The sequence below is a fragment of the Streptomyces sp. AMJ-169 genome (assembly GCF_055597585.1).
The window spans coordinates 578,450-620,111 of record NZ_JBVLTJ010000004.1; the positions used below are offsets into that span (position 1 = coordinate 578,450).

Here is a 41,662-nt window from a genome sequence, read left to right on the forward strand (position 1 = left end):
GTGACCGGCGCCCTGCCCCCGCGAACTCCCAGTATCCGCAAGCAACTTGAGGAGGAGCCATGATGACGGTCCCCGGCGTGAGCGCCGTCCACCATGTCGCGTACACCGTCCCCGACCTCGACCAGGCGGTGACCTTCTTCACCGAGGCGCTGGGCGCCCAACTGGCCTACCGCACCGGCCCCATCGAGGACTCCATGGGTCTGTGGATGCTGTGTCAGCTGGGAGTTCACCGTGACGCGGTGGCCCATATCGCGATGCTGCGCCTGGGCCCGGTCACCAACGTCGAGCTGTTCGAGTACACCTCCCCCGACCAGCGCCGCGTCTACCCCCGCAACAGCGACTGGGGCGGCCATCATCTGGCCCTGGCGACACAGGATTTGGAGTCGTCCTTGGCCCATCTCACCTCGTTCGACAGGGTGGTTGCCCTGGGCGAACCGCAGAAGGTCACCGAGGGCCCGATAGCGGGCGTCCGCTTCATCTACGTCCGCACCCCCTTCGGCTTCCACCTCGAACTCTGCGAACTCCCCGAGGACCTCCCCTTCCACACCGAGACTGAAGTCCGCCTCTACGACCCGGCAAGGCCCGTGTCATGAACGGCATTTGGGGCCGCGGCTCCCCTCCGGTGATCCGCGAGGAACGCGAGGCGTACGACGCCGACGTGCTCGTCGTCGGCTCGGGCGCCGGAGGTGCCACGACCGCGTGGGCGCTGGCGTCGACCGGCGCGCGCGTACTCGTCGTGGAACGCGGCGACTTCCTGCCCCGCGAGCCTCAAAACCGTTCCCCCGAGGCGGTGTTCGTGCAGGGCCGCTACCACAACACGGGCGTCTGGCACACGGACACCGGCCGCCCCTTCACCTCCGGCGGCTTCTACGGCGTCGGCGGCACCACCAAGGTGTACGGGGCCGCCCTGCCCCGGCTGCGCGCGAGCGACTTCCACACGGTCGAGCACCTCCAAGGGACCTCGCCCGCCTGGCCGTTCACGTACGCCGACCTGGAGCCGTACTACGCGGAGGCCGAGCGGCTGTACCGGGTGCACGGCGCCGGCGGCGATCCGACGGCGCCGCCGCGCTCGACGCCGTTCCCGTGGCCGGCGGTGCCGCACGAGCCGGTGATCGGGGAGCTGGCGGGGCGGCTCGCGGGGCAGGGGCTGCGGCCGTTCCCGCTGGAGCTGGGGATCGACCTGGCGCCGCGCGGGGCCTGCGAGCGGTGCGGGACGTGCGACGCGTACCCGTGCCGGGTGGGCGCGAAGAGCGACGCCGAAACCCGCGCCCTGCGCCCGGCGTTGCGCACCCCGTCGGTCCGGCTACTCACCCGCACCCGGGTGACGCGGCTGCGCACCGACGGCCGCCGGATCACCTCGCTGGACGCGGTCCGTGACGGCCGTGCGGTCCGACTGCGGGCGGGGACGGTGGTGTTGTCGTGCGGGGCGGTCAACTCGGCGCTGTTGCTGCTGCGTTCGGGCGGCCTCGGCAACGGCAGCGGGCTGGTCGGGCGCAATCTGATGCTGCACAACAACTCGGTCCTGATGGCCGTGGACCCGCGCCGCCGCAACCCGGCCGTCTTCCAGAAGACGCTGGCCGTCAACGACTTCTACCTCCCCGAGGCCGACCGCCCGCCGCTCGGCACCCTCCAGCTGATGGGCAAGGTGTACGGTCCGACGCTGGCTGCCTCCCAACCCCGGCTGCCCCGGCGGCTGTTGGGCGCGCTCGCCGCGCGGAGCGTGGACTGGTGGGTGATGTCGGAGGACCTGCCCGACCCGGAGAACCAGGTGCTGCCGGGCGCCGGGGACGACGGCGTGACCGTACGCTGGCGGCCCACCAACACCGGCGCCCATCGTCAACTGGTGCGCGAGGCACGGCGGATGATGCGGCGGGCCGGGTATCCGCTGGTGTTCGCACGGCAGTTGGGCGTCGAGGCGACCGGACACCAGTGCGGCACGACCGTCGCCGGGGACGATCCGGCGGTCTCGGTGCTCGATCCGTACTGCCGCAGCCACGAGGTGGCCAACCTGTTCGTCGTCGACGGCGGTTTCTTCCCGTCGTCGGCCGCCGTGAACCCGACGCTGACCATCGCCGCGCAGGCCCTGCGGGTCGTGCGCGAGGGCGGCGTACTGCCCTGATCCGTAAGGGAGTTGTCATGTGGGATGCCGTCGCGGCCGTCGTCCGTGAGCGTGGGGCGCCGTTCGTTCTCGAAGAGATCCGGGTGGCTGATCCGCGCGCGGGCGAGGTGCTGGTGCGGGTGCGGGCCGCCGGGGTCTGCCACACCGATCTGAGCGTGCGGGCGGGGCGTACGCCGTTCCCGGTGCCCGCGGTGCTCGGGCACGAGGGCATGGGGGTCGTCGAGGCGGTCGGGGCGGGCGTCGAGTCGGTCGTACCCGGTGATCCTGTGCTCATCAGCTTCGCCTCCTGCGGGCGCTGCGCGGCGTGTCTGGGCGGGCGGCCGGTGCGGTGCGCGCACTGGCCGGCGCTGAACCTGTTCGGCGGGAGCCGGCTGGACGGCAGCGCGACCGTGTCCGGGACGGGGGCGTACGCCGGAGCGCCGCTGCACGGGCACTTCTTCGGCCAGTCGTCGTTCGCGACGCTCGCGCTCACCGGGGAGCGCAATGTCGTACGGGTGCCTGCGGGGCTGCCGCCTGAGGTGCTGGCGCCGCTGGCGTGCGGGGTGCAGACGGGGGCGGGGGCGGTGCTGAACGTGCTGCGGCCCGAGGCGGGGCACACCCTCGCGGTGTACGGGACGGGGTCGGTGGGACTCGCGGCGGTGATGGCGGCGCGGCTGACGGCGGCGACGCGGGTGATCGCCGTCGACCCCGATCCGCGCCGGCTGGCGCTGGCGCTGCGGCTGGGGGCGACGGACGCGGTGAACCCGGACGAGGACGACGCCCTGGCCGCCGTACGGGAGCTGACGGGCGGGCGGGGGGCCGAGCGGGCGCTGGAGACGAGCGGGGTGCCCCGGGTGCTGCGGGCGGCCGTGGACGGGCTGGCGGTGGGCGGGATGTGCGGGGTGGTGGGGGCGCCGGCGGCGGGGACCGAGGTGGCGTTCGACGTGCCGGCGATGCTGGACCGGGGGCCTCGGGTGGTGGGGGTGAATCAGGGGGAGGTGGTGCCGTCCGTGTTCGTGCCGGCGCTGGTGGAGCTGTACCGGGCGGGTCGGCTGCCGGTGGACGCGATCGTCTCGGTGTTCCCGTTCGAGAGGGTGGAGGAGGCGGCGGGGGCGGCGGTGCGGGGGGAGGTCGTGAAGCCTGTGCTGGTGATGCCGTGAGGGGCGAGGGCTGTTGTGAGGGGCGGGTGACCGGGCGGTCGGCTTGGAAAGTTCGGGCATTTTGTGCGACTTGGCGGAAAATATGCCGACGGCACTCCGGAGGATTACGTTCTAGGGGTGAACGAGGATGCGGGGTCGCCCGTGGACCGGTCCGTGCTGCGGGCGCTCGTCGTGGAGGACCATCCGCTGTTCCGCAGCGGACTGAAGTCGGCGCTGGAGAGTCTCGGCGAGGTGCTCGTCGTGGCGGAGGCGGAGACGGTCGCCGAGGTGCCGGGTGCGGTGGCCGCGGGCGCCCCCGATGTGGTCATCATGGATCTGGGGCTGCCCGACGGATCGGGGATCTCCGCGATCCGCGCGCTGGCCGAGGAGCATCCGGGGCTGCCGGTGCTGACCTTGACCATGTCCGACGACGAGGGCGATCTGCTGGCCGCGCTCCAGGCCGGGGCGCGCGGCTACATCGTCAAGGGCGCCGCCGCCGAGGAGGTCCTGCACGCGGTGCGGACCGTCGCGGCGGGCGGCGCCGTGTTCGGCACCGGGGTCGCCGCGCGGCTGACCGCGCTGGTCTCCGGCAGTCTGCGGCGCGACGCCGAGCAGCTGTTCCCGGCGCTGACCACGCGGGAGTGCGAGGTGCTCGGGCTGATCGCGCGCGGCCTCGACAACCGGCGGATCGCGCGGGAGTTGGTGCTGTCGGAGAAGACGGTCCGCAATCACGTCACCCACATCTTCGAGAAGCTGCACGTCGCGAGCCGGGCCGAGGCGGTCGCGCGGGCGCGGGACGCGGGGCTCGGCGGAGGTTTGTGAGCCGCGCGGGCGCTGGGCGCGGGGCTCGGCGGGGGTCTGTGACCGGTCCGGGGCCCCTGCCTCATGCGGCCGGGACAGCGGGCGGCTGATGCTGAGAGATCCAGTCGTCGACGGCGAGGAGCCTGCTATGGGCGTGACCGGCGCGAAGTCTGCGGGGACAGGGCGCGAGCTGCTCCCGGCGTACGGGGTGTGCGCGGTCACGGCGTTGTCGGTGCTGGCCTGGGTGGGGCTGGCGTTCACCTATCTCGACCGGGACGCCACGCGGTACGACCAGTTCCACTACTCCGTGCAGGTCCTGCTGCTGGGTCTGGGGCTGACGCTGTCCGGGATGACGTTCCTCGCCCGCCGTTCGGCGCCGGTCTTCGGCTGGTTCTTGCTGGTCACAGGGGCGGCCTCCACGGTCGGGAACACGCTGGTACTCACAGCAACGCTCGGCTCCGCGCCGAGGTTCCCGGTCCAGGCCGGAATGTTCGTGATGACGGCCGTCTTCGCCCTGTTCGCCGTCCTGCTGTACAGCCTCCCCCTGTGGCTGCCCGACGGCCGGCTGCTCAGCCGCCCCGCGCGTGGGTACGTCGTCTTCCTGGCCGTCGTGTGCTCCGTGCGGGCCCTGTACCACTGGTCGGTGGAGGTCAAGGCGTGGCTGACCGTGCCGAACCCGATGACCCAGGGCGGCTGGGGGGAGTTCTGGCGGGGTACGCGGCCGGTGATGGGATGGGTCGACACCTGGGGCGTGGACGGGCTGCTGTACCTGGCGGTGCTGTTCCTCGCCGTACGGATGATCAGCTCGGCCGATTTCCGGCGGGCCACCTATTGGTTCACCGTGCCGTACATCGCCTGGTGCACGGTCATCACGCTCGCCGACCACGCCTCGCCGCCGGACTCCGTGAAGATCCCGCTGCTGTACGCGGCGTCCCTGGTGTGGCCGCTGTCGCTGGGCTACCTCCACGCGCGCACGCGCACGTGGGTGCTCGACCGGGCCGCGCGCCGGGTGCTGGTGAGCCTGTTGCTGACGATCCTCCTGGTCGCCGCGCTCACGCTCGCCGCGGGCCTGCTGCTGGCCCTGGCGCCGCACGACACGAAGGCGGCCCGGCTGCTGCCGGCCGTGGCCCTGGGACTGACCGTGGGCGCCCTTCTGCGGCCCGCCGCGCGCTGGACGTCCCGGATGGTCGACCACTACTTCTACGGCGACCGGGCGCACCCCTACCAGGTCGTGCGGGGCCTGGCCGGACGGCTCGCCGCCGCGCCCGAACCGGGGGACGCGCCCGAGCTGCTCGGCGACACCGTCGTACGCGTCCTGGGGCTGTCGGCGGTCTCCGTCGCCGTGCGGACGAAGGCGGGGCTGCGGGAGCTGGTGCGCAGCGGGGAGCCGGGGGTGGGGGCGGAGGACTTCCCGATCGTGTACCGGGGGGAGGAGATCGGGCGGCTGCGGGTGCCCCCGCGCGCGGGGGAGCTGGCGCTCGACCCGCAGGACCGGGAGGCGGTGCAGGTGCTCGCCGCGCAGGCCGCACCGGCGCTCGCCTCGCAGCGGCTGTACCAGGATCTGCGCAGCAGCCGCGAACAGCTCATCCACGCGCGCGAGGAGGAGCGCCGCCGGCTGCGGCACGAGCTGCACGACGGGCTCGGGCCCGCGCTGTCGGGGCTGCGGCTCCAGGTCGACGCCGTACGGCGGGGCGCCGGGGCGCAGGTGGCCGAGCCGCTGTCCGGGGTCTCCGACGGCATCGGGTACGCCATCAAGGAGCTGCGGCACATCACCGACGGGCTGGCGCCGGCCGCGCTGGACGGGGCCGATCTCACGCGCGCGCTGCGGCAGTTGGCGGAGCATCTGAGCAGCCGGAGTCTGCGGATCGGGGTGGCCGTGGACCCCGATCCGCTGCCGCCGCTGCCGGCCGCGCTCCAGGTCGCGGTGTACCGGATCGCCTCGGAGGCGCTCAACAACGTGGTGCGGCACTCGCACGCGGACTGGGCGCAGGCCCTGGTGTCCGCGTCCAAGGGGCGCGTCAGTCTGCGGATCTCGGACAACGGGGACGGGTTTCCCGCCCACGAGCACTGTGTGGGGGTGGGGCTGCGGTCCATGGCACAGCGGTCGGAGGAGCTGGGCGGCGAGTTCACGCTGACCAGCAGCACGGACGGGACGGTCGTCGACGCCGCGTTCCCCGCCGCACCCGGGACCGGGTGAGGACCGTCGCCCCATGCGGCCGGGAACACGGGCGTCACAGACTCGCTGGTGACGGACGAGTCCCGCGTGAGAGCGGTGGCGAAAGGAGACCACGATGGCTGACAAGCCGTCTGAGAACCAGGAACGGCACATCAGGTTCACGACGCGCGTTCTCAAGCTCGCGGCTGCCTTGCGTGTCCCTGGCGCCAAGGGAGCGCTGGACCGGCGTTGCAACCCGTTCTGTAGCTGATGACTGCCTGCGCCTGCTGACTGCCCCCGCGAACTGTCGCGGGGGCAGTCCCTTGTGGTTCACGCCGCCGTGTAGCCCAGTTGTCTGCGCATGTAGGGCGTCATCAGGGTCTTCGCCTTGGCGACCGTCGTCGTACGGCTGCCGAGGACCGCGCTCTCGCCACCGGGGACGGGGACGAGGGTGAGGCCGTCGGAGCCGCCGAAGGGGACGATCAGGGGGGAGCGGTGCAGGGGGCGGTAGAAGCGGGGTTCCTTGCGGTGGCGGCCCGAGGCGGTGAGGTGGGAGCGGATGTTCTGGGCCGCGAGATCGGCCTGGGCGACGGCGGCCGGGGCGACCTTCATGTCGTTGATGTCGTTGACGTCGCCCACCGCGAAGACGTCGCGCAGTCCGTCCACGCGCAGCGCCCGGTCGACCTTGACGTGTCCCGCCGGGTCGAGCCAGTCCCCGTGGCCGCCGAGCCGCAGCCACAGGGTGTTCGGGGTGATACCGGTCGCCCAGAAGGACAGGTCGGCCTCGATGATGCCGCCCTGGGCGTCGCGGTAGGTGCCGAAGTCGTTGCCCGGGGACATGAAGGAACCAAGGCGTACGTCGACCCCGTGGGCCTCCAGCCAGGACAGGGCCTTGCGGCCGGCCCAGGCGCTGCCGGTGGAGTGGAGCAGGGCCGCGCCGGAGTGCGCGAGGGTGACCTTGGCATCGGGGCGGGCCAGGCAGATCTCGGCGGCGAGCTCGACACCGGAGGGGCCCCCGCCGACGACCAGGGTGTGCGTGGCGGCGGCGATCTTCCGCTGGTGCCCGGCGAAGGTCTTGGCCGCCTCCTCGACGGTGGTCCCGGTGAACCGCGCGGGCTCCGGGTAGTCCGCTCCGGTGGCGATGACCAGCGCGTCGTACGGGATGCGCTCGCCGGTGGCCAGCATGACCTGGCGGGCGTCCGGGTCCACGCGCAGGGCCTTGCCGAGGATGACGCGGCCGTTGGTGAGGAGGCGGTCGTAGGGGATGAACGGCGTGTTCGTCCAGTCCGGGTGGACTCCCGCGCGCAGGGAGGCGATGCGGTGGAAGAAGACCTCCTTGCGGTCCACCAGCGTGACCCGGCAGGTCGCGTCCAGCCGCTTCGCCAGCCTGACTCCGGCGTAGCCGCCGCCGATCACCACTACGTCGCCGTCGTGCACGGCCGCTCTCCTGTTGCCTGTGGGGGGGGTACCGCCCGAGGGCCAGGAACGCGCGGGTTTCGTGGGCGCCTTCGGCCACTCGGTGCGGTGAGCGTATCCCTTGATTTTTAAAGAGACGGTGAGGGCGGTCGGGGCATCCTGTGAAACCCCGCGCGCACATCACCCCATGTCGGGTTTTCCCATCCCCACCTGCGGTTTTACGTACCCTTCGAGACGCCCGAGCCAGTTCGTCAGGAGTTGTTCCATCAGGGCCGCCTCGGCGGGGGTCATCAGGTCGAGGAGCCGGCGTTCGTTGCCCATGTGGTCCGCGAACGCCTGGTCGATCAGGTCCTTCCCCGCAGGGGTGAGGGCGACGATCCTGCCGCGCTGGTCGCCTGCGGCGCGGCGGCGGGCGACGAGGCCCGCGCGCTCCAGGCGGTCGACGCGTTTCGTCATCGCGCCGGTGGTGACCATGGTGTGGGCGGCGAGTTCGCCGGGGGCCCGTTCGTAGGGTTCGCCTGCTCGGCGCAGGGCGCACAGGACGTCGAACTCGCCTTCTCCCAGGCCGTATCGGCCGTAGACGAGGGTGAGTTCTTCAGTGAGGCGGCCGGCCAGGCGGTGGAGGCGGCCGATGACGCCTTGGGGGGTGATGTCCAGGTCGGGGCGTTCTCGGCGCCAGTCGGCTTGGATGCGGGCTACTCGGTCTGGGGGGTGGGGGTTGGGGTGGGGGTGGGGTTGTGCGCCGGGTCGGGGTTCGGGGGCGAATCGGGGTTCGGGGCTGGGCTGGGATTCGAGACCGGGACTGGGGCGGGGTTCGGGGCTGGGACGGGAATCGGGACCGGGCCGGGGGCCAGGGCTGGGACCGGGGCTAGGACCGGGGCTGGGACGGGTTTCGGGGCGGGGCCGGGATTCGGAACCGGGTCGGGGGCTGGGACCGGGTCGGGGGCCGGGTCGGGGTTCGAGGCCGGGTGTGCCCGGCGGGCGGCCGGCGTCGCGGAGTTCCCGTTCCGGCTGTTTCCACTCGTCCGAGTGCATGTCCTCGCTCACGCCTTCCAGCTTAGCTTCCCGGGAAGCTACATTGTCTTCCATGGAAGCTAATCTGCGCTGGATTGCCCTCACCGCGGTCGCGCCGGTGGCGTGGGGGGCCAACTACTTCGTGACGCACGAGTACCTGCCGCCAGACAGCCCGCTGTACGGGGCGGCGCTGCGGGCCCTGCCCGCGGGCCTGGTCCTGCTGGCGCTGAGCCGGAAGCTGCCGCGCGGGGTGTGGTGGGGGCGCTCGGCGGTACTGGGACTGCTCAACGTGAGCGTGTTCTTCGTCCTCGTCTACGCCGCCTCGCAGTCGCTGCCGACGAGTGTGGCGTCGACGGTGATGGCGGTCTCGCCGCTGACGATGATGCTGATCGCGTGGGCCCTGATCGCCGAACGCCCCCGGCGCACCCACCTCGCCGGAGCCGGGGTGGGGCTGGCCGGGGTGTGCCTGATGCTGTTCTCGGGGGCGGACGGGGTGAGCGTTCCGGGGGTGCTGGCGTCGGTGGCGGCGATGTTGGTGTCGTCGTTCGGGCACATACTCACGAAGCGGTGGGGGTCGGCTGAGGGGAGGCGGGGCGGGGGCGCGAGGGGCGGGGCGGCGCGGGGGGCTGGTGAGCGGGGTGGTGGTCAGGGAGGCGGGGCAGCGCGGGGGGCTGGTGAGCGAGGCTGTGGCCAGGGAGATGGCTCGGCACAGAGTGCTGGTGAGCGAGACGGCGGTCAGAGAGGCAGCGCAGCTCAGAGTGCCGGTGAACGGGGTGGTGGCCAGGGAGACAGCTCCGCACAGAGCGCCGGTGAGCGAGACGGCAGCCAGAGCGGCAGCGCAGCTCAGAGTGCCGGTGAACGGGGCGACGGGCGGAGAGGCGATTCAGCACAGAGCGCCGGTAAGCGAGCCAACTCAGCGCGAAGTGCTGGTAAGCGAGACGGCGTGCAGCAGGGTGCCGTCGACGTCCTCTCCTCCACCGCCTGGCAGCTCACCGCCGGCGGCCTCTTCCTCCTCCCCGTCGCCGCGCTCACCGAGGGCACCCCACCCACCCTCTCCCCCTCGGCTCTGCTCGCCTTCGCCTACGTCTCCCTCATCGCCACGGCCCTCGCCTTCGTCGCCTGGTTCGCGGGCCTGCGACACCTCCCGGCGGGAACCGTCGGCCTGGTCGGACTGCTCAATCCGGTAACTGGGGTCCTGCTGGGCACGGCGGTCGCGGGCGAGGTACTGACCTGGCGCCAACTGGCGGGGCTGGCGCTGGTGTTGACGGGGGTGCTGCTCGGTCGGCCCCGGCGGACGAAAAAAGCGGGGCGAGTGGCGGAGGAGGGGAGGAGGGGTGCGGCCGAGGCCGTGGTCCCTATAAGCCCCGGAAAGGTGGGGTGAGCGGAGAGGTTCGTATCCGTCACGCAGGGCAGAGGAGGCAGGGTTCGGTCGAGACCGGCCGGGCGGGGACGCAAGGCCGTACAGCTGAGAGGGACCAAGCTCCTGAGAAGCACACCTCACCACTCACATCCCCTATTGATCGAGACTCCGCTCCAACCAGTCCAAGTCCTGCCGCAGCAACGCCAACACCCCACGCTGTCCCGCATCTTGAGCAGTACAAGCCTCGGGGCGCAGGAGCATCATGACGGGGAGGTCGGCGACCTGGTCGGGGGTCTCGTTGGGGGTGAAGGAGTGGTCGCCGAGGTGCCACCAGGCGACGCCGTTACACGCGCCGCCGACAGCGAGCCCGGTCGCCCGCGCGTCGACGGGCCGGAACTACCCCTCCAGTACCCCTTCTTGGATGACCCGCATCAGCGCCGCGAGGGCGACACGCCGGAAGTTGCGGTGGGCGGCAGCTTCGAGGAAGCCAGCGCAGGAGCACAACAGCACTTGGAAGGCCAGCAGCTACCCAGCACGGACATACGTGACGAGGTGAGCGATCCGCCGCAGCCGCTCGGCGGGATCGCCGGAGTCATCGGCAGCGAGCACCTCGATCTCCGCCGCCGACCCCCACGTCATCTACACGCCAAGCCAGTCGAGCAGATCCTCTCTGTTCTTGACATAGCAGTAGAGCGCCGAACGCGTGACGCCCACGGCCTAGGCAACGCCCCCGAGACTGACACCGGCGAAGCCGCGCTCCACGAACAGCGTGGTCACCTGCTCGAAGATCTCACTCACCACCAACTCCCGCCGCACGGTGGGCCATTCACCTCCGCCCACGCACCCCGCACCTTTCCCGCCCCGCCACCCCCCGTCAAGCGTTCCGTCATGACGACGCTCCTAGGCCAGCACCCGACACGGCGGAGGTGCGCCTAACAGACAGGCACGACAGGCGATTCCGAGACACCACCCTCCTCCCAACCAGACCCCACAGGAAGAACCGCGCACCCCTCACCACCCCGCTCCGACGGCAGCACCGCACAAACATCGCCGACAGACCCCAAGCCGGAACTCTCACGGACCGGCCGGACACCAACCACCGCACCCCCACCCCCCAGCCCAGCGGCAGCAAGAACATCCCCATCAGGCAGCCCGGTGATACTGACGGCCCGCCCACCCGCGCGAACAGCGGCCAACGGTACGTCGTCCGAGCCGCCATCACCCAGATCAAGCAGCGCATCAACACCACCCGGACACCGCGCCCGCACCTGCGCGACAACCGCCCCCGCCGCCCGGTCGACGACACTCCCCGCCCCCAACGCCCGCAGCCGAACGGCATGTTCGGGACCCCCGACAGCGATAACAACCGCACCCCGCACCGCAAGAAGCCGTACGGCACACCGCCCGATCCCGCCCTCCGCCCCATTGACCAGCACACTCTCCCCACGCACCGTACCGATCAGGTCGACGGCGGCGAACGCAGCGGCGGAGGCGAGCGGCAAGGCCGCCGCCGCAACGAGATCGAGCCCCTTCGGCAACGGCACGACACTCTCAGCAGGCAACGACACACACCACCCAGCGCCCCCGCCAGACCTGAGCGGCACGATCAACGGAACCCACCCGACAACCTCCTGTCCAGGCACGACATGCCCGACCCCGGCACCAACAGCCACAACGATCCCGCCGGCATCCCGGCCGAGGAGCGGCACGTACTCGTGGGAAGAACGAGCAGCGAGGATTCCGGCAGCGATCACATCCCCGAGGGGACTGAGACCAACCGCCCTGACCCGGACCAGAACTTGGCCGACGGCAGGCGTAGGGACAGGCGGCCCGCCAGGAGAAGAGGCGGGAACGTGCGATGCGCGCATGGCGGTTACTCCTGTGGGGGAAGGACGCAACACATACACACCCGGAATACCAGACGCCGATCGAACGCGGATCAAGCAGCGATCAGCGCCCACTGACGGCCGCCCCCAGCACCGTAGATCACGGACCGCCCGGCCAAAGCCACCGTGGACCAGCCGCCCCGCAGACTTCACGGCCCGCCCCACGACGAGGCCAGTGTCGACGCTGTACGGCTGCGCGGCGGTGACGACGCTGACGATCGGATCGCGTTCCACCGTGAGGCAGTTGAGGTCGCCGAGACGCAGCAGCACTAGGGCCTGTCCGGCGGATCAGGCTGGAGGAAATAGACGGATCTGCCCAGCTCACGTGAGCGGGGTCTGGTGCGTGCAGCTGCAAGGCGGAGGAGGGCGTCGACGCGGAGCGTCGGCAACCGACGACAACGCCGCAGATGCGCGTGCCAGGGCCCGCGACCCCAGCAAGATCCGCCGGACAGGCCCTAGGCCGGCCTGCTTCCCGGGGGCGCATCGAACCGGTACGGCCGCCGAGGCCGAGTGCGGCGACGCCGTCGAGGATCATCACGCGCAGGACGCCAGCGAGCAGGTCGCCGACAATCTGGCCGACGAACAGCACCGCCCTCATCAGGGAGAACATGCCACCCGGCACAGAGGTGACGGCATCAGCGCCAAGGCCAGTACGGAATCGTACGAACACATCCGCTGACCCAACCTGATCGACGTGGGCGCACAACCCCCGGAGTTCAAGGACAGGAGCGGCCCGGCATACACCGACCCCCTGAACCACCAAGCCGCACCCGGCAAGGCCTCCGACCCGCATCCCTGCGAAAGTCGGGACGACAGGATTTGAACCTGCGACCCCTTGACCCCCAGTAGTGTGCGTCGGTGGAATTTTCCTGACATAACTCACTTAATTAGGGTGCATAAAGTGCATGAAAACTGCTGCCGTTCACTACCGGGCAGGCCGTGTGGTCCCCAAACGGTCCCCAAGATCTTGATCATCTGACACCTCGACAGATTCAATGCCCGCCAACTCTGAATGACGTGCCCGAGAGGAGGCGCCCTCAATTCTTGTCCGCAGAACAGGAACGGACCTTCTGTGAGCACCGCCCCGGGCCCGTCCCGCACCGACACCCCGTCCGGCGCCAGGGAGGCGATCCGCCCGGTGGCCTCACCCAGCACCCGTCCGAGCACCCGGCGTGCGCCCTCCACGTCAACCGCCATGCGCCCACTCCGTCAGCTGCGTGAGCATCGCCTTCGTCAACGCGTACGGCTCCGCGTCGAGATCGAGACGCGCGAGCGCGGCGCGCTCCAGTGTTTCCGGGTCGATCGCGGCCAGGAAGACGGCCGCAGCGGAGCAGGGGTCGCGGATGTCGACGACTTTGACCCTGGTGAGTCCCACCCATCGGGCGTCGTTGCGGTCCGCCACGTGCAGCAGGACCTCGGGGTGTTCTCCGGCGAAGTGGCTGACGGAGCAGGCGCGTACGACGCTCGGTTCGATCCGGGTGCCGTCGATCGTGATGCCGGCTCGGATGCCGTGTGCGGTGATCTCCACTCGGCGGGTGGAGTCCGGTTCCTTCTGGTGATCCATTCGGCCGGCGTTAGGAGGGGTGTCGGGCGTACCCAGCCTCGCGCTTTCATGAGGGTCGGTCAGCTTGTTGAGGGACCCTTTGTTGTTGGACGGGCTGTGTCGGTGTCCTTGTGCACCGGCGCCGGAGCCCGTTTCCGGACGGCAAGGTCGGGCAGTGAGCGGGACGGCGCCGCGCACCGCCGGACCACGTACCCCCGCTCTCCCCGCATCCGGCAGAGCAGCACGAACTACCCTTCCCCGACTCGACGTTGCTGCCGTTGACGAGACCTCGCGGCGTCAGCAGCCCACCAGGACGAGACACTGCTTCGACTCGTCCACCTTGTAGATCACTCCGTGTTCGCGGGCGAACCGGGATGCCTCCCCATGGGACCCGTTGACCGAGCGGAGATAGAACGCGTAGGCCAAAGACGCCAGTTGGGGCTTTGACACAATCAGCTCCCAGCGGTTGGCACGCTGATCGAAGCGAGCCGTGCGGACGCGCTCGGCCATGCCCTCCGCGGGCCGGACACATACCTGGTCGGCGATGCTCAGGTAGGTGCGGACCGCGGCCATCTGCGACGGGCGCAGCGTGACCTTCCGCTCCCCCTTCACAGGCTCCGCCGGCGGCACGGCCGGAGTGAAGCTGGCGGCCTCGTAAGCGAGGGCGTCGTGCCCTTGCGGCGTCAGCCTCGCGGCCCAGAGCGCGGCCTCGTCACCGGCGGCCAGCGCCTCGAGGGCCTTCCAGTCCGCCATCTCGGCCAGCCCCCGGGCGGCAACACCGTTCACCAACCGCCTTGGCACCATGGGCACATCCCGCGCACATGCCCACCCGCTCTCCACCGCAGCTCCGGCTTCCTTTAGCAGCTTCAGTGCCTGGAGGACCAGTTGTTTGCTGCTCATACCTCACCTGATCGTGTGGGACCTGCCGAGTACGAACGAAGATAGGGGAACGCGGGCGGGCCGGTGGGGAAACCAGCGGCAGAGTCACCCGGCTGTGCGCCGAATTGACGCGCCGGTCCGGCGAGACGAGACGGCCTCCAGGTGTGCCGACCGCCCGAACAGCCCGCCGACGACCGGCGTCCTGCTGACCTGGGATTCACCCGCGTCGAGCAGCTGCACTCGGCGCCCCAGGCTGTTGCCGAGCGGTTCGCCGTCCTGTTTCCCAGCCAAGTCGCCCCCGAGACCGATGGGTTGCTCATCTTCGCCCGCCGGGGTCTCCTCGCCCTGCCCGACGGCTCGCTGCAAGAAAGCCGATGCCAGGGCCAGTTGATGACGTACTCCGGCATCGTCGGGCCGCCCGGCCTCAACAGCAGCGAGACCCGCACCGCCGCACAGACCGGGCAACTGGTCGGCGGCAGGGGCGATTCCACCAACACCACGGCGCCCCCGCAGACTCATGCCCGCACCGCCACGCCCCTCCCCAGGCCGAGGCCGCCGCCCGCACCGCCCATACCCGACGGGGCCAATTGGTCCCAGCGCGATCGCCATGCTCCCCAGAGGCCAACTAACCGAGCCGGCGAAGGCGGCGGCCCCCTGCTCAAGTCGAACAGGGGGCCGCCGGCATACCTGGCCGGGTCAGGCAGTCAGGTCACGGACGAACGCTTCGAACGCCACGCCCTCCACGAAGACCGCCGGACCGCCCTCGACCTTCGAGTCGCGCATGCCGACCCGTCCGCCCAGGTCGGCGATCTCCACACAGTTGCCGCCACCTTGGTCCGAGTACGTCGACTTGCGCCACACCTCCTCCGGCACCACGGCGGTGAAGCGGAGGGGCTTGCTGATGCGATTCATTTCCACAGTTCCTCTTCGAGGGCCTTGAGTATGCGCGGCGTCTCGGATGGCCCGGGAGCCGCCATGACCATGGCGTCAAATTGCCTGGTGAACCCACCGACATCGTCAGGTTTCGACCACATGGTGGTGGACCGGTAGCCATCGGACTGGACCACGGGAGTCAGCCCCTCGAAGTCCAGCACCGTGAAGTTGAAGCCGGCGCGGTACGTCGGCTGAGCCGCGGGGATGATCTGGACGTCCACCGTGTCCAGGCTGCCGAGGCGGATGATCTCCGCGTACTGCTCCCGCATCACCTCGGGTGATCCGACGCAGGTACGCAGGGCACCCTCCAGCAGGATGATGTGAACTTTCCGGTCCTGGACGAGGAGCGCCTTGCGCTCCTCTCGCGCCTGGAGGCTCCGGTCGACCGTCTGGGTCGTTCGCTCCTCCACGATCTTCGCGGAGCTCATCAGAGCGCTGGCGTACGCGGGGGTTTGGAGAAGGCCGTGGATCACGTTGTTCTCGTAGCCCCGGATACGGATGGAGTCCTGCTCCAGGGCCAGGTAGCGCAGCAGACCGGAGGGCAGGAAGGGACGGTAGGACGTGATCGGCTCGGTCTTCAGCGAGTCGAGGTGGATCCGCTTGAGGTCGTCCCTGCCGTCCGGGTCCGTGACCTCGTACTCGTCGAGCAGTTTCTCCAGATCGGACAGCTTCGGAAGCGGGATGTCTCCCGCTTCGACCCGGCTGAGCCGTGCGCGAGAGAAGCGGGCCCGCGCCGCGACGGCTTCGGCGGTCCACTTCCCCCCGTCTTCTCCCGCTGCTTCCGCCTCGCTCTTCCGCTTCTCGCGCAGGGCGCGCAGTTCCATGCCGAGCATGACGCGCATGAAGGTCGGGCCACGTCGTACGGCCACTCGCTCCATCCTCTCTCTCGTCACGCCGTCCATCAGACGGGAGCACCAGTCTGACGACAGCGACCCTCTGTCCGCCAACCGAGGGCGCCAGTTCCGCAACTCGTGCTCCCAGTCTGGAGTTTCGCACGCCCCATCAGGCATGTAACACCACCAGTCGGTTAGCGGGCAATTGCCAATTACCGCTCCTTCGCGGATTCCCTTGAATGTTAATTGGGGTGTGCGTCAGGCTGACTGTGCGCGAAGCGATCAAAGCCTCAAGTGCCCGGCTGCGGAGTGGACTTGCCGCGTCTCGCCTCGCTCCTACGACAAAGCCCGAGAAGAAGGTGCCCTCCATGTACGGCTACAGGACACCGCACTTGCTGATGCCGGGAGCTCTCGACACCGCGCCTTCTCACCGCGGTTCGCAGCTTCCTGCGCCGCCCACCCAGTACCCCTGTCATGCCAGGAGCGCCTTCATGCCTTCAACTGCCGTCGAGTCGGCCCGTATTGCGGGAATGGAGAGCCGCCCGAACCCGTACGCGCATACGGTGACCGCCCCCGGTGAGCTTCAGAAGCGGGTGGTCGCCGCCATCGTGGCGGCCGGCCGGGTGCCCCGGGTGTGTCTGTACACGCTGGCCGTGGGCGGGCAGTTGCCGGAGCGGTCGCTGGAGGTGGAGCGGTCGTTCGTGCTGGGTCAGGGATGGCGGGTCGGGCGGCCTTTCACCGACTCCTATTTCTGGAGTACGTGTGCGGCGCGGCCGGGCTGGGGGCTGGTGCGGGACGAGATCCGGTCCGGGCGTGCCGACAGTGTCGCCGTGCTGACGCCCTCTGCCATCAGCTCCAACAGTGCTGAGTTCGCCGAGCAGTTGACGTGGCTGGAGCAGCATTGCGCGTTCGTCGCCGTGGCGGCGATGGAGACCGGGTGTGCGGCGGGGCGGCGGTGAACGTGCCGTACTGGCTGCCCTCCCCCATGCCCCGTCCGGACGGGCGCGCGTCGTCTTCGGAGGTGACCGACGTGGTCGGCTTCATCGAGACGGTCCCGCAGATGTTCAGCCTCTCGATGTCGACGGTGGACTGCTCGGTCGTCGGGCAGGCGCGGCGGAGTGTGGCGGGGTGGCTGGGCCGTACGTGTCCGGGGATGCCGCGGGAGCGGGTGGAGGATCTGGTGCTGGTGGTGTCGGAGCTGTGCACCAACGCGTTCCTGCACACCACGGCTTCGGTGATCGGGCTGGAGGGCCGGGTGCACTGGGGGTGGGTGCGGCTTGAGGTCCGTGACGGTGAGCCGTCCGCCGTCCCCGAGCCGCCTCCCCCGCCCGGGGACGACGGTCCGTTGTCCGAGCGGGGCCGTGGTCTGCCCCTGGTGGGGCGCGTCGTCCAGGAGCTGGGCGGGCGGTGGGGTTTTCGTGGGGACGGTACGGCCGTCTGGTGCGAGGCGCCGCTGCTGCCGGGCCGTCCGGTAGACGACGGGGGAGGTGCGTGATGCCCTCGTACGACAAGCCGCCGACCGCTGAAGTGCCGTGTTCCCGGCCGCAGTTGGTGCGGCCCTGGCGCTCGAGGAGTACGTGGCCGCGCGGCGCGGACTGCGTGAGCGGGGTTCTCAGTGCGGGCTGGCTCGGGGATGTGCTGGTCGGGGTGCGGGTGGCGGCGGAGCTGATGTCGAACGCCGTGCGGCACGGCGGGGGCGAGCGGGCCGCGCTGGACCTGTTCGTTGCCGCGGACGAGGCGCTGGTCGTCTCGGTGTCGGACTGCGGCCCGGGCCTGCCCCGTTCCGGCGGGATGCCGTTCGTGCCGGGGTCGGGGTTCGCCCGGGTCCTGGCTTTGGGCGGGGAGATCGGCTGCCGCCGCCGGGCGGGCGGCAAGTCGGTCGTGGTCCGGGTGCCGGTCCCCGGTCTCAGCCGCCGCCGTGTACTGCCCGCAGCTTCCACCTGACTTTCGAGGACGTTGATCTCATGTCTGTTTCTGTCCGTTCCGCTGTTCACCGCCGTGGCGGGTGCCGTCACGGCGGGCCTGTGCCGGATGCCGCGCTGGTCGCTTCGTTCCGGCTGGCTGCGGGTGTTCCGCTGCTGATGGTGCTGGTCACGGTGGGGGTGGCCGAGGTGTGCCTGTGGACGGGGACGATGGTGCGGGCCCGGGGTGTCGTGCTCGCGGTGGCGTGCGCGCTGATCGTCTCGGCCAGTTGGAGCCTGTTCCTCGCCCGTCGTCTGGCCCGCTCGGTGGAGGAGATACGCCGGGACGCCGAGGTCGTGGAGGGGGCCCGGATCACGGCGGCGGTGGAGGCGGTCACGAAGGCGGTGGTCTGGTCGGCGGAGCAGTTGTGCCGGGGGGAACGTCCGCCGGTGCCGCTGGAGGCGCGGGTGGCGGGTGAGGGTCTGGGGGTCGCGGCGGAGCGGGAGCTGGCCGGGTTGCAGACGGCGGCGGTGCGGGAGCTGGTCCGGGTGTTCGACGGGTCGCAGGACACGGTGCGGATGACACTGCTGCGGCGGACGCAGCTGCGTCATCACGCGCTGATCACGCGGATGCTGGAGACGCTGGGCGAGCTGGAGCGTGTGACCGACGACCCGGCGCTGCTGGAGCAGATCTTCCGGCTCGACCACCAGACGACGACGGCGCGGCGGCGGGCGGAGAGCGTCACGATCCTGAGCGGGGGCTCGCCGCGCCGTACGCGGGGGCCGGTGCGGCTGCGGGCGGTGATGCGCGGGGCGATCGCGGAGATCGAGGACTACGCGCGGGTGCGGGTGGTGCTCTCGCCGGTGGACGCCGAGGTCGCGGTGTCGGGCGCCGCGGGGCCGGAGCTGTCGCATCTGCTGGCCGAACTGCTGGAGAACTCCACGGTGTTCAGCGCCCCGGGCGCGCCGGTGTCGGTGCGGGCGCAGCGGGTGCCGGCCGGGGTGGAGATCCTGGTGGAGGACCGGGCGATGCGGATGCCGCCGCGGCTGCGGCTGGAGCTGAACCGGCTGTTGCAGTCGCCGCAGCACAGTGATGTCGCCGCCCGCGTGAACGACGGCAAGGTGGGGCTGATCACCGCGGCGACGATCGCCCAGCGGCACGGTTTCCTCGTCGAGCTGGGGGAGAACGCGGCCGGGGGGACCACGGCGGGGGTGATCGTGCCCGACCGTCTCCTCCAGCCGGTGCCCCGGCCCCAGCCCGCCACCGCGCCCGCCGTCCGCGTCGCCGAAGCGGTGGCGCCTGTTGCTCCGGTCCGGCCCCGGACACCAGCCGTCCCCTCGCCCGCGCCCGCCGGTGGCGTGGCCCGGGCGGACGGGGTACCGGCGCTTCCCCGCCGGAAGGCTCCGCCGGTCGTGCCGTCTGCCGCGCCGCAGCGCACCGCGCCCGCCGGGAGGGCCACCCCCGGCGCGTTCGCGGCGTTCCGCTCCGGCCAGCAGCGGGCCGCCCGCCCCGGCCCTGCGCATCCCCCACCCCCCGGCCGTCCCTGACCTTCCCGACCTTTCCCTTCACCGGTCCGCCGCCCCAGGCCGGACCGGGCCACTTCATCGGATACGGAGTGTTCCGCCATGCCTTCCTCTGACATGTCCTCAACCGCCGCGCCGGCCACCCCGCTGGAGCACCTGGCGTGGCTTCTGAAGACGTTCGCCGACAGCACGCCGGGCGTCGCCTGTGCCCTGCTGGTGTCGCGGGACGGGCTGCTGCTGCTGGACAGCGGGACGGACCGTAACTGGGCGGACCGGCAGGCGGCGGCGATGTCGGGGATCGCCTCGCTCGCCGCAGGCGTCCAGGACCCGGAGGGGAGGAAGGCCGGGCACCCGCGGCAGATCCTCCTGGAGTACGACGGCATGAGCGTCTTCATGCAGAGCGCGGGCGAGAGCCCCCTCTTCCCCCAGTTCGCCGGCGGTGAGGCGGGCACGCACAGCACCGTGCTGTGTGTGCTGGCCGGCACCGACGCGGACTACGCCACCGTCGGCTACGGGATGAGCGAACTGGCCGGGAAGTTCGCCCCCTACCTCGCCACCCCCGGCCGGGAACTGACAGGAGCTGACGGCCGGTGAACACTCCCCGCTCCGGCGCCGGCACGTGGGCGGAGGAGGCCGAGTTCGTGCGCTCCTTCGTCATCACCGGGGGAAAGGCCCTGCCGCAGCACCGGCTGAGCCTGGAGACGGTCCTCACGGCCGGCCCCGGCTCCCCGGCCGCAGGCGCGCAGGAGGAGTACGGGCGGGCCGTGGCCCTGTGCCGGGCGCGTCACCGCTCGCTCGCCGAACTCGCCGGCCTGCTGGGGCGCCCGGTCAGCGTGGTCCGGGTGATCGTCTCCGACCTCGTGGACGACCGGGCCCTGGTCCTGCCCCTGCCCGGCGCGCCCTACGACAGTTCCGGGGCCGGTGTCACCCAGCTGCTGGAAGCGGCCCTGGTGGGTCTGCGCAGCCGGTGGCCCGACGCCGTGTCCGCCGTCCCCGAGCGCAGGGCGGGGTGAACCGATGACCACATCCACGGCTGTCCCCGGTGCGGTGCCGGGGCTGAAGATCCTCGTCGCGGGCGGGTTCGGGGTCGGGAAGACCACCGCGGTCGGCGCGGTCAGCGAGATCGAACCGCTGTCGACCGAGGAGTGCCTGACCATCACGAGCACCGCCACGGACGATCTCGACGGGGTGCCCGGGAAGACGACCACCACGGTCGCCTTCGACTACGGCCGCGTCACCCTCGACGCAGCCGGTCTCCCCGGCACGCCCGGCGCCCTGGAGCTGCACCTGTTCGGCACGCCCGGCCAGGAACGCTTCACCGGCCTGTGGGACGAACTCGCCTCCGGGGCGGTCGGTGCCGTCGTCCTGGCCGACACCCGCCGCCTGGACGGCAGTTTCCCGGTGACCGACTTCTTCGAGCAGCGGCAGATGCCGTTCATCGTCGCCGTCAACGCCTTCGACGGCGCCCGCCGCTACCCGCACGGAGAGGTCCGTGACGCCTTCGGCCTCGCCCCCGGCACCCCGCTGATGACGATCGACGCCCGCCGCCCCCACCAGGTCGCCTCGGCCCTGGCCACCCTCGTCACCCACACCCTGACCCGCCGCCGTGACCTCCTGGACGTCTCATGACCCGCCCCGCCCACCACCCGCCGCACTCCGAACCCGACACCGCCCGGCCCCACCCGGGCATGATCCGCGCCGACGGCAGCGTCAGCTCGCACGACGTCGACGTCACCGCACGCCTGGACCTCATGCGCCGCCTCGGCCTCACCGACCGCCCCGACCCCGCCTTCGACCGGGTCGCCACCGACATGGCCACCGCCGCCGGCATGGCCTACGGCTTCGTCAACCTGTTCCTCGACACGCAGACCTTCATCGGCCTGCACCAGCCCCCGCCCGGCAGCGGCTACGTCCCCGTGGACCGGACCATGAGCACCGAGCACGGCTGGTGCCCCCACGTCGTACGCCGCCGCCTCGCTCTCCCCCTGCCCAACGTCCACGCCCACCCCCGCTTCAGCGGCAACTACGTCGTGGACCTCGTCGGCATCACCTCCTATTTCGGCGCCCCCCTCATCCACCCGGACACCGGCATCGTCCTGGGCACCGTCTGCCTCATCGACCCCGCCGAACGCTCCCTCGACGACGCCCGCCGCCTGCGCGACATCACCCTCGCCGGCGCCACCACCACCCTGAAGATCATCACCGACCGCGCCCCCGCGCACCCCACCGCATGAACCCCCGCCCCAGCAACGAGGAATCACGGCCGCCCGCCGTACCCCCGCGGCACGACTACGGGGAGGAGAGGGAGACGGCCCCGGCCGTGAAAGCCGCCCTCCCGCCCCCGCCCTCCACGTCCACCTCACCCCCAGGCACCGGGCCCTGTGGGCGGAAGCGGAATCGTTCGGCTCCCGCCACATCACGCCCCGCGTCGCGGACATGGAACGCTCGGCGAGGGTCGAGAAACGCCTGGTCAGGCTCATGGCCGAACGCGGCTGGTTCGGCGTGGGCATCCCCGCCGCCTACGGCGGGACGGGCGCCGGACACGTCGCCCGGGCCGTGCTGGTCCACCGCACCGCCCGGTTCTCCGCGGCCACCGCCGCCGCCCTCCAGGCCACCCTCATCCCCGCCACCGCCCTGGACCTGTTCGCCGGCGACGCGCAGCGAAGGGCCTGGCTGCCGGGGATCGCCGACGGATCGTCACTGTGGTCGATCGCCGTGACCGAACCGCGGGCCGGCGGCCACATCGGCGGGACGGGAACGGCCGCCGAACCCGCCCCCGGCGGCGGCTGGCATCTCACCGGGACCAAGGTCCGCGTCGGCAACGTGAACATCGCCCGCCGCCACCTGGTCATCGCCCGCACCGCCCCCGCCGGCGAGAAGGTCCCCGCGTCCCGGGCGCTGACCGCGTTCGCCGTCGACACCAACGCCCCCGGCGTCACCGTGCGGCCCCACACCCCGAAATCCGGCCTGCGAGGCTTCTCCCTCGGCACCCTGGAGCTCGACCGCGTCCACGTCCCCGACGACCGCGTCGTCGGCCAGACCGGAGACGGCCTGTACGTCGCCCAGGCCGCCAGCGTCATCGCCGGCCAGACCAACATCGCCGCCCTCGCCCTCGGCATCCACGAGGCGATCGTCGACTGCACCCTCCACCACGTGCGAACCCGCCCCCGCCACAACGGTTCTCTCAGCGACCTCCCGGTCATCCGCGACCGCCTCGGCGCGATGCAGACCCGCCTGGTCACCGCCCGCACCCTGCTCTACTCCTCCGCCGCCGCCCTCGACCTCGCCGCCTCCGCCGGACCCGACACCCCCCTGCACTGCGACGAGGACCTCATCACCGCCAAAACCGTCGGCCACCAGCTCCTGACCGACACCGCCCGCACCGCCGCCGAACTCCACGGCTCCCGCGCCCACGACCTCGACCACCCCCTCCAACGGCTCCTGCGCGACAGCCAGATGACCTACGCACCCGCCGGAACCGGCGAAACCGCCCACATCCGCATCGCCCGCCACCTCCTCGACACCCCCCTGCACTGGACCGGCCACCTCGGCAACGGGCCCCTGCGCATCAGACCCGACCCCGACCCCGTGCCCGCCTGACTCCCCCGCACACGGGCCCCCAGCTCCTGGGTGGCCCCGGGCAGTCGGCGGCCCGGGACACCCAGGACCCCACCCCTCCCCGTATCCGTCCCGTTTTTCGAGGAAGAACACCGTGGCACACACCGAACCCGCCACCGGCACATGGCAGCGAGAACTGACGGACCTGCCCGCCACCTGGCCGCGGTCCCTGAAGGACCAGGCCGCCGACCCCGACGTCCGCGCCAGGATCGCCGCCGCCCACCGCGCCGGCGCCACCATCAAAGGCATCAGCCGCCACACCGGCCGCTCGGCCGACGCCGTACGGCTGATGCTGACCATGGAGGGGGTCCGTCAGACCCGTGAACCGCCCCCCAGCTACCGGACCCTGGGGGACTACGCCTACGCCGTGCTGCGCGAACGCTGCCTGCACGAACCTCCCGGCACTCTGCTGCCGACCATGGCCGCGCTCGCCGGAGAACTCGGCGTCAGCCAGACCGTCGTGAACAAGGCCGCCGCCCGGCTCCAGGGCGAGAAACTGGTGAGTGTCCGCAGGCGCGGGATCGCGGTCACCGACCCCGCGAACCCATCGGCCACCACCGTCACGCTCACCGTCGCGGGCACGACCCGGACCTGGCAGAGCGGCGACGATGGACGGCTGACCCTCCGCGTCCGCAAGACCGTCCTGCACCGGCTGTCCGCCGGCGACTACCCGGAAGGCGCCCGCCTTCCCCGGACCCTCGATCTCAGCCACGAATTCGGCGTCAGCCGGACGGTCGTGTTCAAGGCACTCGCCCCGCTCAAGGAACTCGGCCTGCTGGAGACCCGGACCAGCGCGGGCACCCAGATCCTGCCCGGCAGCCGCCGGCTGGCCACCCAGTGGCTCACCCCGCCCGGCGACCACCCTCCCGCTGTGAGCCGGGACGCCCCGGCCGGCAGCCCTCCCCCGGTCACAGGCAGTCCCGCGCGGACGGCACCGCCCTCGACCGCCTGAGCCGCCGTGCGCGTCTCTCCCCGTCACGCGCACGGCCACCCCCGCCGCCAGGCTGCCGCAAAGGCTCCCCGGCCTGGCGGCGGGCCCCCCTTCCACCCCCCTTCCCCGGCACCCGCGCCTCGCGGCCCGTGCCCGACCCCGACCGGCGAGAAGATGACCCAGACACCCACCGCACCCGGCGCCTTACCCGCGCGCCCGCTGTGGCAGCAGGCCCTCGACACCCTGCCCCCCGCCGACCGCCCGCCCCGGCCGGCGGACCGGATCACCGACCGCAACGTCCGCGCGGCGATCCGCACCGCCTACGGGCACCAGGAAGCCACCATCTCCAAGATCGCCTCCCACACCGCGTACTCCCGCGACGCGGTACGGCGGATACTGGAGATCGAAGGAGTACCGCGCTCCGCCGGCGGAGCAGGACGCCGCTCCCCCGTCCCGCCCGGCCACCGCTCCCTCCTCGAACACACCCAGGCCCAGCTGCGGGAACTGACCTCCCGGCACAGCCCCGGCACACCGCTCGCGCCGGCGAGAAAACTCGCCACGACGCTCGGGGTCAAGCCCTGGGCGGTACAGGAGGCGGTGAAACGGCTGGCGGCCGAGGGACTGCTGCTGCCCGTCCCCTCACGCGGCACCGTCGTCCTCGACCCCGCACGCCCGCCCGGCCCCACCGACATCGTCATCCAGGTCACCGTCAACGGCCATGTCCACTACTGGCCGGTCCCCGGCGCCGCCGCCCGCCGGATGAACCACATCCGCACCACCGTCCTGCACCGCCTCGCCGACGGCATCCACACTCCCGGCGACTTCCTGAAAGTCGGCCGGCTCGCGGACGAGTTCACGGTCCCCCGGGACACCGTCCGCCGCGCCCTCGCCGTCTACCGGCCGCAGGAACTGCTGCTCTGGAAAGCGGCCGGCCTCCAGGTCCACACCGCCACCCGCACCAAGGCCGCCGCCCTGCTCAGACAGCAGCCCGCCCCCGGCCCACCCGCCCAAGCCCCCGTGCGCGGCACCCCGTGAAACCGCCGCCGCGCACGGGCTCTTCCCGCCTGCCGGACCGACGAGGTCCCGGACCCCGGCAGCCGGGAAACCCGCCCCCGGCAACCCCGGCCGCCGACCAGGCGCACACCACGCCCCCCGCCTGAACCGAAGGACCCCCTGTGCGAAACCCCCGCCCCGGGCCCGCCCCCGACCTGACGGACCGCCAGACCGAGGTTCTCGAAGCCATCCGCGAATCGCTGGACACCCGAGGACACCCGCCCAGCATGCGGGAAATCGGCCAGGCCATCGGAGTGACGAGCCCCTCGACCGTCCAGCACCACATCCAAACCCTGGTGGACAAAGGCGTCCTCGCCCACGTACCGCACAGGCCGCGCGCCTACCAGCTCACCGAGGACGCCCCCGCCCCACCCCTCAAAGCCCCCGCCGCCGGCCTGTGCCCCCTCCTCACCCAAGAGAACGGCCCCCGCCCGCCGTTCATCACCCTCAGGATCCTGCTCCCACCCGCCGTCGCCCACGCCCTCACCCACGGCGCCTCCCTGACCGTCACCCAGGCCACCACCCCCGAGCACACCCCCGGCGACGGAACCCTCAGAGGACAGGTCACCGCCATCACCCACCCCCTGTAACCACCCCCCGGCCCCATCCACACCACACACCCCTTGAGGAGTCTCCATGACCGACACCCCCTACGGCGAGCCCGTGATCAAGGTCGTCACCTGCAACCTGGAGCACGACGGCGGACCTGACGAGGCCGGCCGGCCGCCCCAGAAGTGGCACGACGCCCACGACTTCCTCCGCTCCCTGCGGCCGGACATCCTGCTGCGCCAGGAGATGACCCACAGCCGCACCGACGGCCACCGCCGCCTCCACACCGCCGAGACCTCCCTCGGCATGCGCGGCTTCCTCGGCCGCCCCGGAAGCGGGCGCAACCCCACCGGCCTCTTCGTCAACACCTCCGTCTTCAACATCGTCCGGCAGGACGACCACCCCCGCACCTGGCGCACCCCGCCCACCCACGTGACCGTCCGCCTGCCCGAAGTCCCCGACCGCGACATCATCCTGCTCAGCTGGCACGCCGCCTTCAACTCGCCCCACGGCCGTATCCGCGAGGCCGAGGAGGTCACCGCGCTCGCCGACAAGATGAAAACGGGCCGCTCGTTCATCGGCGGCGGGGACTGCAACGAAGCACCCGTCGCTCGCGGCGAGAGCGTCCCGCCGATCGACTGGGACGCCCCCGGCGTGACCGACCGCGTCCACATGATCCACCGCACCACCCCCGGCCCCGACGGCACCCGGATCAACTCGGTCTACTTCGACGAGACCCTCCTGCGCTGCGGCCTGCACGACCCCGCCCGCTACGCCGCCCACCGCCTCGGCAAACCCCACGCCCTCCTCGCCACCTCAGGCCACGCACCCCGGGCCGCGGGCCAGGGCGGCGGACGCCGCATCGACCGCATCTACAACGACCCCCACACCATCACCGCCGTCATCGACGTCATCGTCCACGACACCCCCTTCTCCGACCACAAAGCCGTCGAAGTCATCTACAGCCGGAACCAGTTCATCGCCGCCCAGCGCCGCACCGTCACCCCACTGCCCCCCTACGGCCTGACGGTCTGACTCCTGTTTCAAGCCCGCCCGCCCTGCCTCCGGGTCTTCTAGGGAAGACCGCGCGTGGGCGCCGAACCTCCATTGAGCGGCTTGGTCAATGTCTCTACGAACTGCGGCAATGACCGGTGGTCAGCCCCAGGTGCATGGTGAGACGCGGGGCTCGCCCCGCTCGACGCTACGAGTCCTTCCGGTTCCGCGCCGAGGAGCACTCGGACAGCCAGTTCTGTGCGAACTTCTCCGACCGCTCACGGCCGCCCCGTCATCACTCCGCGAGAGGAAACCATGGTTCTCAGCTCCGTTCCGATGCCGTCCGGTACGTTCACCATCGGCAAGTTCTTCGACTTCGAAGCCGGTCACCGGCTGCTCGGCCTGCCGCCCGAGCACAAGTGCTCCCGGCAGCACGGGCACAGCTACGAGGTGGAGGTCATCCTCACCGCGTCCTCTTTGGAGGAGCCCGGCTTCGTCACGGACTACGGTGCGCTCGCGCCCGTCAAGAAGTTCCTCGACACCCAGTTCGACCACCACAACTTGCACGAGATTCTCCCCGTCGAACCGACAGCGGAGTACCTGGCCCAGTTTCTGGCCGGCTGGTTCATCCAGAATTTCGAGCCGACGATCCACGGGCGTCTGGTCGCTGTGCGCGTCCGTGAAACCAGGCGTAGCTGGGCCCAGTTCGATGTGGAGCGCGATCAGTGACCGCGTCTGAGCAGGCTGTGGCCGAACTGCCGGCGGGGGATGCCGGGCTCCGGCTGATCGTCGCGGAGTGCTTCGGCGTCAAGACGCCGACGTTCCAGGGCGAAGGTCCGAGCTGCGGACAGCCGGCCCTGTTCGTCCGTCTGTCCCGGTGCAATCTGACCTGTGCGCGGTGCGACACCAAGTACACCTGGGACTGGTCCCGGTTCGACCCGCGCAAGGAGTCGACGAAGCGGTCTGTGGGAGACCTGCTGGCCTGGTCCGTGTCCTCGCCGGTCGAGCTGGTGGTGATCACAGGGGGCGAGCCGCTTCTCCAACAGGTAAGGCTGGCGGGCCTCGTCCGGGGACTGCTGGCTGCCGGGAAGCGGGTCGAGATCGAGACGAACGGCACCATCGCGCCTTCCCCGGCGCTGCTGGCCGACGGCGTTCGCTTCAATGTCTCCCCGAAGATCCGCAGTTTCGGGGTGGACGAGGGCAAGAGCATCGTGCCTTCGGTGTTGGAGGAGTTCGCGGCGAGCGGGCGGGCCGTGTTCAAGTTCGTCGCGTCCTCGGTCTCCGACCTCGACCGCATCGCCGAACTGGCCGCCGCCCACCGGCTCGCACCGGTATGGGTGATGCCGGAGGGAAGCACCGCCGAGTCGGTCATCGCGGTGACCCGTGTACTGGCGGACGAGGTCGCGATCCGGAACTGGTGCTTCACCACTCGCCTGCACGTGCTGGCGTTCGCTGATGCACGAGGTCGCTGACCTTGTGCGCCGCTCTCCCGACTCCTCGTCACCGGAAGCGAGAAAACAGCCCATGACAAGCATCACCACCGCCGGCCCCGGCGTCGGCGTGAACAGCGCTGTACCTGTGCCCCCTCGCCCGTCGGGCATCGACACCGGCCGGGTCTCCGATCTGATCGCCCAGTTGCTGGCCGCGCTGGGGGAGGACCCCGCCCGGGAGGGACTGGCCGGCACTCCGGAACGGGTCGCGGCTTGGTGGAGCGACTTCCTCTCCCCGTCTCGTGCCCTGACCACGACATGCTTCACCGAGTCGCAGCTGAGCGGCCAGCTGGTCGTCGTGGGCGGTATGAGCGTGTGGTCGCTCTGCGAGCACCACCTGTTGCCCATGCGTCTGAAGGTCACCGTCGGCTATGTACCGGAGGGCGAGGTGGTGGGCTTGTCGAAGTTCGGGCGAATCGCCCAGAATCTCGGCGGCCGGCTCCAGGTCCAGGAACGCTTCACCCGCCAGCTCGCCGACCTTCTTGCCGGAGTGATCGGGCGAGAGGACGTCGCCGTCGCCGTGCGGGGAGTGCACCTGTGCATGAGCATGCGGGGAGTCCGGATGGAGGAGGCCCGCACCACGACGCTGCACGCCGGCGGTCGCTTCGGTACCGATCCGGTGCTCTCCCAGCAGTTCCTCACCGCCGCCGCCGAGCAGCGGGAGGTCGCGTGATGGCCAAGAGCATCGACTTCTCCGTCATCTCCCCGCCCACGTACCTTGAGGACTTCGCTCTGCGGACCCCGGCCCGGGTCCATCACGTGGCCGCCCAGCGAGTGCTGTCCGACGACGTCTACCGGGCCTTCTTCGTCAGGGAAGCGGAGCGCGGTGCCGAGATCATCGTCGACAACGGGCTTTTCGACCTCGGTCACGCCCTGCCCGTTGCCGACCTCGTCGAGGCGGCGCTGGCGGTGACGGCGCGGGAGATCATTCTTCCCGACGTCATGAGGGACGGCGCGGCGACTCTGAAAGCCGGCGAGCAGGCCGCGCGGGAGATCCAGGAGCTGGTGGGCGACGCCTTCCGGCTGTGCGCGGTCCTGCACGCGGCGGACGACGAAGAGTGGCTGCGTACCTACGACGCCTTCGTGACCGGTGGCTGGGCCGGGGCCATCGCGTTGCCGGCCTCTCGGCGTCCGGACCCTGCCGGTCAGCTGTGCCGCACCCGGTGGGCCGCCACCGCCTACCTGGAGGACCGCGGTCTGGTCGACGAACGGGTCGTCTACCGGCTGCTGGGGCTGGGGCGGACCGGCCACCTGGAACTGGTCGAGCAGCGAGAACACGAGTGGATCTCCTCCGTGGACGGCGCGGCCCCGGTGATTCTCGGCGCGATGGGGATCTCTCTGCTTCCCGACGGCCCCTACGAGAAGCCGCATACGCCCCGGATCGAGGACCTCGGTCCGATCGCCGAGCACCGGTTCGGCCTGATCCGGCAGAACATCGCCGTCGTCGACGCGGCGGCCGGCGACGTCACAACCACCGGAGCGCACCGATGACTTCTCTGCTCGCCGGTCCCGCCGCGGGGCTGCTACGCGCGGCGCCGATCGACTTCGCCGAGCACACCATGGGCCGTGACAGCCTGCTGCGCTACCTCCAGATCAAGGTCCATCACCTCATCCAGGACGAGGACTGGACCGCCATCCGCGTCGTCGGAGGCTACGACCGCGCCGCGGTGGTGTCCCGGTACGAGAAAGCCGGGAAGTTCTTCAACACCGAGCGGCCCACCGCCTCGGTTCACGGCCGTGCCCTCGTCGTGAAGGCGTTCCCCGGGGCCGACTACGTTCAGCACTACGCGCTGATCATCGCCACCTATCTCGCGATGACCGGCCGCCCCGCCGACATCGTCTCCTACCAGCCACCCGGCCAGGAGGAATGCCGCACCGCCCTCCAGACTCTCGACCTGAAGCTCGACGGCGACCTGGTGATCGTCGGCTGGGGGCTCCAGCACCTGGCTCCCACGGCCGGGGTGTGGGCGCACGGGCCCGGATACGCCTGGCAGCGAGCCGAAGTCGCCGGTCGCCGTGTGGTCTACCTCGGATTCCTCCACAGCATCTGGGGCGACGTCGCCGGACGGGTCGTCTCCCGCCTGGCCGAACTCGGCGCCCGCGACGTCGTCTACGTCGGCAAAGTCGGCTCACTGGCCGTCGGCGTCGAGCCGAACACATGGCTGGCCACCGGCAGTACAAGCCTTCTCGGCGGAACCCTGGTGACCTGGGACGACTTCTTCGGCGACTTCGCCGCCGCCCAGAAGGACGTACGGTCCGGCCTGCACGTCTCCTCCCCGTCGGTCCTGCTGGAGAACCGCGACTGGCTGGCCCGGCACACGGCCTCCTACGCCTTCGTCGACCCGGAGATCGGGCCCATGGGAGCAGCAGCGCGTCAGGCGGGAGTCCGGTTCGGCTATCTCCACGTCATCTCCAACAACCTCACCGCGTACTACCCCGCCGACCTGTCCAACGAGCGGCACAACGACGTCCTGCGCCGGCGCACCCTCCTGATCGACCGGATACGCGCCATCATCACCAGCCACTTGAGGGGAACCCGATGACCGCAAGTTCAGCGACCGGGCGGGTGATCTCGTTCGTCGGGGGCGACGGCGCCGGGAAGTCCACGCTCGCCGCCGGCGTGCACCGTGCCCTCAACGCCGCCGGCCACCCGGCGGTCCTCGTCGGCAAGCACAGCACCGACGTCCCGATGGACGCCGAGCTGTCCGCCTATCTGGACCGCTTCAACCAACTGGTCTACCGGCGGGAGGCCCGCGTCGCGCGGGCATGCGGCGACCATTACTGGCTGCTGGCCCTGGCTTCCTGGTACGCCCTCCAGGACCGGCTCGTGATCAGGCCCGCGCTCGCGGCCGGAACCCACGTCGTCCTCGACAACGCGCACCACAAGATCGTCGCCCGGTACGCGGTCAACACGGAAGTCTCCGACACCCTTGCCGAACAGGTCTTCGCCCACCTCACTGAAGCGGACATGGTGTTCTTCCTGAATATCGACGCTCGCGAAGCACTCGCTCGCAAAGGCACGTTCACCTCCCTGGAGACCGGCCATCGCGGTGGCCGCGACGAGGACTTCATCCACTACCAGGACGCCGTCCTCGCGCGCATGAGGGAACAGGCGGCCGTCAGCGGCTGGCTGCGGCTGCACGTCGCCGGCATGGACTGCGGGCAAGTCCTCGAAGCAGCCTGCGGCGCGCTGTCCGACCGGCTACACCTGACCATCTGACAGACCGCCCCCGATCGATGAGGAAGGCACCATGGGCCACGCCCTGCCCGCCGGCGGAACGTACGTCTGCCACGGCATCACCTGGGCGAGCGGTGAACCTTCTCTCCTGCTCGCGCCCTCACCCGGCGGATCGCTCGTCCATGCCCGGATCATGGGCGAGCGCCTGGGCTACCTGGCGTGCGGTAGCGGCCGGTGGTGCACCGGCCGCTACCGGTTCGCCGACCGCGTCAGCGTCGAAGCCGTTGCCTGCCCCGACCGGGCCCCGGCCGAAAGCGGCGGGCAGTGTGCCGTCTGCGCGAACCGGGACGACTTCCGTTTCGCGCACCGGTTCCACGCCGGCGGTCACGTCCCCGACGCTCTGGCCGCGTACATGGCCCAGCCGCACTGGCTGTACCTGGCGACGTTCGCGGACGGTGTCACAAAGATCGGCACCGCGGCCGAGCCCCGTAAACGCTCCCGTCTCGACGAGCAGGGTGCCCTGCTCGCCACCTACCTCGCCCGAAGCTCCGACGGCCGGACCGTCCGCTTCCTGGAGGACGCCCTCACCCGGCGCCTCGGCCTGACCCAGACGGTCCGGTCCGCGGCCAAGCTGACGGCCCTGGCCGAACTGCGTGATCTCACGCCGGCTGTCACAGCCCACGAACGGCATCTCGCCCGCGCGGCCGAGACCCTGACAGATCTGGAGGTCACCCCGGCCCTGGAGCCGTGGACACCGCCAGGAGAAGGCGACCTGCTCCGCGCCCCCGGCACCGAACGGGTCCTCTACCCGCACGACCCGCGCGAGGGCGGACACGGCCTGACGGTACTCGCCTGCCTCGGCTCCCAGGTCATGGCCGTCCCCGACAGCGACGAGACACCGCCTTACCTGCTCGACCTGGGGGTCCTCAAAGGCCGCCGGATCACCCTCGGAGAGTTCTCCTCCCCGCCCGCCGCCGTGCAGCCCGCGCTCTTCTGACCCTGCCCGAACCGCCCGGCTCAGGCGGCCGGGCCCGTTCCACGAAGCGAGGCCCACCAGCATGGCCCCTCAGGACGCAGTCCTCGGCTGGGACGAGGACGCCAACGCCGAGGCGTACGCCGCCTTCACCCGCGCACACCCCATGTACGACTCCACCAGCCGTGACCTCGCCGACCGCGCCCTCCTCACCGATGCGACCCTTGTGGTCGACCTGTGCGGCGGCACGGGCGCGACGGCCCGTGCGGTCCTCGATCTCGTCCCGGGCCACGCCCGCGTGGTCTCCCTGGACAGCGCCGCCGCCATGCAGCGCGTCGGGCACCGGACCCTCACCGACCCCCGGCTCTCCTGGATCACGGCTGCGGCCGAGCAACTCGCCGACCATGTTCCGGACTCCGCCGCAGATGCCGTGGTGTGCAACTCGGCCATCTGGAAGACCGACACCCCCAGAGTGTTCGCCGCCGTCGCCCAAGTCCTGCGCCCCGGAGGCCGGTTCGTCTTCAACATCGGCGGAGGCTTCGCCGGCGTACGACACCCTGATGAACAACCCGCCGGTGCGAGAACCTCGTTGAACTCCCTCATCACCCAAGTCGCCGCGCGCGACTACGGATACGTCCCACCGACCGCCGCCCCCGCGCCGCCCAAGCTGCCGCTGGCGACCGTCACCGAACAGCTGGCCGCCGCCGGACTCACCGTCAGCGCCACCGAGGTCACCGCCCAGCACAGCACCATGGCCGAGAAGAAGGCATGGCTGTCCATCCCGGTCTTCGCCCGGCCCGAAGGCGACTTCACCCACGCCCAGCGGATGGACATCCTGGACGCCGCCTACGCCGGGATCGCGCCGGGCACCCCGACCGTGACGAGCTGGCTCGTCGTCGCCGCCCGGCGCCCACGAAACGCCTCATGAGCTGGCCCGGTCTCGGATCTGGCAGGAGGGCACGTCACCGTACCCTCCCCGCCGCTGCCCTCATAAGGCGGCAGGCCGCCCGTGGCGAACCCGCCGCGAACACCACGCCCTTCGCGCAGGGATGTGCGCGTCTCTCAGCGGGCGCTGGCCTCCCGATCGGCCGTCAGCCGCCGTGCGTGGGCGCGGATACGATCGCGGTCCTCGGGGAAGACGCTCTCCCAGTCCCCGTTCAGGCTGAACCAGGCGGCCGGCTGATTGTCCTCCCCGCGCAGCGGTGCTGCGCGGTCGATGACCGCCGCGTAGGACAGACCGAGGGTCGAAGACCAGTCCGCCCGGTAGGACCGCACCGTGACGGCTGCGGGCCGGGCCAGCAGTTCGGCCCGCAGTCCGGTCTCTTCCAGCAGTTCGCGGGTGGCCGCCTCGCGCGGAGTCTCTCCTTCTTCCACTTTTCCGCCGGGCGGAACCCATCCGCGTACACGGTGCCGGACCAGCAGGACGTGCTCGCAGTCTGGGTCGACGACCCACACCTCAGCCGCGAGGGGCTCCATCGGGTGCCGGCGGGCCTTGTCCAGCCAGGCTCTGGCGTCGTCGAACTCCAGCGCCGCGAGGCCGGCATCAGCCACTGCCTCGTCCCACGCCCGTTTCCCGATCTCACTGTGGTTCACCCGCCCCACCCTAGAACGGCCCCGACCGGTGGCATGCCTCAACTCGTCGACGGGGTAAGGCAGAAGGAGGAAATCCTGTGACGTCTTCCTGGGAACCCCCCGGAACGGTCGGCGCCCCGGCCACCGCCAGAAAAGCCTGGGTGGTCGTGGGCGGTGTCCACCTCCTCAACCGGACAGCACCCCGACGCCCCGACGAACCGATCGTGCTTGTCCAGGTGCCGCCCCAAGAGGTGTGCCTGCCGAGCACCACCGTGATCGTCCGATGGGACGCACTCGGCACCTGCCCGGTCACCGCGCTCAACACCGCCGGCCGCCAGTTGGGTTCAGCCCGGATCGACGGCGCCGACCTGTTCCCCCACGCCATCGCCGGTCCCGCTCTGAGCCGGCTGATCGGAGCCGGAGAAGCACCGGGGACCGCGCCCCTGTGTTACCTCGCCGAACATCCCGGCGGCGGGTATCACGCTTACTCCCGCATCAGGTTCCACCCGGAGGACGCCTGCTTCGTCCGCACCACCCGCACACCGGTGGGCCCCGGAGCGGTCGAAGCCCTGCGCTGGCTCGACCCTGCCCTGACCGCCCACGCCGAGTCGGGCACGGCCCTCGACAACCACCTGCGCTACTTCCGCAAGCACTTCTCCGGAACCGAGCTGGAGTTCAAGTACACCCTCGACCCCGCCCCCGACATCTGGGCCGCATCCTTGGAACTGCTGAAAACCCTGCGCGAAGGCGGGCTGAAAGAGTTCCGGCCGGAATACCGGGAGGAGTTCCAGATCCATCACACCGAAAACCACCTCTTCGATGTCACCGGCCCCGCGCACGAGACCGGATACGCCTCCTTCATCCCCACGGTCAGTGCCGGTTACGTGCTCAAGAGGAAGTGGTTCGGCGAGGACGCCTTCGCCCGCCGGGAGGAGCTGACGTACGGAGTCGACGTCTCCGCCGGAGGCTTCGGCAAGTACCTGCGCGACGAACTCGGCCTGGAGGTCCGGGCCATGCCGCCTTTCCGGCGCGTCCGTTACGACATCCGGTGCGAGTCGATGCGCACCGGGCACGTCTACGGCATCTTCTTCGACCGCAGTTCCCTCCTGGCAGCTCCGGAACTGCTGCTCGCGCAGTGCGAGCTGGAGTACCTGCGCTCACGCGGTGTCCTCGATCCCGGCGGGGAGGGCATCGTGAGCGAGATGGAAGTCCTCTCCGACTGGCTCTGCGGCTACCTCGCCGCACGCGGCTGGGCACGACGGCGCACCTTCTACTCCAAGCGCAGCTTCCTGCGCGACGTCACCGCCACCAGACCGGAACTGGCCCCAGAATACTGAGCGGGGCACCGTCATCAGCCGACGGCGGGAGGACAGGCGATGGGTGGAGTGAGCCGGGGCCGTCGTACGGAGATCCAGCGTGAGGCGTCCCGTATCCGTGCGCGGTGCCAGCGTGACGGGCACGCTCAGGAACGGATCGTCACCACCATGCTGTCGGCACTGCCCGAGCTGACTCCCCTGGAGGCATGGCGGCTGGCGCTGGGCTGGTCACGGCCACAGGCGATCCGTGAAGTGGCGGCCGTCTACCGGGAGGACGGTCTCCTGCCACCAGGGCTGACGCCCGCCATGTTATGCAGGTACGAACACGGGCAGGAGGCCCCCGGGGACGAGTACCGGCTGATGCTCTCCCGGGCTTACGGCGCCCGCCCCGACCAGCTCGGCCTGGTGACACGCTGTCTGTGGTGCAGCACCTGCACGTCCCCGCCGCCGCTCCACTACGGTCGACTCCAGCGTCAGGAGACGACCACCGGCCGAAGGGATTCCATGAGCACCGCCAGCGGACTGCCCGCCATCCGCGAATCCGTCCAATGGGCCGCCCTGGACGCGCCCGACGGCTCCCCTGCCCTCGTCTCCCTGGCCGAAGCTGCGGTGGAGCACTACGCCCTCAACTACAGCAAGCACCCCCCGGCCGTCCTGCTGGACGAGGTCCGCAGCACGCGCGGCCTGCTCTCCACCGTGGTGGCCGCGGCGGACCCCGCCACAGCGCAGGCGCTCCGCCGCCAGGTCGGCTGGCTCTCCGCCCTCCTCGGCAACCTCTCCTACCACCTCGACGACCGCGCCGGCGCCCGCGCCCACCTCACCCTGGCCGGCGCCCTCGGCGAATCCACCCAGGAACCCGCTCTCAGCGCCTGGGCCAGCGGCGCCCTCGCCATGGTCGCCACCGCCCGCGAAGACTGGGACCACGCCCGAGGCCACGCGGAGTACGGCCTCCGGCACGCACCCCAGGGGCTGCGCCGCGCTCAACTCCTGGGCTGGGCCCTCCTCCCGACCCTCGCCGCCCTGAAACGAGTGCCGGAAGCCGACGACGTCATCGCCGAGAGCGACGAGATCATGCGGTCCGCCACCGAGCTGCCCGGCCGCTTCGGCTACGACCGTGCCGAGCACCGCCTCCACGTGGCCGAGGCGAACCTGGCCCTCGAACGCTTCGACCGCGCCGCCGAAGTGGCCCACGAGTCCATCGCCGCCGCCCCCGCCGAGACACCGGGATGGGCGGCGGCCACCCTCGTCCTCGCCCTCGCCGAAGCCCGCGACGCCCCCGAACAAGCAGCCGGCCGCGCTCTGAACGTACTCGACCTCATCCCGCCGTCACGGCTCCGGGCAACAGCCCGCAGCCGCCTGGCCCGGCTCGACCGCCTGCTCGACAACTCGCCGATCGCCCCGGCAGCCGAACTCGCCGAACGCCTCCGCACTCTTCCGGCCCCTGTCCGAGCTGACGGAACTGCGGTCTAGCGGAAGGAAGTTACCTGCGGCCTGTTCGCCGGACCGGCCGGTCGGCGAGCAAGGAACCTGCGCGACACAGGTCGCGCTCACTCACCCGGCAGCCGTCGCCCGCCTCACCGAGGGCACCCATCTCCGCCGTCCCTTCGAACGGCGTGCTCACACGGCTGCCCCCGGCTGCCGCCAGGGCACGACAGCGCCGCGCACGACGCCCCTCCTCCATCGCCGCGCTCGTACTGCGAGGACATGCGGGCACCCCCGACCACCCTTGAATCGCACGAGCGTTCGAATGTGGCTTATGGTGAGGTCACCGCACCGGAATGACCCGTGCGGAGCCGGAGCCGGGTGAGAGGAGCTGAGGGCAGTGGGGTGTGTGACATGCGCGCGTTTACGCATCTGCGGGCCGTCTCCGGTCACTCGGTCCGTTACGGCGTCTCGCACGCCGAGCTGCTTGCGCGGCGGGCGGCCGAGCGGGGGATGGACGCCCTCGCGCTGACCGACCGGGACACCCTCGCCGGCGCGGTGAGGTTCGCGAAGGCCGCCGCCGGGGCCGGGGTGCGGCCGGTGTTCGGGGTGGACCTCGCGGTGGAGGCGCCCGTCGGGCCGGACGACCGTACGCGGCGGCGTGCGCCTGTCCGTGGCGGGGCGTTCGTCGACGAGTCCGCGCCGCGGGCGCTGTTCCTCGCGCGGGACGGAAGTATGGGCTGGGCGGAGTTGTGCGGGCTGGTCACCGCCGCGCACGCCCGCACCGGGGGCGGGTCGGGTCCGGTGCTGCCGTGGGCGGAGGTCTGCGGCGAGCATGTTCTCGTGCTGCTCGGGCCGGACTCGGACGTCGGGCGGGCGCTGGCGCAGGGGCGGGCGGACCTCGCCGGGCAGCTGCTCGGGCGGTGGCGGGAGCGGTTCGGGGCGGGGTCGTTGCGGGTGGAGGTGGTCTGTCATGGGCTGAGCGGGACGGGTCCGGGGTCGGTGCGGCACGCCGCCCGCGCGCTCTGCTTCGCGGCCGACCAGGGTGTGCTGCCGGTGCTCACGAACGCGGTGCGGTACGCCGATCCCGGGCTGGGCGCGGTCGCGGACGTCCTGGACTCCGCCCGCCGTCTCGTGCCGGTCGATCCCCGCGGGCCGCTGGACAGCGGGGAGCGGTGGCTGAAGCCGGCGGCGGAGATGGCGCGGGTCGCGCAGCGGGTGGCGGGGGCGGCCGGGTACGGGGTGCGCACGGCGTACCGGCTGCTGGAGGTGACCGAGGAGACGGCCCGTTCCTGCCGGGTCGGTCCGGAGGAGGACCTGGGGCTGGGGCGGGTGCATTTCCCCGAGCCGGGCCTGGTCGGTGTCGCGGGCCGGCCGCCGGAGCGGGTGCTGCGGGACCTGTGCGAGAGCGCCCTCACGCGGCACGGGTACGACCGTGCCGGGCGGCGGTACCGGGAGCGGCTGGAGGAGGAGCTGGGGCTGATCGGGCGGACGGGGTACGCGCCGTTCTTCCTCACCGTGCACCAGTCGTCCAGGACACGCGGGAGCTGGGGATCCGGGCGAGCGCGCGGGGGTCGGCTGCGGGTTCGCTGGTCGTGCACCTGCTGGGCATCGCGACGGCGGACCCCCTGCGGTTCGGGCTGCTGATGGAACGGTTCCTGTCGGAGCACCGCAGTGAGCTGCCGGACATCGACATCGATGTGGAAGCGCACCGGCGGATGGAGGTGTACGAGGCGATCCGCCGGCGGTTCGGTGACGGGCGGGTGTCGGCGGTCGCGATGCCGGAGACGTACCGGGTGCGGCACGCCGTGCGCGCCGTCGGGCTCGCGCTGGGCCTGGACCCGGTCGAGGTGGACCGGCTGGCGAAGTCGTTCCCGCACGTCCGGGCCCGCGACGCGCGGTCCGCGCTGCGGGAGCTGCCGGAGCTGCGGGGGATCGATCCGGACGCGTACGGGCCGCGGATGTGGGAGCTGGTCGAGGCGCTCGACGGGCTGACGCGCGGGGTCTCGATGCACCCGTGCGGGGTGGTGATCTCCGACGCCGGCCTGCTGCGGCGCACGCCGGTCGTGCCGACGTCCGGGGCGGGCTTCCCTATGTCCCAGTTCGACAAGGGGGACGTGGAGGACGTGGGGCTGCTGAAGGTGGACGTGTTGGGGGTGCGGATGCTGTCGGCGATGGCGCACGCGGCGCGGGAGCTGGAGCGGGCCGGCGGGGACGGGATCGATCTCGACCGGATACCCGCCGACGATCCGGAGACGTTCCGGCTGATCCAGTCCGCCCAGACCCTGGGCTGTTTCCAGACCGAGTCGGCCGGCCAGAGAGATCTCGTGGCCAGGCTCCGGCCGGAGACGGTGTCCGACCTGGTCATCGACATCGCCCTGTTCCGGCCCGGGCCGGTGGCGGCCGACATGGTCCGCCCGCTCCTGCGTGCCCGCAGCGGCGCGGAGAAGCCGTCATACCCCCACCCGGACCTGGAACCGGCGCTGCGGGAGACCCACGGGATTCTGGTGTTCCACGAGCAGCTGATCCGCGTCCTGTCGGTGATGACCGGCTGCGGCCTCGCCGTCGGCGACTACACCCGCCGCGCTCTGTCCGACCCCCGGCGCCACCCCCGGATCCAGGCGTGGTTCGAGGAGCGGGCACGCTCGCGCGGGTACGACACGCAGACGATCACGCGGGTGTGGGAGCTGCTCGTGTCGTACGCCGGGTTCGGGTTCTGCAAGGCGCATGCGCTGGCGTTCGCGGTGCCCTCCTACCAGTCCGCCTGGCTGAAATGCCATCACCCGGCCGCCTTCTACGCCGGGCTCCTCACCCACGACCCCGGCATGCATCCGAAGCGGCTGATCCTGGCGGACGCCCGCCGGCGCGGGGTGCCGCTGCTGCCGCTGGACGTGAACGCCTCCGACACCGCCTACCGCATCGAGCCGGTGCCCGAGTCCGGGGTACTGGGGGTGCGGCTGGGGCTGGCGGACGTGCGCGGGATGAGCGAGGCGGAGGCCGCGCGGATCACCGCCGGACAGCCATACACCTCCCTGGCCGACTTCGTCTCCCGTGCCCGCCCGTCGCGGCCCGTCGCCGAACGGCTCGCCCAGGTCGGCGCGTTGGACCGCTTCGGCGCGGGCCGCCGTGACCTGCTGCTCCACCTCACCGAACTCCACCGCAGCCAGCACAGCGCCTCTGAAGGCCAGTTGACGCTCGGCGACGGCGGGAGCGCGGATACGGTGGAGGCGTTGCGGCTGCCGGACATGGACGACGCCGAACGCCTCGCCGCCGAGATCGGCACCCTGGGCCTGGACTTCGCACGCCACCTGATGAGCGACCACCAGGACCTGCTGGACGAACTCGGCGTCACCCCCGCAGCCCGGCTGAAAGACCTCCCGCACGGACAGCCCGTCCTCGTCGCCGGCGCGAAGAGCGCCGTGCAGACCCCGCCCGTCCGCTCCGGCCGGCGCGTCATCTTCACCACCCTCGACGACGTGAGCGGCGTGACCGACTGCGCCTTCTTCGAGGACAGCCACACCGCCGCCGCGCACACCCTCTTCCACGCCTGGCTGCTGCTGGTACGCGGAGTCGTCCAGCGCCGCACCAGCGGCACCGGCACGGCCGTCTCCGTCACCGGGAGCGCCGCCTGGGACCTCACCCACCTCGCCGCACTGCGCCGCACCGACGGCCTGTCCGCCGTCACCGACCACCTCACCAGCCCCACCCCCGACCACCCCGGCGACCCCCAAGAACGCCGTACCTTGCGGCTGGAGACCGGCTACGGCCTGCACCCCTGGGCCGACCTCCAGCCCCCGGGCGAACCCGCCAGACAGCGCAGACTCTGGCACCAGAGCCCCGGGAGCGCGGGATGATCCTCTACCTCCACCTCCACGACCTCCCCACACCCGGCGGCCCGCTCCACTGCCGCCCACGCCGCCCTGTACACCGCGATGAACACCCTCCCCGCCACCGGGCGCGCGAAGAACCCGGCATGGCTGAACCAGGTGCTCGCCGCGGCCCGCGAGCAGGCGCGGGGGCTGACCGCCCCCGACCTGCACACCCTCGTCCAGGTCTGCCTCTGGCCCCGCCACGCACCCGCCTACGCCCGCATGGTCGAGGCCGAACACGCCCGCCGCCGCCTGCGCGCCGCCGCCGAACACCTCGTCCACACCGTCCACGACGCCTCCCTCCCCCACCCCGCGCGGACGGTCCTAGCCCAGGCCGACGCGCTCGCCGCGGTCGTCGACGACATTGCCGCCCGCTTCCCCCCACGCGCAGGCGCACGGCCGCGTACCCCCGCCCCGGCCTCAGCCTCCGTACCCGACCCCCAGGAAGCGGCCGAGGAGGAGCGGATGCTGCTCGCGACCGCCACCGCCTGCCCGGACGACATCGTCTCCGTCCCGTGGCTGCTCCCCGACGACCTCACCCTCCCTCTGCACGCCGGACTGTGGCAGTGCCTGACCGCCCTGTCCCGGCGCCACGAGCCCGTCGACCCCGTCACCGTCCTGTGGGAGGCCCAGCACCACGGCCTCCTCGACGACGGAACCGACCCCCGTGATGTGCTGCGCATGCTGGCCGAACCGGCCGGCTCGGTCGAGCACTGGGCCGAACGCGCCCTGCACCGCACACTCCTGGCCGCCGCCGAGCACACCGGCCGGCACATCGAGGCGTACACCGACGACCCCACGAACACCCCCTTCCAGCTCGTCGTCGGCGCCCGCCGCGCCCTCGCCGTCCTCACAGCCGTCCGCACCCGCTGGCAGCGCGCCACCACAACACCCCCGCCCCCGAGGGCACGCCCCGCGCCCACCACCTGCGCAGGCCCGCCAGCCGCCGCGCACACCGCCCGCGCCGCGCGGGCAGCCCGCTGACACCCGCACAAAGCCGACGGCCGGCCCCCACGCTCTCCGGCCGCCGGCGGAAGAGACGACACCCCCGCCATGCCCCCGTCCCCCGACGCCCACATCCGCCTCGACACCCACCCCACCCACCCCAGCGCCGTGACCGCCGTCCTGACCGGCACCAAAACCCTCATCACCTCCTAATGATGTTGTCAAGCGGCAGTTGTGACGGGGAGGTTGCTTTGGTAGCACCGTCCGTCAC

Annotated in this window: 39 protein-coding genes and 4 pseudogenes (1 of these 43 only partly in view); 34 read left to right on the plus strand and 9 right to left on the minus strand. The window is 71.5% G+C overall.

Annotation, left to right across the window (positions count from 1 at the left end):
- The 6 genes from ACYUD3_RS13150 to ACYUD3_RS13175 form a co-directional block, all read left to right on the plus strand.
- A protein-coding gene (locus ACYUD3_RS13150; protein ID WP_470968367.1) for a hypothetical protein crosses the window boundary here: on the plus strand, positions 1-63 show its 3' end. It extends 333 nt beyond the left edge of the window; the window shows 63 of its 396 coding nt (coding positions 334-396); its start codon lies beyond the left edge, outside the window; its stop codon occupies positions 61-63.
- On the plus strand, positions 60-593 hold the full coding sequence (locus ACYUD3_RS13155) for a VOC family protein (protein ID WP_470968370.1): 534 nt from the start codon (positions 60-62) through the stop codon (positions 591-593). The genes ACYUD3_RS13150 and ACYUD3_RS13155 overlap by 4 nt, the downstream gene beginning before the upstream one ends.
- Positions 590-2,119 (plus strand): FAD-dependent oxidoreductase, encoded by a 1,530-nt coding sequence (locus ACYUD3_RS13160; RefSeq protein ID WP_470968372.1) that lies wholly within the window; start codon positions 590-592, stop codon positions 2,117-2,119. The genes ACYUD3_RS13155 and ACYUD3_RS13160 overlap by 4 nt, the downstream gene beginning before the upstream one ends.
- A 17-nt stretch (positions 2,120-2,136) precedes the next feature.
- Positions 2,137-3,258, plus strand: coding sequence for an NAD(P)-dependent alcohol dehydrogenase (locus ACYUD3_RS13165; protein ID WP_470968375.1), 1,122 nt, complete (start codon positions 2,137-2,139; stop codon positions 3,256-3,258).
- Between the two features lie 117 nt (positions 3,259-3,375).
- Entirely contained in the window at positions 3,376-4,059 is a 684-nt protein-coding gene (locus ACYUD3_RS13170) for a response regulator (protein WP_470968377.1), read from the plus strand.
- A gap of 88 nt (positions 4,060-4,147) precedes the next feature.
- On the plus strand, positions 4,148-6,235 hold the full coding sequence (locus ACYUD3_RS13175) for a sensor histidine kinase (RefSeq protein WP_470968380.1): 2,088 nt from the start codon (positions 4,148-4,150) through the stop codon (positions 6,233-6,235).
- 288 nt (positions 6,236-6,523) lie between these two features.
- On the opposite strand, the gene ACYUD3_RS13180 is transcribed toward ACYUD3_RS13175, so the two are convergent.
- Together ACYUD3_RS13180 and ACYUD3_RS13185 are read right to left on the minus strand one after the other, a co-directional pair.
- Positions 6,524-7,630 (minus strand): NAD(P)/FAD-dependent oxidoreductase, encoded by a 1,107-nt coding sequence (locus tag ACYUD3_RS13180; RefSeq protein WP_470968383.1) that lies wholly within the window; start codon positions 7,628-7,630, stop codon positions 6,524-6,526.
- 159 nt (positions 7,631-7,789) lie between these two features.
- On the minus strand, positions 7,790-8,299 hold the full coding sequence (locus ACYUD3_RS13185; protein WP_470968528.1) for a MarR family winged helix-turn-helix transcriptional regulator: 510 nt from the start codon (positions 8,297-8,299) through the stop codon (positions 7,790-7,792).
- 397 nt (positions 8,300-8,696) lie between these two features.
- Here ACYUD3_RS13185 and ACYUD3_RS13190 point away from each other — a divergent pair.
- Positions 8,697-9,200 (plus strand): annotated as a pseudogene (locus ACYUD3_RS13190) (DMT family transporter); the annotation flags it as partial.
- A gap of 384 nt (positions 9,201-9,584) precedes the next feature.
- A pseudogene (locus tag ACYUD3_RS13195) lies at positions 9,585-10,004 on the plus strand (DMT family transporter); the annotation flags it as partial.
- Between the two features lie 696 nt (positions 10,005-10,700).
- On the opposite strand, the gene ACYUD3_RS13200 reads toward ACYUD3_RS13195, so the two are convergent.
- Both ACYUD3_RS13200 and ACYUD3_RS13205 read right to left on the minus strand, forming a co-directional pair.
- Entirely contained in the window at positions 10,701-10,823 is a 123-nt protein-coding gene (locus ACYUD3_RS13200; RefSeq protein WP_470968386.1) for a hypothetical protein, read from the minus strand.
- Between the two features lie 92 nt (positions 10,824-10,915).
- Positions 10,916-11,851 carry an alcohol dehydrogenase catalytic domain-containing protein gene (locus ACYUD3_RS13205; protein WP_470968389.1) on the minus strand — a complete coding sequence of 312 codons (936 nt, stop codon included), beginning with the start codon at positions 11,849-11,851 and terminating at the stop codon, positions 10,916-10,918.
- Positions 11,852-11,995: 144 nt separating this feature from the next.
- On the opposite strand from ACYUD3_RS13205, the gene ACYUD3_RS13210 reads away from it, so the two are divergent.
- Positions 11,996-12,142, plus strand: coding sequence for a hypothetical protein (locus ACYUD3_RS13210; RefSeq protein WP_470968391.1), 147 nt, complete (start codon positions 11,996-11,998; stop codon positions 12,140-12,142).
- A 913-nt stretch (positions 12,143-13,055) separates the two neighbouring features.
- Here the strand turns inward: ACYUD3_RS13210 and ACYUD3_RS13215 are convergent.
- The 4 genes from ACYUD3_RS13215 to ACYUD3_RS13230 form a co-directional block, all read right to left on the minus strand.
- The gene (locus ACYUD3_RS13215) at positions 13,056-13,433 is read right to left on the minus strand and encodes a hypothetical protein (RefSeq protein WP_470968393.1); all 378 of its coding nucleotides are present in this window, start codon (positions 13,431-13,433) and stop codon (positions 13,056-13,058) included.
- A 276-nt stretch (positions 13,434-13,709) separates the two neighbouring features.
- On the minus strand, positions 13,710-14,312 hold the full coding sequence (locus ACYUD3_RS13220; RefSeq protein WP_470968396.1) for a DUF6417 family protein: 603 nt from the start codon (positions 14,310-14,312) through the stop codon (positions 13,710-13,712).
- A 675-nt stretch (positions 14,313-14,987) separates the two neighbouring features.
- Complete coding sequence (locus ACYUD3_RS13225) at positions 14,988-15,203, minus strand: DUF397 domain-containing protein (RefSeq protein ID WP_470968398.1); 216 nt, start codon at positions 15,201-15,203, stop codon at positions 14,988-14,990.
- Positions 15,200-16,093, minus strand: a complete 894-nt coding sequence (locus ACYUD3_RS13230) for a helix-turn-helix domain-containing protein (RefSeq protein ID WP_470968401.1) — start codon at positions 16,091-16,093, stop codon at positions 15,200-15,202. Before ACYUD3_RS13230 ends, ACYUD3_RS13225 begins: the two co-directional genes overlap by 4 nt.
- 455 nt (positions 16,094-16,548) lie before the next feature.
- On the opposite strand from ACYUD3_RS13230, the gene ACYUD3_RS13235 reads away from it, so the two are divergent.
- From ACYUD3_RS13235 to ACYUD3_RS13335, 21 genes are all read left to right on the plus strand, one after another.
- Positions 16,549-17,016: a hypothetical protein gene (locus ACYUD3_RS13235; RefSeq protein WP_470968403.1), complete on the plus strand. Its 468-nt coding sequence runs from the start codon at positions 16,549-16,551 to the stop codon at positions 17,014-17,016.
- 62 nt (positions 17,017-17,078) lie between these two features.
- The gene (locus ACYUD3_RS13240) at positions 17,079-17,552 is read left to right on the plus strand and encodes an ATP-binding protein (RefSeq protein ID WP_470968406.1); all 474 of its coding nucleotides are present in this window, start codon (positions 17,079-17,081) and stop codon (positions 17,550-17,552) included.
- A gap of 104 nt (positions 17,553-17,656) precedes the next feature.
- A complete protein-coding gene (locus tag ACYUD3_RS13245; protein ID WP_470968408.1) occupies positions 17,657-18,001 on the plus strand; it encodes an ATP-binding protein in 345 nt (114 codons plus the stop codon).
- Between the two features lie 80 nt (positions 18,002-18,081).
- Positions 18,082-19,506 carry a histidine kinase gene (locus ACYUD3_RS13250; protein ID WP_470968411.1) on the plus strand — a complete coding sequence of 475 codons (1,425 nt, stop codon included), beginning with the start codon at positions 18,082-18,084 and terminating at the stop codon, positions 19,504-19,506.
- 78 nt (positions 19,507-19,584) lie between these two features.
- Positions 19,585-20,076, plus strand: a complete 492-nt coding sequence (locus tag ACYUD3_RS13255) for a roadblock/LC7 domain-containing protein (protein WP_470968414.1) — start codon at positions 19,585-19,587, stop codon at positions 20,074-20,076.
- Complete coding sequence (locus ACYUD3_RS13260; protein ID WP_470968416.1) at positions 20,073-20,495, plus strand: DUF742 domain-containing protein; 423 nt, start codon at positions 20,073-20,075, stop codon at positions 20,493-20,495. The genes ACYUD3_RS13255 and ACYUD3_RS13260 overlap by 4 nt, the downstream gene beginning before the upstream one ends.
- A gap of 4 nt (positions 20,496-20,499) precedes the next feature.
- Positions 20,500-21,111 (plus strand): GTP-binding protein, encoded by a 612-nt coding sequence (locus ACYUD3_RS13265; RefSeq protein ID WP_470968419.1) that lies wholly within the window; start codon positions 20,500-20,502, stop codon positions 21,109-21,111.
- Positions 21,108-21,716, plus strand: a complete 609-nt coding sequence (locus tag ACYUD3_RS13270; protein WP_470968422.1) for a GAF domain-containing protein — start codon at positions 21,108-21,110, stop codon at positions 21,714-21,716. The genes ACYUD3_RS13265 and ACYUD3_RS13270 overlap by 4 nt, the downstream gene beginning before the upstream one ends.
- 22 nt (positions 21,717-21,738) lie before the next feature.
- Positions 21,739-23,082 carry an acyl-CoA dehydrogenase family protein gene (locus tag ACYUD3_RS13275; protein WP_470968531.1) on the plus strand — a complete coding sequence of 448 codons (1,344 nt, stop codon included), beginning with the start codon at positions 21,739-21,741 and terminating at the stop codon, positions 23,080-23,082.
- Between the two features lie 112 nt (positions 23,083-23,194).
- Positions 23,195-24,052: a GntR family transcriptional regulator gene (locus ACYUD3_RS13280; RefSeq protein ID WP_470968425.1), complete on the plus strand. Its 858-nt coding sequence runs from the start codon at positions 23,195-23,197 to the stop codon at positions 24,050-24,052.
- Positions 24,053-24,205: 153 nt separating this feature from the next.
- Positions 24,206-25,066: a GntR family transcriptional regulator gene (locus ACYUD3_RS13285; RefSeq protein WP_470968427.1), complete on the plus strand. Its 861-nt coding sequence runs from the start codon at positions 24,206-24,208 to the stop codon at positions 25,064-25,066.
- A gap of 140 nt (positions 25,067-25,206) precedes the next feature.
- The gene (locus tag ACYUD3_RS13290) at positions 25,207-25,674 is read left to right on the plus strand and encodes a LexA family protein (protein WP_470968430.1); all 468 of its coding nucleotides are present in this window, start codon (positions 25,207-25,209) and stop codon (positions 25,672-25,674) included.
- 46 nt (positions 25,675-25,720) lie between these two features.
- The gene (locus tag ACYUD3_RS13295) at positions 25,721-26,668 is read left to right on the plus strand and encodes an endonuclease/exonuclease/phosphatase family protein (RefSeq protein ID WP_470968433.1); all 948 of its coding nucleotides are present in this window, start codon (positions 25,721-25,723) and stop codon (positions 26,666-26,668) included.
- A 273-nt stretch (positions 26,669-26,941) separates the two neighbouring features.
- A complete protein-coding gene (locus tag ACYUD3_RS13300; RefSeq protein ID WP_470968436.1) occupies positions 26,942-27,355 on the plus strand; it encodes a 6-pyruvoyl trahydropterin synthase family protein in 414 nt (137 codons plus the stop codon).
- Positions 27,352-28,098 carry a 7-carboxy-7-deazaguanine synthase QueE gene (locus ACYUD3_RS13305; RefSeq protein ID WP_470968439.1) on the plus strand — a complete coding sequence of 249 codons (747 nt, stop codon included), beginning with the start codon at positions 27,352-27,354 and terminating at the stop codon, positions 28,096-28,098. The genes ACYUD3_RS13300 and ACYUD3_RS13305 overlap by 4 nt, the downstream gene beginning before the upstream one ends.
- A gap of 52 nt (positions 28,099-28,150) precedes the next feature.
- Positions 28,151-28,789 (plus strand): GTP cyclohydrolase I, encoded by a 639-nt coding sequence (gene folE / locus ACYUD3_RS13310; protein ID WP_470968443.1) that lies wholly within the window; start codon positions 28,151-28,153, stop codon positions 28,787-28,789.
- The gene (locus tag ACYUD3_RS13315) at positions 28,789-29,607 is read left to right on the plus strand and encodes a hypothetical protein (RefSeq protein ID WP_470968446.1); all 819 of its coding nucleotides are present in this window, start codon (positions 28,789-28,791) and stop codon (positions 29,605-29,607) included. Before folE ends, ACYUD3_RS13315 begins: the two co-directional genes overlap by 1 nt.
- Positions 29,604-30,659: a nucleoside phosphorylase-I family protein gene (locus ACYUD3_RS13320; RefSeq protein ID WP_470968449.1), complete on the plus strand. Its 1,056-nt coding sequence runs from the start codon at positions 29,604-29,606 to the stop codon at positions 30,657-30,659. The genes ACYUD3_RS13315 and ACYUD3_RS13320 overlap by 4 nt, the downstream gene beginning before the upstream one ends.
- Complete coding sequence (locus tag ACYUD3_RS13325) at positions 30,656-31,336, plus strand: dTMP kinase (RefSeq protein ID WP_470968451.1); 681 nt, start codon at positions 30,656-30,658, stop codon at positions 31,334-31,336. The genes ACYUD3_RS13320 and ACYUD3_RS13325 overlap by 4 nt, the downstream gene beginning before the upstream one ends.
- A gap of 31 nt (positions 31,337-31,367) precedes the next feature.
- Positions 31,368-32,291 carry a DUF2797 domain-containing protein gene (locus ACYUD3_RS13330; RefSeq protein WP_470968453.1) on the plus strand — a complete coding sequence of 308 codons (924 nt, stop codon included), beginning with the start codon at positions 31,368-31,370 and terminating at the stop codon, positions 32,289-32,291.
- Positions 32,292-32,352: 61 nt separating this feature from the next.
- Complete coding sequence (locus ACYUD3_RS13335; RefSeq protein WP_470968456.1) at positions 32,353-33,195, plus strand: class I SAM-dependent methyltransferase; 843 nt, start codon at positions 32,353-32,355, stop codon at positions 33,193-33,195.
- Between the two features lie 134 nt (positions 33,196-33,329).
- On the opposite strand, the gene ACYUD3_RS13340 is transcribed toward ACYUD3_RS13335, so the two are convergent.
- Positions 33,330-33,860, minus strand: a complete 531-nt coding sequence (locus ACYUD3_RS13340; RefSeq protein WP_470968458.1) for an NUDIX domain-containing protein — start codon at positions 33,858-33,860, stop codon at positions 33,330-33,332.
- 77 nt (positions 33,861-33,937) lie between these two features.
- Here ACYUD3_RS13340 and ACYUD3_RS13345 point away from each other — a divergent pair, with 77 nt between their 5' ends.
- The 4 genes and pseudogenes from ACYUD3_RS13345 to ACYUD3_RS13360 form a co-directional block, all read left to right on the plus strand.
- A complete protein-coding gene (locus ACYUD3_RS13345) occupies positions 33,938-35,176 on the plus strand; it encodes a hypothetical protein (protein ID WP_470968461.1) in 1,239 nt (412 codons plus the stop codon).
- 39 nt (positions 35,177-35,215) lie between these two features.
- Positions 35,216-36,625, plus strand: coding sequence for a Twin-arginine translocation pathway signal (locus tag ACYUD3_RS13350; RefSeq protein WP_470968464.1), 1,410 nt, complete (start codon positions 35,216-35,218; stop codon positions 36,623-36,625).
- A 366-nt stretch (positions 36,626-36,991) separates the two neighbouring features.
- Positions 36,992-40,431, plus strand: a pseudogene (locus tag ACYUD3_RS13355) (DNA polymerase III subunit alpha).
- 45 nt (positions 40,432-40,476) lie between these two features.
- A pseudogene (locus ACYUD3_RS13360) lies at positions 40,477-41,430 on the plus strand (DnaB-like helicase N-terminal domain-containing protein); the annotation flags it as partial.
- Positions 41,431-41,662: the final 232 nt, after the last annotated feature.

What these genes read in the sequence shown, in the direction of transcription:
- ACYUD3_RS13160 (WP_470968372.1), top strand. Translation starts at nt 590, where the DNA reads ATGAACGGCATTTGGGGCCGCGGCTCCCCTCCGGTGATCCGCGAGGAA.
- ACYUD3_RS13315 (WP_470968446.1), top strand. Translation starts at nt 28,789, where the DNA reads ATGGCCAAGAGCATCGACTTCTCCGTCATCTCCCCGCCCACGTACCTT.
- ACYUD3_RS13330 (WP_470968453.1), top strand. Translation starts at nt 31,368, where the DNA reads ATGGGCCACGCCCTGCCCGCCGGCGGAACGTACGTCTGCCACGGCATC.
- ACYUD3_RS13235 (WP_470968403.1), top strand. Translation starts at nt 16,549, where the DNA reads ATGCCTTCAACTGCCGTCGAGTCGGCCCGTATTGCGGGAATGGAGAGC.
- ACYUD3_RS13155 (WP_470968370.1), top strand. Translation starts at nt 60, where the DNA reads ATGATGACGGTCCCCGGCGTGAGCGCCGTCCACCATGTCGCGTACACC.
- ACYUD3_RS13255 (WP_470968414.1), top strand. Translation starts at nt 19,585, where the DNA reads ATGCCTTCCTCTGACATGTCCTCAACCGCCGCGCCGGCCACCCCGCTG.
- ACYUD3_RS13205 (WP_470968389.1), bottom strand. Translation starts at nt 11,851, where the DNA reads ATGCGCGCATCGCACGTTCCCGCCTCTTCTCCTGGCGGGCCGCCTGTC.
- ACYUD3_RS13165 (WP_470968375.1), top strand. Translation starts at nt 2,137, where the DNA reads ATGTGGGATGCCGTCGCGGCCGTCGTCCGTGAGCGTGGGGCGCCGTTC.
- ACYUD3_RS13215 (WP_470968393.1), bottom strand. Translation starts at nt 13,433, where the DNA reads ATGGATCACCAGAAGGAACCGGACTCCACCCGCCGAGTGGAGATCACC.
- ACYUD3_RS13300 (WP_470968436.1), top strand. Translation starts at nt 26,942, where the DNA reads ATGGTTCTCAGCTCCGTTCCGATGCCGTCCGGTACGTTCACCATCGGC.
- folE (WP_470968443.1), top strand. Translation starts at nt 28,151, where the DNA reads ATGACAAGCATCACCACCGCCGGCCCCGGCGTCGGCGTGAACAGCGCT.
- ACYUD3_RS13285 (WP_470968427.1), top strand. Translation starts at nt 24,206, where the DNA reads ATGACCCAGACACCCACCGCACCCGGCGCCTTACCCGCGCGCCCGCTG.
- ACYUD3_RS13295 (WP_470968433.1), top strand. Translation starts at nt 25,721, where the DNA reads ATGACCGACACCCCCTACGGCGAGCCCGTGATCAAGGTCGTCACCTGC.
- ACYUD3_RS13350 (WP_470968464.1), top strand. Translation starts at nt 35,216, where the DNA reads ATGGGTGGAGTGAGCCGGGGCCGTCGTACGGAGATCCAGCGTGAGGCG.
- ACYUD3_RS13270 (WP_470968422.1), top strand. Translation starts at nt 21,108, where the DNA reads ATGACCCGCCCCGCCCACCACCCGCCGCACTCCGAACCCGACACCGCC.
- ACYUD3_RS13320 (WP_470968449.1), top strand. Translation starts at nt 29,604, where the DNA reads ATGACTTCTCTGCTCGCCGGTCCCGCCGCGGGGCTGCTACGCGCGGCG.
- ACYUD3_RS13225 (WP_470968398.1), bottom strand. Translation starts at nt 15,203, where the DNA reads ATGAATCGCATCAGCAAGCCCCTCCGCTTCACCGCCGTGGTGCCGGAG.
- ACYUD3_RS13335 (WP_470968456.1), top strand. Translation starts at nt 32,353, where the DNA reads ATGGCCCCTCAGGACGCAGTCCTCGGCTGGGACGAGGACGCCAACGCC.
- ACYUD3_RS13265 (WP_470968419.1), top strand. Translation starts at nt 20,500, where the DNA reads ATGACCACATCCACGGCTGTCCCCGGTGCGGTGCCGGGGCTGAAGATC.
- ACYUD3_RS13175 (WP_470968380.1), top strand. Translation starts at nt 4,148, where the DNA reads ATGCTGAGAGATCCAGTCGTCGACGGCGAGGAGCCTGCTATGGGCGTG.
- ACYUD3_RS13325 (WP_470968451.1), top strand. Translation starts at nt 30,656, where the DNA reads ATGACCGCAAGTTCAGCGACCGGGCGGGTGATCTCGTTCGTCGGGGGC.
- ACYUD3_RS13220 (WP_470968396.1), bottom strand. Translation starts at nt 14,312, where the DNA reads ATGAGCAGCAAACAACTGGTCCTCCAGGCACTGAAGCTGCTAAAGGAA.